40 protein-coding genes (2 of these 40 running past the window's edge) are annotated in these 57,671 nt (G+C 68.6%); 15 read left to right on the top strand and 25 right to left on the bottom strand.

Annotated elements, in window-relative coordinates; translation table 11 throughout:
• From ACI766_RS13495 to ACI766_RS13485, 3 genes are all read right to left on the bottom strand, one after another.
• Positions 1 to 903: the 5' portion of an aspartate aminotransferase family protein gene (locus tag ACI766_RS13495; protein ID WP_087823993.1), read on the bottom strand. The gene continues 507 nt to the left of window position 1, outside the view; the window shows 903 of its 1,410 coding nt (coding positions 1-903); its start codon is at positions 901 to 903; its stop codon lies beyond the left edge, outside the window.
• 178 nt (positions 904 to 1,081) lie between these two features.
• The gene (locus ACI766_RS13490) at positions 1,082 to 2,401 is read right to left on the bottom strand and encodes a PQQ-dependent sugar dehydrogenase (protein WP_087823992.1); all 1,320 of its coding nucleotides are present in this window, start codon (positions 2,399 to 2,401) and stop codon (positions 1,082 to 1,084) included.
• Positions 2,394 to 2,819, bottom strand: coding sequence for a hypothetical protein (locus ACI766_RS13485; RefSeq protein ID WP_003111287.1), 426 nt, complete (start codon positions 2,817 to 2,819; stop codon positions 2,394 to 2,396). Before ACI766_RS13485 ends, ACI766_RS13490 begins: the two co-directional genes overlap by 8 nt.
• Positions 2,820 to 3,177: 358 nt before the next feature.
• Here ACI766_RS13485 and treA point away from each other — a divergent pair, with 358 nt between their 5' ends.
• The gene (gene treA, locus ACI766_RS13480) at positions 3,178 to 4,815 is read left to right on the top strand and encodes an alpha,alpha-trehalase TreA (protein WP_023118522.1); all 1,638 of its coding nucleotides are present in this window, start codon (positions 3,178 to 3,180) and stop codon (positions 4,813 to 4,815) included.
• 3 nt (positions 4,816 to 4,818) lie between these two features.
• Here treA and ACI766_RS13475 read toward each other — a convergent pair whose 3' ends face one another.
• Positions 4,819 to 5,757 carry a LysR substrate-binding domain-containing protein gene (locus ACI766_RS13475; RefSeq protein ID WP_003113062.1) on the bottom strand — a complete coding sequence of 313 codons (939 nt, stop codon included), beginning with the start codon at positions 5,755 to 5,757 and terminating at the stop codon, positions 4,819 to 4,821.
• A gap of 100 nt (positions 5,758 to 5,857) precedes the next feature.
• On the opposite strand from ACI766_RS13475, the gene ACI766_RS13470 reads away from it, so the two are divergent.
• The 7 genes from ACI766_RS13470 to ACI766_RS13440 all read left to right on the top strand — a co-directional run bounded on the left by ACI766_RS13470 (position 5,858) and on the right by ACI766_RS13440 (position 13,388).
• A complete protein-coding gene (locus ACI766_RS13470) occupies positions 5,858 to 6,718 on the top strand; it encodes a pirin family protein (RefSeq protein WP_003089646.1) in 861 nt (286 codons plus the stop codon).
• A gap of 97 nt (positions 6,719 to 6,815) precedes the next feature.
• On the top strand, positions 6,816 to 7,496 hold the full coding sequence (locus ACI766_RS13465) for a hydrolase (RefSeq protein ID WP_003111283.1): 681 nt from the start codon (positions 6,816 to 6,818) through the stop codon (positions 7,494 to 7,496).
• 81 nt (positions 7,497 to 7,577) lie between these two features.
• Positions 7,578 to 8,996, top strand: a complete 1,419-nt coding sequence (locus ACI766_RS13460; RefSeq protein ID WP_031684582.1) for an OprD family porin — start codon at positions 7,578 to 7,580, stop codon at positions 8,994 to 8,996.
• Positions 8,997 to 9,029: 33 nt separating this feature from the next.
• On the top strand, positions 9,030 to 9,950 hold the full coding sequence (locus ACI766_RS13455; protein WP_003089649.1) for a transporter: 921 nt from the start codon (positions 9,030 to 9,032) through the stop codon (positions 9,948 to 9,950).
• Between the two features lie 703 nt (positions 9,951 to 10,653).
• Entirely contained in the window at positions 10,654 to 10,968 is a 315-nt protein-coding gene (locus ACI766_RS13450; RefSeq protein ID WP_003113065.1) for a hypothetical protein, read from the top strand.
• Between the two features lie 580 nt (positions 10,969 to 11,548).
• Entirely contained in the window at positions 11,549 to 12,061 is a 513-nt protein-coding gene (locus ACI766_RS13445) for a Bro-N domain-containing protein (protein WP_003089651.1), read from the top strand.
• Between the two features lie 529 nt (positions 12,062 to 12,590).
• Positions 12,591 to 13,388, top strand: a complete 798-nt coding sequence (locus ACI766_RS13440) for a hypothetical protein (RefSeq protein ID WP_003102987.1) — start codon at positions 12,591 to 12,593, stop codon at positions 13,386 to 13,388.
• 132 nt (positions 13,389 to 13,520) lie between these two features.
• Here the strand turns inward: ACI766_RS13440 and pvdL are convergent, their stop codons facing one another.
• A complete protein-coding gene (pvdL, locus tag ACI766_RS13435; protein WP_087823952.1) occupies positions 13,521 to 26,549 on the bottom strand; it encodes a pyoverdine non-ribosomal peptide synthetase/polyketide synthase PvdL in 13,029 nt (4,342 codons plus the stop codon).
• A gap of 72 nt (positions 26,550 to 26,621) precedes the next feature.
• Positions 26,622 to 27,386 carry a pyoverdine biosynthesis thioesterase PvdG gene (gene pvdG / locus ACI766_RS13430; RefSeq protein WP_034000793.1) on the bottom strand — a complete coding sequence of 255 codons (765 nt, stop codon included), beginning with the start codon at positions 27,384 to 27,386 and terminating at the stop codon, positions 26,622 to 26,624.
• Between the two features lie 642 nt (positions 27,387 to 28,028).
• Here pvdG and pvdS point away from each other — a divergent pair.
• The gene (pvdS, locus tag ACI766_RS13425) at positions 28,029 to 28,592 is read left to right on the top strand and encodes a pyoverdine signaling pathway sigma factor PvdS (RefSeq protein WP_003113068.1); all 564 of its coding nucleotides are present in this window, start codon (positions 28,029 to 28,031) and stop codon (positions 28,590 to 28,592) included.
• 16 nt (positions 28,593 to 28,608) lie between these two features.
• On the opposite strand, the gene ACI766_RS13420 is transcribed toward pvdS, so the two are convergent.
• Both ACI766_RS13420 and ppk2 read right to left on the bottom strand, forming a co-directional pair.
• Positions 28,609 to 29,076 carry a hypothetical protein gene (locus ACI766_RS13420; RefSeq protein ID WP_016253400.1) on the bottom strand — a complete coding sequence of 156 codons (468 nt, stop codon included), beginning with the start codon at positions 29,074 to 29,076 and terminating at the stop codon, positions 28,609 to 28,611.
• 86 nt (positions 29,077 to 29,162) lie between these two features.
• A complete protein-coding gene (ppk2, locus tag ACI766_RS13415) occupies positions 29,163 to 30,077 on the bottom strand; it encodes a polyphosphate kinase 2 (RefSeq protein ID WP_003089666.1) in 915 nt (304 codons plus the stop codon).
• A 261-nt stretch (positions 30,078 to 30,338) separates the two neighbouring features.
• On the opposite strand from ppk2, the gene ACI766_RS13410 reads away from it, so the two are divergent.
• Positions 30,339 to 30,584, top strand: a complete 246-nt coding sequence (locus ACI766_RS13410) for a hypothetical protein (RefSeq protein WP_003113070.1) — start codon at positions 30,339 to 30,341, stop codon at positions 30,582 to 30,584.
• Positions 30,585 to 30,624: 40 nt separating this feature from the next.
• Here the strand turns inward: ACI766_RS13410 and ACI766_RS13405 are convergent, their stop codons facing one another.
• Genes ACI766_RS13405 through ACI766_RS13395 form a run of 3 tightly spaced genes read right to left on the bottom strand, consistent with a single transcriptional unit; the run spans position 30,625 to position 33,999 of the window.
• Positions 30,625 to 31,629, bottom strand: coding sequence for an HlyD family secretion protein (locus tag ACI766_RS13405; protein WP_003116902.1), 1,005 nt, complete (start codon positions 31,627 to 31,629; stop codon positions 30,625 to 30,627).
• Positions 31,626 to 31,835, bottom strand: a complete 210-nt coding sequence (locus ACI766_RS13400) for a DUF1656 domain-containing protein (protein ID WP_003116901.1) — start codon at positions 31,833 to 31,835, stop codon at positions 31,626 to 31,628. The genes ACI766_RS13405 and ACI766_RS13400 overlap by 4 nt, the downstream gene beginning before the upstream one ends.
• Entirely contained in the window at positions 31,825 to 33,999 is a 2,175-nt protein-coding gene (locus ACI766_RS13395; RefSeq protein WP_058180338.1) for an FUSC family protein, read from the bottom strand. The genes ACI766_RS13400 and ACI766_RS13395 overlap by 11 nt, the downstream gene beginning before the upstream one ends.
• Positions 34,000 to 34,399: 400 nt before the next feature.
• Between ACI766_RS13395 and ACI766_RS13390 the strand changes: the two genes are divergently transcribed.
• Together ACI766_RS13390 and ACI766_RS13385 are read left to right on the top strand one after the other, a co-directional pair.
• Complete coding sequence (locus ACI766_RS13390; protein WP_023088352.1) at positions 34,400 to 35,314, top strand: LysR family transcriptional regulator; 915 nt, start codon at positions 34,400 to 34,402, stop codon at positions 35,312 to 35,314.
• Between the two features lie 114 nt (positions 35,315 to 35,428).
• Positions 35,429 to 35,698, top strand: coding sequence for a hypothetical protein (locus tag ACI766_RS13385; RefSeq protein ID WP_003102968.1), 270 nt, complete (start codon positions 35,429 to 35,431; stop codon positions 35,696 to 35,698).
• A 135-nt stretch (positions 35,699 to 35,833) separates the two neighbouring features.
• On the opposite strand, the gene ACI766_RS13380 is transcribed toward ACI766_RS13385, so the two are convergent.
• The 6 genes from ACI766_RS13380 to hflK form a co-directional block, all read right to left on the bottom strand.
• Positions 35,834 to 36,379 (bottom strand): DUF4946 domain-containing protein, encoded by a 546-nt coding sequence (locus ACI766_RS13380; RefSeq protein ID WP_023109991.1) that lies wholly within the window; start codon positions 36,377 to 36,379, stop codon positions 35,834 to 35,836.
• Positions 36,376 to 38,361 carry a cation-translocating P-type ATPase gene (locus ACI766_RS13375; RefSeq protein WP_003102964.1) on the bottom strand — a complete coding sequence of 662 codons (1,986 nt, stop codon included), beginning with the start codon at positions 38,359 to 38,361 and terminating at the stop codon, positions 36,376 to 36,378. The genes ACI766_RS13380 and ACI766_RS13375 overlap by 4 nt, the downstream gene beginning before the upstream one ends.
• A gap of 28 nt (positions 38,362 to 38,389) precedes the next feature.
• Complete coding sequence (locus tag ACI766_RS13370; RefSeq protein WP_003089693.1) at positions 38,390 to 38,824, bottom strand: hypothetical protein; 435 nt, start codon at positions 38,822 to 38,824, stop codon at positions 38,390 to 38,392.
• Positions 38,825 to 38,977: 153 nt separating this feature from the next.
• The gene (locus tag ACI766_RS13365) at positions 38,978 to 40,018 is read right to left on the bottom strand and encodes an SPFH domain-containing protein (protein ID WP_003113076.1); all 1,041 of its coding nucleotides are present in this window, start codon (positions 40,016 to 40,018) and stop codon (positions 38,978 to 38,980) included.
• Entirely contained in the window at positions 40,015 to 41,028 is a 1,014-nt protein-coding gene (gene hflC, locus ACI766_RS13360; RefSeq protein WP_003160362.1) for a protease modulator HflC, read from the bottom strand. The genes ACI766_RS13365 and hflC overlap by 4 nt, the downstream gene beginning before the upstream one ends.
• An 11-nt stretch (positions 41,029 to 41,039) precedes the next feature.
• On the bottom strand, positions 41,040 to 43,040 hold the full coding sequence (gene hflK, locus ACI766_RS13355; RefSeq protein WP_003160363.1) for a protease modulator HflK: 2,001 nt from the start codon (positions 43,038 to 43,040) through the stop codon (positions 41,040 to 41,042).
• A 687-nt stretch (positions 43,041 to 43,727) separates the two neighbouring features.
• Between hflK and ACI766_RS13350 the strand changes: the two genes are divergently transcribed.
• Positions 43,728 to 44,690: a hypothetical protein gene (locus ACI766_RS13350; RefSeq protein ID WP_023090543.1), complete on the top strand. Its 963-nt coding sequence runs from the start codon at positions 43,728 to 43,730 to the stop codon at positions 44,688 to 44,690.
• Entirely contained in the window at positions 44,687 to 45,562 is an 876-nt protein-coding gene (locus tag ACI766_RS13345) for a hypothetical protein (protein WP_003119384.1), read from the top strand. Before ACI766_RS13350 ends, ACI766_RS13345 begins: the two co-directional genes overlap by 4 nt.
• Positions 45,563 to 45,607: 45 nt before the next feature.
• On the opposite strand, the gene gcvT is transcribed toward ACI766_RS13345, so the two are convergent.
• From gcvT to ACI766_RS13315, 6 genes are all read right to left on the bottom strand, one after another.
• Positions 45,608 to 46,729, bottom strand: a complete 1,122-nt coding sequence (gene gcvT / locus ACI766_RS13340; RefSeq protein ID WP_003122380.1) for a glycine cleavage system aminomethyltransferase GcvT — start codon at positions 46,727 to 46,729, stop codon at positions 45,608 to 45,610.
• Between the two features lie 93 nt (positions 46,730 to 46,822).
• The gene (locus ACI766_RS13335) at positions 46,823 to 48,199 is read right to left on the bottom strand and encodes an L-serine ammonia-lyase (RefSeq protein WP_023085281.1); all 1,377 of its coding nucleotides are present in this window, start codon (positions 48,197 to 48,199) and stop codon (positions 46,823 to 46,825) included.
• 47 nt (positions 48,200 to 48,246) lie between these two features.
• A complete protein-coding gene (gene glyA, locus ACI766_RS13330) occupies positions 48,247 to 49,503 on the bottom strand; it encodes a serine hydroxymethyltransferase (protein WP_003162506.1) in 1,257 nt (418 codons plus the stop codon).
• Positions 49,504 to 49,645: 142 nt separating this feature from the next.
• On the bottom strand, positions 49,646 to 52,525 hold the full coding sequence (gene gcvP, locus ACI766_RS13325; protein WP_003451144.1) for an aminomethyl-transferring glycine dehydrogenase: 2,880 nt from the start codon (positions 52,523 to 52,525) through the stop codon (positions 49,646 to 49,648).
• 10 nt (positions 52,526 to 52,535) lie between these two features.
• Positions 52,536 to 52,919 (bottom strand): glycine cleavage system protein GcvH, encoded by a 384-nt coding sequence (gcvH, locus tag ACI766_RS13320; RefSeq protein ID WP_003089718.1) that lies wholly within the window; start codon positions 52,917 to 52,919, stop codon positions 52,536 to 52,538.
• 258 nt (positions 52,920 to 53,177) lie between these two features.
• Positions 53,178 to 54,101: a LysR family transcriptional regulator gene (locus ACI766_RS13315; RefSeq protein WP_003089722.1), complete on the bottom strand. Its 924-nt coding sequence runs from the start codon at positions 54,099 to 54,101 to the stop codon at positions 53,178 to 53,180.
• 122 nt (positions 54,102 to 54,223) lie between these two features.
• Here ACI766_RS13315 and ACI766_RS13310 point away from each other — a divergent pair, with 122 nt between their 5' ends.
• A complete protein-coding gene (locus ACI766_RS13310) occupies positions 54,224 to 55,966 on the top strand; it encodes an amidohydrolase (protein WP_003111567.1) in 1,743 nt (580 codons plus the stop codon).
• Positions 55,967 to 55,973: 7 nt separating this feature from the next.
• Here ACI766_RS13310 and ACI766_RS13305 read toward each other — a convergent pair whose 3' ends face one another.
• Both ACI766_RS13305 and ACI766_RS13300 read right to left on the bottom strand, forming a co-directional pair.
• Entirely contained in the window at positions 55,974 to 57,509 is a 1,536-nt protein-coding gene (locus ACI766_RS13305) for a sigma-54-dependent transcriptional regulator (RefSeq protein WP_003105794.1), read from the bottom strand.
• Between the two features lie 81 nt (positions 57,510 to 57,590).
• A protein-coding gene (locus ACI766_RS13300) for a hypothetical protein (protein ID WP_034023116.1) crosses the window boundary here: on the bottom strand, positions 57,591 to 57,671 show its 3' portion. 837 nt of this gene lie beyond the right edge of the window; the window shows 81 of its 918 coding nt (coding positions 838-918); its start codon lies beyond the right edge, outside the window; its stop codon occupies positions 57,591 to 57,593.

Here is a 57,671-nt window from a genome sequence, read left to right as displayed (position 1 = left end):
CACCACGTCGGGGACGATGCCGGCGTGCTCGAAGGCGAACATCCTGCCGGTACGGGCGAAGCCGCTCTGGATCTCGTCGACGATCAGCGCCACCCCGGCCTGCTCGGTGATCCGCCGCAAGCCGCGCAGCCAGTCGAGATCGGCCGGAACCACGCCGCCCTCGCCCTGGACCACCTCGACGATCACCGCCGCCGGCAACTGCACGCCGCCTTCCGGATCGTTCAGCAGGTTCTCCAGATAGTGCAGGTTCGCCTTGACCCCCGCCTCGCCGCCGAGACCGAACGGGCAACGGTAATCGTAGGGATACGGCAGGAACTGCACGCCCGTGCTGAGCACCGCGCCCAACGGCTTCTTCGGTCCGAGATTGCCCATCAGCCCCAGCGCGCCCTGGCTCATGCCGTGGTAGCCGCCCTGGAACGACAGGATGGTGCTGCGCCCGGTGGCGGTGCGCACCAGTTTCAGCGCGGCTTCCACCGCGTCGGTGCCGGTCGGGCCGCAGAACTGGATCTTCGCCTCGGCGGCCAGCGCCGGCGGCAGCAGGCCGAACAGGTCCTGGACGAACTGGTCCTTCACCGGGGTGGTCAGGTCGAGGGTGTGCAGCGGCAGCTCGTCGGCCAGAACCTGGCGGATCGCCTCGATCACCACCGGATGGTTGTGCCCCAGCGCCAGGGTGCCGGCGCCGGCCAGGCAATCGATGAAGGTACGCCCCTCGACGTCCTCCACCAGCAGCCCCCTGGCCTTCTTCAGCGCCAGCGGAATCCGCCGCGGATAGCTGCGCGCGTTGGACTCCTGGCGGCTTTGCCGTTCCAGCAAGGGCGACTGGGAGAACTCGTAGAGCGTTTCGCCCTCCGCCGGGGTGGCGCGGAGCGGCTGGTCTTCGATGACGCTGGTGGCGACGTGCATGTCTTCAACCCTCAAGGCGTGGTGGTGTTCCACTGGCAACCGGCGATCCGGCCGCCAGGGGCGGCATTCGCGGATCGGATGCACAGGAGACGCAGGAGGGACGCACGGATTTACTGCGCCGGACCGCAGCACCGTGCTCGGACCGCCAGCTCCGGCCCGGACACCGTCGAGCGGGCCGCTAGTCGGCGCCCGCGGCGCTCACCCGCCAGATCGCGTTGCCGACGTCGTCGGCGATCAGCAACGCGCCGTCGGCCGCCTGCGCCAACCCCACCGGCGCGCCGAACAACTGCTTCTCGTCCGCGGAGACGAACCCGGTCACCACCGGCTGCGGCGCACCGGCGGGCTTGCCGTCGGCGAACGGCACATGGACCACCTGGAAGCCGCTGACCGGCGAGCGGTTCCAACTGCCGTGCTCGCTGACGAAGGCGCCGTTGCGATAGCGCTCGGGCAACTCGTCGCCGGTGTAGAAGAACAGGCCCAGCGCGGCCACGTGGGAACCCAGCGCGTAGTCGGGGACGATGGCCTTCGCCACCAGGTCGGGACGCTGCGGCTTCACCCGCGAATCCAGGTGCTGGCCGAAGTAGCTGTAGGGCCAGCCGTAGAAGCCGCCCTCCCGTACCGAGGTCAGGTAGTCCGGGACCAGGTCGTTGCCGATCTCGTCGCGCTCGTTGACGATGGTCCACAGCTTGCCGGAGACCGGTTCCCACTGCAGGCCGGTCGGGTTGCGCAGGCCGGAGGCGTAGATGCGGCTGCCGCGGCTGGCGACGTCCACCTCGAGAATCGCCGCGCGACGGTATTCGATCGCCGCGCCGTTCTCGGTGATGTTGCTGTTCGAACCGACGCCCACGTAGAGCTTGCGCCCGTCGGGACTGGCGAGCAGCGCCTTGGTCCAGTGGTGGTTGATGGTGTCCGGCAGGTCGGTGAACTCCATCCCCGGGTCGGCGACCCGGGTTTCACCCGGCACGTAGCGGTAGCGCATGATATTCCCGGTATTGGCGACATACAGGTAATCCCCCACCCGCTGCACGCCGAACGGCGAGTCCAGCCCTTCCAGGAACACGTACTTCTGCCACTGGCCTCCGGCGCCGGCGCGGCGCAGCAGGGTGATGCGGTTGCCGCCCTTGCCGGCCTTGCCGGACTTCCCCTTGACCATCCCCGCGATGAGTTGCTTCGGCGTGGTCACCGGCGCGGTGCCGGGCGAGTTGGCCTCCACCACCAGCACATCGCCGTTGGGCAAGACCAGCAACTGGCGAGGGTGTTGCAAGCCATCGGCGATCTTCTCGATCTTCAGGCCCTGGGCCACCGTCGGCTTGGCCTCTTCCGACCAGCCCACGCCTTCCGGTACCTTCATCGGCGGCAGAAGGAAGTGCTTCGGTTCCGGAAGCGCCGGATTGGCGCCGGTCTGCTGCTGCGGATCGTTCCGCGACCCCTGGTTGCAGCCGGCCAGGACCAGGCCGAGGGCAAGCGCGACGGGGCGCAGCGAGTGGAGGCTAGCCATGCGCCACCTCCTCCGCGGATACCGCCAGGAGCGCCTCTCCCAGCGCCAGCAGCAGCACCGTCGCGATCGACAGCCATAGCCCGGCCGGCATCACCGCATAGGCGTCGCGGCTGTGCACGAAGGCATTGAAGATGGCCAGGACGATGCCGGCGAACTTCAGCAAGGAGGAAACCCTGGCCGCCGCGACGACCGCCGCGCGCCGCAGCAGCCATACGCGGCACAGGTCGACGACGCAGGGCAGGATGGCGAATAGCAGGCCGAGACTGATCAGCCAGGCCGCGCTCTTGCCCCACATCACCTCCGCCGTGGCGAAATAGGTGGCGTCGAAGACCAGGGCGGCGACGAAGAAACCGAAGGGAACCGGGTTGAGGACGTTGTAGAAGGCGTCCAGCGGTCTGAAGCGTAGTGCGGTGGCCATTGCGAAACACTCCTCTCGGGAAACGCAGGCTTCCCGACGTGAAGGGACGGGCAGGAGATTCGAACCGCCGAGGCCCTGCGCAAGGCGCGGGCAGCGGGGAACGGCACGGCGAAACGGCGACTGGGGGGCTCGCGCCCCTTCTGCGACGGACCTGCGCGAAGCGCTGGAGTTCATCTGCAAGGACCTGTCGGAAGCGATAGGTACGCTGGCGATCCTTCCGATGGAACTTCGTGCGCCGCGACTCACCGAAACAGGGGTAGCGCCCTTCCCGGCCCTCCCGCCGGGTTGCCGCGCCGCCCCAGGCGCACCCCGCCGGCGACCGATCCGCGCCCGGCGTTTGCCGAAGAGGAGACAGCCGATGCCTGATCGAACCGCTCTACCCCGCGCCATGCTCGCGGCCTGGGTCCTGCTCCTGCTGGCGGCCTGCAGCCAGGGCCCGGCGCCTACCCCGCCCGCGTCCTGGGGTTGGCAGGACGCCAGCGGCGAACGCGCGATCGCCCCCGACGAAGCCTATCCCGAGCTGTTCCAGGCGGTGCAGGAAAGCCGGCTGTTCAGCGACCAGAAGCACTTCGTCGATGCGCTCCCGCTGCGCGAGCCTGCACGGATCCGCGCCGACTACCTGCGCGAGAGGGAGCGGCCCGGCTTCGACCTGCGCGCCTTCGTCGGCCGCAACTTCGAGGAGTCCGGCAGCGTCGAGACCGCCCCGCCGGAAGCGGGTGCCGATCTCGCCAGCCACATCAGCGACCTGTGGCCGGCGTTGACCCGCCACTACGAGCAGGTGCCGGCCCACAGCAGCCTGCTGCCGCTGCCGAAACCCTACGTGGTCCCCGGCGGACGCTTCCGCGAGGTGTACTACTGGGACTCCTACTTCACCATGCTCGGCCTTGCGGAGAGCGGGCAGCACCAGCGGGTGCGCGACATGCTCGACAACTTCGCCTACCTGATCGATACCTACGGGCACATTCCCAACGGTAACCGCAGCTACTACCTGAGCCGTTCGCAGCCGCCGTTCTTCGCCTACATGGTGGACCTCCAGGCAAGACGCGAAGGCGACGCCGCCTACCGGCGCTACCTGCCGCAGCTACAGAAGGAATACGCCTACTGGATGGAAGGCTCCGCCGGGCTGCGCCCCAACGAGGCGCGCCTGCACGTGGTGAAACTGGCCGACGGCAGCCTGCTGAACCGCTACTGGGACAACCGTGACACACCGCGCCAGGAGTCCTTCCTGGAGGATCGGGCGACCGCCGCGCGCGCCCCGCAGCGCCCCGCGGGCGAGGTCTATCGCGACCTGCGGGCCGGCGCGGAAAGCGGCTGGGACTTCTCCTCCCGCTGGCTGGACGACGGCCGCGAACTGGCCAGCATCCGCACCACCGCCATCGTCCCGGTGGACCTCAACGCCCTGCTCTACCATCTCGAACGAACCATCGCCAAGGCCTGCGCCAGCAGCGCGCTGAAGGCCTGCGAGCAAGGCTACGGAGCCCGCGCGGAGAAGCGACGACAGGCCATCGAAGGCCACCTCTGGCACCCGGCGGGCTACTACGCCGACTACGACTGGCAACGCCGGCGGCCCATCGAGCGGATCAACGCCGCCAGCCTCTTCCCGCTATTCACCGGGCTGGCCTCCGCCGAACGCGCCGGTCGTACCGCCGACAGCGTCGCCGCCCAACTGCTGCGCCCGGGCGGACTGGCCACCACCACCCGTGCCAGCGGCCAGCAATGGGACGAGCCGAACGGCTGGGCACCCTTGCAGTGGGTCGCCGTACAGGGCCTGCGCGCCTACGGCCGGGACGCCCTGGCGGAAGACATCGGCCGGCGATTCCTCGCCCAGGTGCAGCAGGTCTACGACCGCGAAGGAAAACTGGTGGAGAAATACGACATCAGCGGCAACCAGGGCGGCGGCGGCGGTGGCGAGTACCCGTTGCAGGACGGCTTCGGCTGGTCCAACGGCGTGACCCTGCAACTGCTCCGACTCTACGGCCCGGGCGCCGGTCGCTGAGCCTCAGCCCGGCTCCGGGTACTGGCGCTGCGCGGCGTCGGCGAAGCCTGCGGCGAGAAAGTCGATCAGCGCGCGGACCGAAGGCAACAGCCCGCGCCGCGAGGGGAACATTGCCACCACCATGCCTTCCACCGGCGTCCACTCCGGCAGCACCCGCACCAGCCGGCGCTCGGCCAGGTCGCGACTGACCACGCAGAGCGGCAGGCCGCCGATCCCGACGCCCTCCAGCACCGCCTGGCGCAAGGTGCCGAGGTCGTCGCTGAGCAGTTGCGGGCGCAGGTTGAGGGCCGCGCTGCTGCCATCCGCGCCGACCAGCCGCAGGCTGCCGTCCAGGCGCGAACGCTCCCAGCCGACGTAGGGCATCGCCGACAGGTCGGCCGGCAGCTCCGGCGGGCGGTAGCGGGCCAGCAGCTCCGGGCTGGCCACCAGCACCTGCGGGCTACGTGCCAGCACCTTCATCACCAGGTCGCTGTCCTCCAGCGGCGGGAAACGCAGCGACAGCGAGATGTCGTAGCCTTCGGCGATCACGTCGACCCGGCGATTGAAGGTCTTCACATACAGCTCGACGTTCGGATACTGCGCCATGAAGCGCGCCAGCATCGGCGCCAGTTCGAAGTGCAGCAGCGGCGTCGAGCAGGTCAGGCGGACCATTCCGCACGGCTCCGAGCGGTTCTGTTCGATGACGTCCTCGGCAGCCTCCGCTTCCACCGTCATCGCCACGCAATGACGGTAGTAGGCCTGGCCGATCTCGGTCACCTGGAATTGCCGCGTCGAGCGCTGCACCAGGCGTACGCCCAGGCGCGCCTCGAGCTGCGCGACCTTGCGGCTGATGGTCGACTTCGGAATCCCCAACACCCGCCCGGCGGGGGCGAAGCCACCGTGCTCGACCACCTTGGCATAGATGAAAAGCGCGTTCAGATCGAACACCAGCTCACCACTCATCGTTCCACCTGCGAGACTCTGAGACTTGATTTGCGGACTACCGGTTCCCACTCCCGGGAACTAGCGTATCGCTCCATCGACTCAATCGAGGAGCACCGACGTGAAAAAGGTCCTGGGAATCTACGGCAACGCCAACCGCCACTGGGTGGGCGACGGATTCCCCGTTCGTTCGCTCTTTTCCTACAACACACTGGGCCAGCATATCAGCCCGTTCCTCTTGCTGGACTACGCCGGGCCTGCTGATTTCCCCCCCGCACAGCAGCGCCGCGGCGTAGGCCAGCATCCTCATCGCGGCTTCGAGACGGTGACCATCGTCTACCAGGGCGAGGTCGAGCACCACGACTCCACCGGTGCCGGCGGACGCATCGGGCCGGGGGATGTGCAGTGGATGACGGCGGCCTCCGGGATCCTCCACGAGGAGTACCACTCGGAACGCTTCCGTAGCACAGGTGGAACGCTGGAAATGGTCCAGCTATGGGTCAACCTGCCCTCCAGCGACAAGATGAACCCGCCGCGCTACCAGACCCTGCTGGATGCCGACATTCCCCGCGTCGGCCTGCCCGACAGGGCCGGCGAACTGCGGGTGATCGCCGGACGCTACGGCCGCCACCAGGGGCCGGCGCTGACCCACTCGCCGCTGGCGGTCTGGGACGTGCAGCTGAAGGCCGGCAAGCACCTCGCCCTCGACCTGCCCAAGGGACATACCTGCGCCGTGGTGGTCCTGCGCGGCACCCTCGCGGTCGGCGACGAGATCGTTCGCGAAGCCCAGGTCGCCCTGCTCGACCGCGACGACCCGCGGCTGGAACTGGAAGCCAACAACGACGTGCAGTTGCTGGTGCTCAGCGGCGAGCCGCTGGACGAGCCGATCATCGGCTATGGCCCCTTCGTGATGAGCAGCCGCGAGGAAATCGACCAGGCCATCGAGGACTTCGAGAACGGGCGCTTCATCCGCGCCCACTGAAGTCCGCCCCCCTACGACATGGCCCGCGCAGGAAGCGCGGGCCCGGCCGGGCTTTGCCCGAAATTCACGGACGACCACCCTGCAAGAGGAAATGGAAATGAGCGCTCCCGCCAACTTCAACGGCCAGACCCCGAAGATCGATCCGGCCAACGCCGCCATGTTGCTGATCGACCACCAGAGCGGCCTGTTCCAGACGGTCAAGGACATGCCGATGACCGAACTGCGCGCCAACGCCACCACCCTGGCCAAGGTCGCCACCCTGGCGAAGATCCCGGTGATCACCACCGCCTCGGTACCGCAGGGCCCCAACGGCCCGCTGATCCCGGAGATCCACGAGGCCGCGCCGCACGCCCAGTACGTCGCGCGCAAGGGTGAGATCAATGCCTGGGACAACCCGGAATTCGTCGCCGCGGTGAAGGCCACCGGCAAGAAGCAACTGATCATCGCCGGCACCATCACCAGCGTGTGCATGGCCTTCCCCAGCATCGCCGCGGTACACGACGGCTACCAGGTGTTCGCGGTGATCGACGCCTCCGGCACCTACTCCAAGATGGCCCAGGAAATCACCCTGGCACGGGTGGTCCAGGCCGGCGTGGTGCCGATGGACACCGCCGCGGTCTGCTCGGAAATCCAGCGTACCTGGAACCGCGACGACGCCGTGCAGTTCGCCGAAGCCTACAGCGCGGTATTCCCGCACTACCAACTGCTGATCGAGAGCTACGCCAAGGCCCAGGCCGTGGTCAACAACCACGAGCAACTGGATTCGCAGCGCAAGTGATCCATGGGAAGGAAGGGGCTGCACGCCCCTTCTTTTGCCGAGCAGGAGCCTGGTGGACAGCAACGACTACGGACCGGACCCATGCCTGATTCCTCCATGAAGCGCGGGGCTACGCTCTGCCTTGCCCTTGCCATAGGTCCGGGCTCGACCCTCGCCGACGACTCCCTGGGCCATCGCGACAACATCAGCACCGGCCTGAACCAGCGGCAGAAAGCCGAAATGAAGGTGCCGCCGGGCTTCGTCGAAGGCTCGACGCTGAACGGTTTCATCCGCAACTACTATTTCGCCCGCGACAACCACGACACCCCGTCCCGCCGCGACCAGCGCGAATGGGCCCAGGGCCTGATGCTGTCGTTCCGCTCCGGCTATACCGAAACGCCGATAGGCATCGGCCTGGATGCGCACGCCTTCTACGGCCTGCGCCTGGACGGCGGTGGCGGCAGCGGCGGTGCCGGCGTGCTGCCGCTGGACTCCGCCGGTCGCCCCGCCGACAGCTTCTCGGCGGCCGGCGCGGCCCTCAAGCTGCGCGGCCTGGACAGCCTGCTGAAGATCGGCGACCAGTTGCTGGAGAACCCGGTGATCGCCAGCGGCGTCAGTCGCATGGTGCCGCAGAGCTACCGTGGCGTGACCCTGAAGAACTACCATTTCCACGCGCTCGAACTGGACGCCGGCTTCGTCGAAGCCACCCGCCTGCGCAACCAGAGCGGCCACAGTCATCTCACCAGCGGCTACGGCAACGGCACCAAGGACGGTATCGCCGCCGATCGCGAAAGCCCGCACATCGCCTGGCTGGGCGCCAGCTACAGCGCCCCCGGCGGCAGCCAGGCGACGCTCTACAGCGGCCGCCTGGAGGATATCTGGAACCAGCACTACCTCGGCCTCAGCCAGCCGTGGCGGCTTTCCAGCCAATTGACCCTGACGCCCTGGCTGCATTACTACAAGACCCGCAACCAGGGCCGCAGCCAGCTCGGCCGGATCGACAACGACCTCTACAACGCCGGCCTGACCCTGGCCGGCGGCGGCCAGTCGCTGAGCCTCAGCCTGCAAAAGGTCGATGGCGACACCCCGTTCGACTTCATCGCGCAGAACGACCGGACCTTCCTCTACGAAAGCAACGCCATGCAGTACGCCGACTTCAACGGCCCCGGCGAGCGCTCGTGGAAGATCCAGTACCAGGCCAGCCTGGCCTTCCTCGCCGCCCCGGACTGGCAGTTCGGCGCCGCCTACGGCCGTGGCCAGGCCGACCTGACCCGGATCGACCCGGACAGCGCGGGCTACGGCTACCTCTACAACCCCAATGGCAAGAACGCCCAGCACTGGGAACGCGACCTGTCGCTGCGCTACGCCTTCCCCGCCGGCCCGGCCAAGGGCCTCAGCGTGACCCTGCGCTGGGCCACCCACCGCCCCGGCGAAGGCTACACCGCCCCCGGCAACACCCGCGGCAACTCCAGCTCCGACGAATACCGGGTGGTGGTCGACTACCCGATCAGGTTGCTCTGAACCCACGGAACCAGAAAAAAGAGAAACTCCCTCATGCGTGCAGCCCTGCTACCCACCTTCGGCGCCCTCTCCGCCGCGCTCTGCCTGGAGGCCCGCGCCGACGCCGTCGCGCTGCCGCCGCTGGCGCTCGGCAACGCTAGCTTCATGGACGGCGTCAGCCGTCCCGGCATGCTCTTCGAACTGCCCCTGCAATACGTTCGGGCGAACAACGCCAGCGACGCCGGCGGGCATTCGGTTCCCGGTCGGCAACGGGTTCGTGGCACCACGCTGTTGCCGCACTTCGCCTACCTCAGCCAGAACACCCTGCTCGGCGCCCACTACGGCGCCGAAGTGCTGCTGCCGCTAGTACGCCTGGACCTCGATATCGACGGCGGCCCGGACGGCCGGCGCACCCGCCAGGGCGACCTGATCGTCAGTCCGCTGATGCTGCAATGGGGGCCCGCTACGCTGTTCGGCCGCCCCTACTGGCAGCGCCTGAACTTCGTCTTCTCCCTGCCCACCGGCGACTACGACAAGGACGCCGCGATCAACACCGGCAGCAACACCTGGATCTTCAACCCGCACTACGCCTTCACCTGGGAACTGGGCGAGCGCCTGGAACTCAGCGGCCGCCTGCACTACGCCTGGATCAGCCGCAACGACGACCCCTCGCCGCGCCTGGGCGCAAACGACGTACAGCCGGGCCAGGCGCTGCACGCGAACTTCTCGATCTCCTACGCGCTGGACCCGCACTGGCGGATCGGCCTGGCCGGCTACCAGTTGAAACAGATCAGCGCCGACCGCATCGACGACCACCGGCAGGCCGACTCGCGCGAGCAGGTCTTCGGCATAGGCCCGGGGGTGATGTACAGCCAGGGCAGGCAAACGCTGTTCGCCAACCTCTACGCCGAAAGCGGCGCGCGCAACCGCAGCGAAGGCAACCAACTGACCCTGCGCTACCTGCTGGCGTTCTGAATCGGCGGATAACGCCCTGGAAACGCCGACACCTCCCCAGCTCCGTAGGGCGAATAACCGCTCGCGGTTATCCGCCGCTTATCCGGGGTATCGGCGGATACCGCCTGTGGCGGTATTCGCCCTACGCACCCCGGAAACGCCGGACAGCTCCCCAACTCCGTAGGGCGAATAACCGCTCGCGGTTATCCGCCGCTTATCCGCGACATCGGCGGATAACGCCCATGGCGTTATTCGCCCTACACACCCCGAAAACACCGGAAAGCGTCCAGGTCCGTAGGGCGAAAACCGCTCGCGGTTATCCGCCGCTTAGCCGCGACATCGGCGGATAACGCCCATGGCGTTATTCGCCCTACACACCCCGGAAACGCCGGACAGCTCCCCAACTCCGTAGGGCGAATAACCGCTCGCGGTTATCCGCCGCTTATCCGGGGTATCGGCGGATACCGCCTGTGGCGGTATTCGCCCTACAGGCCCTGGAAACGCCGGACAGCTCCCCCGGACATTTCCGCAGGCTCTCTCAGAAGCCCGGGAATTGGATAAAAACCCAGTAGGAGGATGATGGAGGGGCCGGCAAATCCGTCCCGCAGGGACAGGACCGAACGGCACTGCCCTCTATTTTCTGAGGGCAAAAAAGACGCGGGCCGCAGGTGGTGGAACACCTACGACCCGCTAACCACAACCCAGCTTACTAAGGAGCTGACCCATGGCTAAGCCGAATGATACGTCCAACCCCGAGGTAACAGAATCGTCCCCCCGCTTCGTCCCGCTGCTACCCACCTCCCAGGCCGACATGTGTCCGCGTAGCGCCACCCTGTACGTGGACACCCATGCACTCCCCACGCACTTGTTCGACAACGCGAAAGTGCGCTTGAGGTCGGCAATCAACATCCTGGCCATGACCCGTTTGCTCGATGAGAAAGAAGAGCCCGGCGGCACCCTGGCCTACATCAACGGTGCGTTGCTGTCGCTGCTCAGCGATGCCTTGTCCGAAATCGAGGCGGGCCACCCGAGCCTGTAGCGCCGCTCCCTGGCGCGACGCCCCCGGCCTGGCCGGGGGCTTTGCGGCATCGCCATCACAAGACCTTTCGCGTCCGAACGGCACGCTTGATCGCCGTCCCGGTCCTCGCGAAACGGCCGCCAATTGCCCGAAGCTTCCGACCCTTTTTTCGGACGATTTCTTACGCCCTTATAAATCAGCAAGTTACGAGACCTCGAAAAAAGAGGGTTTCTGGCAGGGAAAAACCCGCCGCTCCTGTTTTCCGCCAAATGGCTATAGGTTTTCCGGGCCAGCCCAGTGCCACGCAGGTAACCAGGAAATGCTCAGGGAACGGGTTCGGCTGCGAGCAGTTCACCGCCATATAGACAGTGGACAAGAGCCTACCCTCATAGGCCTAGCTGTTCAGCGGGCTTGTGCCATCGGAGACTTCGTACAAGGCTTAGCCATTGCCGTCCTACAGGCGCTGTCAGTAGGCTTTTTTCGCCGGCGACTTCGGTTCCCGGCAGGCCACAGCCTGCTGGCCCAACACCCACGAGCGGCCTGTCTCCCTGCCGCGCCGGCAGAAGCCAGGCAGCGGACAGCTCAGAGAAGGATTTCTCCTATGCACGGCCATACCCAGCTTGCCCCGCACTACTTCTTCCGACAGCAGCGATTGCTGCGCGCGCTGCTGATCGACGACCAGGCCTGGTTCGTCCTCGACGACTTCGCCCGGCTCATCGAACACAGCCAGCCCGAACAGATGCTCGCCCGCCTGGACGACGACCAGGCGCGCCGGGAGTCGTTGCGTTCCGAACGTGGCGAAGACCAGGCGCAGTGGCTGATCAGCGAGTCCGGCGCGTATGCCGCGCTGATCTACCAGCAGCGCGGCGATGGCGGCGAATTGCGCCGCTGGCTCAGCGGCGAGGTGGTGCCGGAGTTGCGCAGCGCCACCGACGACAGCGGTATGCCGCGCTACGTCAAGTTGCGCTGGGAGCGCCAGGTGGTGCACATGCTCGACTGGCAGGGCAAGCTCTGGGTGAATTTCAGCGAGATGCCCGACCTCCTCGAACGCCAGGGCGAACCCATGGTGCAACTGGGTTGGCGACGCTGGTTGCGCAAGTTGCGGCCGCTCTAGGCGAGCGGCCACTTGCTCGTCGCAGGGGCTCCACTCCTCCACCCGTTTGAGACGAAAGCCCGAACCCGATCAACAGGTTGAGCAGGCTGCCCAACGTGCGGTAACGCTTGACCACGCCGCTGGCCAGCCAGTCGGTGGTACGCGGCCCTTCGATCGAGTAGCGGTCCAGCAGGTGCACCATCCCTCCCTGTCCAGCCGCCAGCCGGACAGCGGTATGGCGTGCAGGTTGACCGGCAGGCGGCGAAGAAGTCGTCGCGATCGTAGATGTTCTGCGTCATCTGCCCCCCCGGAAGGACAGCGAAAGAATAAAGGCCGGCGGCGAAGAGCGACCGCCAGCGCAGCGAGCCGAAGCAAGTTCCGAATATAAGTTAATACCCTGTCAGATCTGGCAGCTTAAGGCGTATGGCGGCGCCAGTTAACAATATGGAAATAGACTTTCCCTAGCCTCACCTCCACGCACAACAACAAGAAGTCATCGGCATGAAAAAAATTCGAAAATTAATATTGGATGATTCCTTCGGAGAAGATTATGACTGCCAGGATCTACCGGGAAGTCGTCAACCCGGGAAAACTCGACGAAACACAGAGGGGAAACCTCGCAAGCGAACTCTACGCGATTCACGCCAGGATCTTTCATGGCGTCCAGTATGAATCCTTCGCTCGCGAGGTCATCCACTCCACCGCCCGCCTCACCCGCATCGCCATCTACCGCAACCGCCAGCACGAGATCGTCGGCTACTGCGCCGTGCATTTCCACGACTCGGAAGTCTTCCAGTACAGCAAGGCCTGCGTGATCCGCGCCGAGTCGGGGATCCTCCCGGAGTACCGCGGGAGCAACCAGAGCATTCCCTTCCTTACCCGCCAGGTGCTGCGCTACAAGTTGCTCAACCCCGGCAAGCGCCTGCTGTTCCTCGACACCCTGATCCATCCCTCCAGCTACGCCCTGGTGACCAAGTACGTGGATGACGTCTGGCCCTGCCACTGCGACCTGGAAAGCCACCACGTGAAGTTCCTCGAACACCTGATCGCCCAGTTCAGCTTCAAGCGCAGCAGCAACGATCCGCTGGTGGTCGACACCGGCTGGACCACCACCGAGGCCGATCACGAACGGGCACGCTGGGCTACGCACAGCAATCCGAATGTGCGTTTCTTCCTCGATCGGAACCCGGAATATCACAAGGGCAACGGATTGATCACGGTATTCCCGATCACCTTGAAGAACATCTTTACGGCGACCCGGCGTTTCAAGCGCAGTTCTTCGGTCAAGCGTAAACAGCACCAGCGTTACAACGCGGCTTCGGCGAAAGTCGGGAATATCGCGTTGTAATGAATCAAGCCGACCCGTATATCGGCGTTTATATATACGCACATATATGAAGAATGGCCGGAAGGGAGTATGGAACATTCCCTTCCGGCCATTTTCATCGCCCCCCGCGAAGGGCTCGGCGGCCGGATCCGATCAGAGCATTTCCAGCTTCGACATCAGGTCGTTCAGGCGCTCGGCCTTCTGCTCGCTGATCTCGCTCGGGGCCAGGGACTCGATGTAGCTGGCCAGCTCTTCCACCGTGGTGCATTCGAACATCGCCCGTAGCGGCACGTTGCGTTGCAGGGCCTTCTGCACCCGCGAGGCGATCTGGGTGGCCAGCAGCGAATGCCCGCCGAGTTCGAAGAAGTTGTCGAACACCCCGACCCGCTCGACCTTCAGCACCTCGGCCCAGATCCGCGCCAGGGTTTCCTCCAGTTCGTTGCGCGGGGCCTGGTAGGCCTGGTTCTGCATCTGGCCGATGTCCAGCGCCGGCAGCGCCTTGCGGTCGAGCTTGCCGTTGGCGTTGAGCGGCATCCGGTCCAGCACCAGCCAGTGCAGCGGCACCATGTAGTCCGGCAGGTCGGCGCGCAGTTGCTGCTTGATCCGCTCGAACCAGGCGCCCTGCTCCACCATCAGTCCGGCCGGCGAATCGGCGCTGGAACGCGGTGTCTCGCCGGGAACCAGGTAGCCCACCAGGTACTTGCCGTTCGCCCCTTCCTGCACCGCCACCGCCGCCTCGCGGACGTCGGCGCGTTCGTGCAGGCGCGCCTCGATCTCGCCCAGCTCGATGCGGAAGCCGCGGATCTTCACCTGGTGGTCGATCCGCCCGACATATTCCAGCAGTCCGTCGGCGCGCCGCCGCGCCAGGTCGCCGGTACGGTACAGGCGCTCGCCCGGCGCGCCGAACGGATGCGGGACGAAGGCCTGGGCGGTGCGCAGCGGATCGCCGACGTAGCCACGACCGACGCCGGTGCCGGCCACGCACAGCTCGCCCACCGCGCCCAGCGGCACCAGTTCGAAGGCGTCGTCGGCGCCGGCGCCGAGCAGGTACAGGCGGTTGTTGTCGGTGGGACTGCCGATCGGCAGGTAGGTGCTCTCGGTGGAGGCCAGGTCGACGCGGAAGAACGCCACGTCGTCGGAGCATTCCGCCGGCCCGTAGGCATTCACCAGGCCGATCCGCGGGTAGCGCTTGAGCCACTGGCGCGCCAGTTCCGGCGGCATCGCCTCGCCGGTGGGCAGCATCCAGCGCAGGCCGTCGAGGGCCTGGCGCTCTTCGGCGAGCATGCCCTGGATCAGCGACGGCACGCTTTCCAGCACCGTGATGCCCTGTTCGCCGACGTGCGCCAGCAGGCCCTGCGGATCGTGGGCGATGGCGTTCGGCACGATTGCCACGCGGGCGCCGAACAACGGCGCGGCGAGGAACTGCCAGACCGAGATGTCGAAGCTCTGCGAGGCGGTCTGGGCGATCACGTCGTTCTCGTCCAGTTCCAGGTACGGGACCTTGCTCAACTGGTTGTTGAGCATGCCCGCCTGCTCCACCATCACGCCCTTCGGCAGTCCGGTGGAGCCGGAGGTGTAGATCACGTAGGCGAGGTTCTGCGGCCCGCTGTAGACCTGCGGATCGTGCTCGGCGCCCTCGCCCTGCTGGATCTCGTCCCACACCAGCAGGCGCGGCCGGTCGACGCAGCCGAGTTCGTCGAACAGCGCCAGCGCCTGCTCGCGGCAGGCCTGGGTGCAGACCAGCACCGGCGTGCGGCTCAGCTCGACGATCCGGGTCAGGCGCTGGGTCGGATGGCCGGGGTCGAGCGGCAGGTAGCCGGCACCGGCCTTGAAGCTGCCGACGATCATGCCGAGCAGGTCGAGGCCGCGCTCGGCCAGCAGTGCCACCGGCTGGTCGATGCCGACGCCGGCGGCGCGCAGGGCGTGGCCGAGGCGGTTGGCCCGGCGGTTCAGCTCGGCGTAGCTCCAGCGCTGTTCCAGGCAACTGGCGGCGATGCGCTGCGGATGGGCCGCCACCTGCGCCTCGAACAGCCGCACGTAGCCTTGCTCCAGCGGGTAGTCGCGGGCGCTGCGGTTGCAGCCGTCGAGGAGGAAGTCGCGCTCGTCCTCGCCGAGCAGCGGCAAGGCCTCCAGTTCGCCGTGGAAACCGTCGGCCAGGGCCAGCAGCAGGCGCTTGAACTCGCCGAGCAGGCGCTCGACGGTCGGCGCCTCGAAGTAGCGCTGGTCGTAGGACAGGTGCAGGCCGAGGTCATCGCCCGGATAGCAGACCACGGTCAACGGGAAGTTGGTGTGGGTACGCCCGGAGTCGGAACTGGCGTTCAGGCTCTGCGCGCGGTCCAGCACCGAGACTTCCACCGGGGCGTTCTCGAACACGAACAGGCTGTCGAACAGCGGCTGGCCCTTGGGCAGCTCGCTGCTTTCCTGGATGGCCACCAGGGGCAGGTGCTCGTGCTCGCGCAACTCCAGGTTGCGCTCGAACAGCCGGTTCAGCCATTCGCGTACCGTGCAGCGCTGGCCGGCGGCCGGCATCTGCACGCGCAATGGGATGCTGTTGATGAACAGGCCGACGGTGCGCTGCATTTCCGGCATGCCCACCGGACGCCCGGCCACGGTGACGCCGAAGAGCACGTCGCGCTCGCCGCTGAAGCGGCGCAGGGTCAGCGCCCAGGCGGCCTGGGCGAAGGTGTTGACGGTGAGCTGGTAGCGCTGCGCCAGTTCGCGCAGGCGCGCGCCGTCGGCGGCGTCCAGACGCGTGTAGCGGTCGCCGACGATCATCCCGCCGCTCTCGCCGGCGTGCTCGCGGAGGAACGGGCGGTCGCTGGGCACCAGGGTCGGCCGCTCGAAGCCGCGCAGGCTCTCGCTCCACCAGCGTCGCGATTGCTCCAGGTCCTGGCGTTGCAGCCAGGCGATGTAGTCGCGGTAGCGCGGCGGCGTCGGCAGGTTCGCCGGGCGGCTTTCGCCGAGAGCACTGTAGATCTCGAAGAAGTCGTTCATCAGCAGGCCACGGCACCAGGCATCGATGAGGATGTGGTGGTTGCTCATCATGAACCAGTAGCGCGCCTCGCCCAGGCGGATCAGGCGCAGGTGGAACGGCGGCTGTTCGAGCAGGTCGAAGCCGGCCTCGCGCTCGCGCTTGTGCAGCGCTTGCAGGCGTTCCTCGTGGCCGTCCTCCGGCAGTTCGCTCCAGTCGAGGAACTCGATGCGGGTGCGACCGGGCTTGTGGATCACCTGCAACATCGTTTCGCCAGCATTCCAGACGAACGACGCGCGCAGCGCCTCGTGGCGGGCCACCACCGCCTGCCAGGCGGCGGCGAAGCGCTCGAGATCGAGCGGGCTGTCGATCCGGTAGCGGTCCTGCATGTAGTAGATGCCGGTGCCCGGTTCCAGCAGGGTGTGCAACAGCAACCCTTCCTGCATCGGGGTCAGCGGATAGACGTCCTCGATCTCGCCGGCCGGCACCGCCAGGGCGTCCAGTTGCGCCTGGCTCAGTTGCGCCAGCGGGAAGTCGGACGGGGTCAGGCCGCCGGCGCCGTCTTCCAGGCAATGCTCGATCAGCGCCTGCAGTTCGGCGAGATAGGCCTGCGCCAGCTCGTTCACCGTCTGCGCGTCGTAGCGCTCGCGGCTGTAGGTCCAGCGCAGCACCAGCTCGCCGCCGTAGACCTGGCCATCGACGCTCAGCTCGTTGGGCAACGGCGCCTGCTCGTCGTGGATCGGCCCGGTGGGCTGGTCCAGCGGCTGGAACAGGGCGTCGGCGAAGCTCTGGTCGAACTGTCCGAGGTAGTTGAAGGTGATCGGCGCCGTGGGCAGCGCGGCCATCGCCTGGCGCACCGCCGGATCGGCGAGGTAGCGCAGCACGCCGTAGCCGAGGCCTTTGTGCGGCACCGCGCGGAGCTGTTCCTTGATCGCCTTGATCGACTCGCCCGGGCTCTGCGCCGGGGTCAGGCGCAACGGGTAGGCGCTGGTGAACCAGCCGACGCTGCGGGTCAGGTCGATATCGTCGAACAGCGCCTCGCGGCCATGCCCTTCCAACTGCACCAGCGTCGATGGCTGCCCGCTCCAGCGGCAGAGCACGCGAGCGAGGGCGGTCAGCAGCAGGTCGTTGACCTGGGTGCGGTAGGCCGCCGGCGCCTGTTGCAGCAATTGCCGGGTACGTTGCGGGTCGAGCCGCAGGCTGACACTTTCCGCCAGCGCCTCGCGGTTGTCGCCCTGCGGGCGGTCGCATGGCCACTCGGCCGACTGCCCGCCCAGCCGGGCTTGCCACCAGCCCAGCTCTTCGCGCAGCGATTCGCTGCCGGCGTAGGCCTGCAGGCGTCCGGCCCAGTCGCGGAAGGCGCTGGTCTTGGCCGGCAACGCCGGTTCGGCGCCCTCGGCGAGCTGACGGTAGACCTGTTGCAGATCCTCCAGCAGCACCCGCCAGGACACCCCGTCCACCGCCAGGTGGTGGATCGCCAGCAGCAGGCGTTGCTCACCGGCCGGGCCGTCCACCAGCACCGCGCGCAGCAGCGGCCCCTGTTCGAGGTCGAGGCTGCGCTGGGCCTTGGCGAACAGCTCGGCGCATTCGTCGAAGGATTGCACCGGAACGTGCCAGAGCAGTTCCTGTTCGTGCAGCGGACGATGCTGCGCCAGCCACTCGCCGTCGACCTGGCGGAACGCCAGGCGCAGGGCATCATGCTGTTCGACCAGGCGTTGCAGGGACTTGCGCAGCAGGCCGAGGTCGAGGGCCTGCCGCGGCAGCAACAGCAGCGACTGGTTCCAGTGCTCGCGGCGCGCCAGCGGCAGGTCGAAGAACCAGTGCTGGATCGGCGTCAGCGCGCTGTCGCCCTGCACCGGCCCCTGCTCGGCCTGGCTGGCCTGGCTGTGCCGGGCCACCGCGGCGAGGCTCTGCACGGTCTGGTGCTGGAACAGGTCGCGGGGGCTGAAGTGGATGCCGAGCTGGCGGGCGCGGCTGACCACCTGGATCGACAGGATCGAATCGCCGCCCAGTTCGAAGAAGTTGTCGCCGAGGCCTACCCGCTCGACGTTCAGCACCTCGCGCCAAACCCCGGCCAACTGCTGTTCCAGCACGCTGCGCGGGGCCTCGTAGGCCTGCCGGTTGAGCGCCGGGTCGGGCGCCGGCAGCGCGCGGCGGTCGAGCTTGCCGTTGGCGGTCAGCGGCAGGCTGGCGAGCAGCAGCAGGTGGGCCGGCACCATGTAGTCCGGCAATTGCTGCTTGAGGTGCGTTTTCAGCGCCTCGCGCAGCGCCGCCTGGGCGTCCTCGTCCTGCTCGGCCACCGCGCTGGCGACATAACCGGCCAACTGCTTGCCGCTCGGGCTGTCGAGCGCCAGGACCAGCGCTTCGCGAACCTGCGGATGCTCCAGCAGGCGCGCCTCGATCTCGCCCAGTTCGATGCGGAAACCACGGATCTTCACCTGGTGGTCGATGCGGCCGACATATTCCACCTGGCCGTTATCGCACAGGCGCACCAGGTCGCCGGTGCGGTACAGGCGGCCGCCCTCGGCAGCGAAGGGATCGGGCACGAAGCGCTCGGCGCTGAGCGCCGGACGCTCATGGTAGCCGCGCGCCAGGCCGGCGCCGCCGACGTAGAGTTCGCCGGTCGCGCCCTGCGGCACCAGGGCCAGGTCGGCATCCAGGATGTAGGCGACCCGCGCACCGACCACGCTGCCGATCGGCACGCTGGCGGCGCCCTCCTCCAGTCGTTCGGGAGCCAGGCAGGCCAGCGGCATGACCACCGTCTCGGTCGGTCCGTAGGCATTGAAGAACGACGCCGGGGCGAAGGCCTGGCGAATCCGCTGCAGGTGCTCGCCGGTCAGCGCCTCGCCGCCGGTGATGCACATGCGCACCGGCAACTGCCGGCCCTGGCTCTCCAGCCACTGGGCGAGCTGGCTGCCGTAGCTCGGGGTGAAGCCGAGGATGCTCACGCCCTCCGCGCGGATCAGCTCGCAGATTTCCTCCGCGCCCCACTGGCCCTGGGCCCGCAGCACCACGCGGGCGCCGCACAGCAACGGGGCCAGCAGGCGCTCGCTGGCGGCGTCGAAGTTGATCGAATAGAAGTGCAGTTCACAATCCTCGGCGCGCATGCCGAAGCGCTCGATCACCGCGGCGCAGTGCATGGCGATCTCGCCGTGGGAGACCGCCACGCCCTTCGGCTTGCCGGTGGAGCCGGAGGTATAGATCAGGTAGGCCTGGTGCTGCGGCCCGCTCAGTGCTGCCAGCGGCGCGGGGTCCTCGGCGTCCAGCGCCGGGCCGTCCTCCTCGAGGCACCAGCGCGCCACGCCCGCCGGCAGCTCGCCGAGGGCCTCGAACAGCGCCGCGTGGCTGAGCAGCAGGCGTACGCCGCTGTCCTCGATCATGTATTGCAGGCGCTCCAGCGGATATTCCGGGTCCAGCGGCACGTAGGCGCCGCCGGCCTTGAGGATCGCCAGCAGGCCGACGACCATCTCCAGCGAACGCTCCAGGGCCAGGCCGACCCGCACTTCCGGGCCGACGCCATGACCGCGCAGGACGCGCGCCAGGCGGTTGGAGCGGGCGTCGAGTTCGGCATAGCTCAGGGTCTGTCCGGCGAAGGTCAGCGCCGGGGCCTGGGGGCTGGCCGCCACGCGGGCGGCGAACAGGCCATAGAGGGTGTCCTGGAGCCCTGCCTCGCCGGCCGTGCCGGCGAGCAGCAGTTGCTTCCGCTCCTCGGCGGCGAACAGCGGCAATTCGGCAATGCGCCGCTGCGGGTCGCCCAGCAGCGCCTCCAGCAGGTTCTGCCAGTGTCCGGCCATCCGCGCGATGCGCGGTTCGTCGAACAGGTCGCGGCTGTAGGTCAGGCAGCAGCCGAGGCGCTGGTCGAGGTCGGTGACCTCCAGGTTGAGGTCGAACTTGGTCGCCCGCGCATCGTTGGCGATGTACTCGACGGTCATCCCGGCCAGTTGCCGGGTCTGCTGGAACTCCCAGCGCTGGACGTTGCACATCACCTGGAACAACGGGTTGTAGGCGGCGCTGCGCGGCGGTTGCAGGGCTTCCACCAGGTGGTCGAACGGCAGGTCCTGGTGCGACTGGCCATCGATCACGGTCTGCCGCACCTGCTCAAGCAGCTCGCCGACGCTCATCTGTCCGTCGAGCCGGCAGCGCAGCACCTGGGTATTGAGGAAGGCGCCGATCAGCCCTTCGCTCTCCGGGCGGATGCGGTTCGCCACCGGCGCGCCGATACGCAGGTCCTGCTGGCCGCTGTAGCGGTAGAGCAAGGCCGCAAGGGTGGCGGTCATGGTCATGAACATGGTCAGCCCGCGGGCGGCGTTGAAGCGGCGCACGCGCTCGGCCAGCTCGGGGCTCAGGTCGAAGCGGTAGAGGTCGCCCTGGTGGCTCTGCACCGGCGGGCGTGGCCGGTCGCCCGGCAGTTCGAGCAGCGGATGCTCGTTGCCCAGCTGGGCCTTCCAGTAGTCGAGCTGGCGCTGGCGCTCGCCGCTCTCCAGCCACTCGCGCTGCCACACGCTGTAGTCCAGGTACTGGACCGGCAACGGCTCCAGCGGCGATTCGCGGTCGTCGAGGAAGGCCTCGTAGAGCGCGCCCAGTTCGCGGGCGAAGATGTCCATCGCCCAGCCTTCGGTGACGATGTGGTGCAGGGTCACCACCAGGTAGTGCTCGCGCTCGGCCATCTTCACCATGCAGACCCGCAGCAACGGCCCGCTCTCAAGGTCGAAGGGACGGTGCGCCTCGCTGTCGGCGAGGGTCTGCAGGTGCTGCTGGCGACTGTCGCGGTCGAGCGCGGAGAAGTCCTGCCAGTCCATGTGCAGGCCGCCATCGCCATGTACGCGCTGTACCGGCACGCCGTCGACGCTGGGGAACGTGGTGCGCAGGGTCTCGTGGCGCTGCACCAGGGCCTGTAGCGCGGCCTCGAAGCGCGCCACGTCCAGCGGCCCGCTCAGGCGCGCCAGGCCGCCGACGTTGTAGGCCGGGCTGTCCGGCTCCAGTTGCCAGAGGAACCACATGCGCTGCTGCGAGTAGGACAGCGGCACCGGCTGCTCGCGGTCGATGCGGCGGATCGCGCCGTGGCTGTCGGTACGTCCGGCGGCCTGGGCTGCGCGGACCTGTTCGCAGAAGGCCTCCAGTTCGCTGGCCTCGAACAGCGCGCGCAACGGCAGTTCGACGTCGCAGGCCTGGCGGGTGCGCGAGACGATGCGGGTGGCCAGCAGGGAATGCCCGCCGAGCTCGAAGAAATCGTCGCGCAAGCCGACCCGCGGCAGGCCGAGCACTTCGCTCCAGATCGCGGCGATGCGCCGTTGCAGCTCGGTCCGCGGCTCGACGTGCTCGCGCTGCTGCCAGACCGGCTCCGGCAGCGCCCGCGTATCCAGCTTGCCGCTCGGGCCGAGGGGCATCTGCGCCAGGCGCATCAACTGCGCCGGGACCATGTATTCCGGCAGTTCGGCCTGTAGCGCGGCGCGCAGACGCTGGTTCTGCTCGGCTTCCGCCTCGGCGCCGACAGCGCCGGTGTAGTAGCCGACCAACTGGCTGCCGGCCACGCCTTCGCGGATCACCACCACCGCCTGGGCCACCCCCGGCTGCGCCAGCAGGCGTGCCTGGATCTCCTCCGGCTCGATGCGGAAGCCCCGCAGCTTGACCTGCTGGTCGAGGCGGCCGAGGTATTCCAGCACGCCGTCGGCGTTCCAGCGCGCGCGGTCGCCGGTGCGGTACAGGCGCTCGCCGTCGGCCGAGAACGGATCGGCGACGAAGCGCTCGGCGCTCAGCGCCGGGCGCCCCAGGTAGCCACGGGCCAGGCCCAGGCCGCCGATGCACAGCTCGCCGGCGACGCCGGCCGGCAGCAGGTTGAACTCGGCGTCCAGCACGCGGCAGACCACGTTGCCCAGCGGCCGGCCGATCGGCGAACGCTCGCCGTCTTCCGCGCGGCATTGCCAATGGGTGACGTTGATGGCGGTCTCGGTCGGTCCGTAGCGGTTATGCAGGGCCACCGCCGGCAGGCGTTGCAACACGCGGTTGCGCAGCTCCGCCGGAAGCGCCTCGCCGCCGGAGAACAGGCGGCGCAGGCTGCCGCAGGCGGCGACGCCGGGTTCGTCGATGAACAGTTGCAGCAGCGGCGGCACGAAGTGCAGCGTGGTCACCCCGAACTGCCGCACCAGTTCCACCAGGCGCGCCGGATCGCGGTGCTCGCCGGGGGCGGCGAGGACCAGCCGGCAACCGGTGACCAGCGGCCAGAAGCACTCCCACACCGACACGTCGAAGCTCACCGGCGCCTTCTGCATCAGCACGTCGTCGCCGTCGAGGGCGTAGGTGGCCTGCATCCATTGCAGGCGCTCGGCCAGCGCCGCGTGGGTATTGCCCACGCCCTTCGGCTGGCCGGTGGAACCGGAGGTGTAGATGACGTAGGCGAGATTGTCGCCGTGCAGGTGCAGGCCCGGTGCCTGGCTCGGCCAGTTGTCGAGCTTGAGGCTGTCCAGGCAGATCGGCGTGACGCCCTCCGCGCCAGGCAGGCGCTCGAACAGATGGGCCTGGGTCAGTAGCAACTCGACGCCGCTGTCGGCGAGCATGTAGGCCAGGCGTTCGCTGGGGTAGTCCGGGTCCAGCGGCACGTAGGCGCCGCCCGCCTTGACGATCGCCAGCAGACCGACCAGCAGTTGCGGCGAACGCTCGGCGCAGATCGCTACCCGCACGTCCGGGCCGACGCCCTTGTCGCGCAGGTAGTGGGCCAGGCGGTTGGCCCGGGCGTGCAGTTCGGCGTAGCCGAGGCTGCCGCCGTCCCACTCCAGGGCGACGCGTTCGGCGGACTGCGCCAGTTGCCGCTCCAGCAGCTCCGGCAGCCAGGCGCGCGCCGGCTCGCAGGGCGCGCTGCCCCATTCGGCGAGGCGCGCCGCCTGCTCAGCGTCGACCAGGGCGATATCGCCGAGGCAGCGCTGCGGGTCTTCCGCGACCTGGCGCAGCAACTCCAGGTATTGCGCGGCGAAACGCCGGATACTGGCCTCGTCGAAGAGGTCCGCGGCGTAGTCGAAATTCAGGGTCAGGCGACCGCGAGCGTCCTCCTCGCTCTGCAGTTGCAGGTCGAACTTGGCTTCGCGGCTGTGCCAGGGCAGCTCGTCGGCGAGCAGGCCGGGCAGCCGGCGCAACGCCGACAGGTCGCGCTGCTGGTGGTTGAACAGCACCTGGAACAACTGGCCGCCCTGGCCGCAGGCTGCGAGCACCTGGTCGAACGGCAGGTCCTGGTTGGCCTGGGCGCCGAGGGTCGCCTCGCGAGCCTCGCCGAGCAACGCGGCGAACGGCTGGCGCGCCCGGGGCGTGCCGCGCAGGACCAGGGTGTTGATGAAGAAGCCGACCAGCCCCTGGGTCTCCAGGCGCTGGCGGTTGGCGCTGGGCACGCCGATGCGGATCTCGCCCTGCCCGCTGTGGCGATGCAGCAGCGCCTGGAACGCCGCCAGCAGCCACATGAAGACACTCGCCTCATGGTCCAGCGCGGCCTCGCGGATAGCCCGCGCCAGCGCTTCGTCGACCCGCAGGCTGTAGCGCGCGGCGGGCGACGCCTGGCGCGCCGTGCGCGGATGGTCGGTGGCCAGTTCCAGCACCGGCGCCGCGTCGCCCAGGCGTTCCCGCCAGTAGGCCAGTTGGCGGGCGCCCTCGCCCGCGTCCAGCCACTGCCGTTGCCAGGCGGCGAATTCGGCGTAGTGCAGTTCCAGCGGCGCCAGGTCGGCCGGCTGGCCACCGCAGGCTTCGGCGTAGAGCCGCGAGAATTCGTCGAGCAGCAGGTTCAGCGACCAACCATCGGCGACGATGTGATGCAGGGTGACCCAGAGCTGGTGCTCCTGTTCGTCCAGGCGCACCAGGCTGATCCGCAGCAGCGGCCCCTTTTCCAGGTCGAACGGCTGCTGCGCCTCGGCTTCGCGGCGCTGCGCGGCAGCCGCGGCGCGTTCGTGCTCGGCCAGCGCGGCGAGGTCGACGAACTGCCAGGCGAATTCGCCCCGCTCATCGATACGCTGCAAGGCCGCGCCGTCGCGCTCGAGGAAACGCGTGCGCAGCGCTTCGTGGCGTTCGACCAGGCGCTGGAAGCTGGCGCGCAGCGCCGCTTCGTCCAGCTCTCCGCGCAGGCGCAGGCCGCCGGGGATGTTGTAGGCGGCGCTCTGCGGATCGATCTGCCAGGTCAGCCAGAGACGCTGCTGCGCCGCCGACTGCGGCAGGTCGACACCGCGCGGCAGGTGCGCCATCGGTGCCTCGGCCGGCAGGCCGGCGGCCAGTTGGCGGCCCACCGTGGCGCTGAAGGCCTGCAGGGTCGGCGCCTCGAACAGTTGGCGCAGGTCGAGGGCGACGCCGAGACTGTCGCGCACCTGGGCGACCACCTGGGCGGCGCCGATGGAATTGCCGCCAAGCAGGAAGAAGTGATCGCGCGGCGCTACCTGCGCCACGCCCAGCCGGGCCTTCCAGATCTCGCCGATGCGTGCCAGCAGTTCGTCGTCGCCTGCCGGCGGCTGCGCCTCCTGCACGGCCTGGAGGCCGGGAAACAGCGCATAGCTGTCCAGGCTGCCGTCTTCCAGGCGCAGGCGGCAGGCGGAACGTTGCAGCTTGCCGCTGGACGTCTTCGGCAAGGCGCCGGGATTGAGCAGCGCCACCACCTTCGGCGCTTCCTGGTAGGCCTCGGCCACCGCCTGGCGGATCGAGTCGATCAGCTCCTGGGCCGGCACCGATTTCTGGACGCCGCGACCGATCTCGGCGGCGATGCCGATGCCTTCCTCGCCATCGACCGTGACCGCGAAGGCCGCGACCCTGCCCTTGCGCGCCGACGGCACCTCGCTCTCGACAGTGCGTTCGATGTCCTGCGGATAGAGGTTGTGGCCGCGGACGATGAGCATGTCCTTCAGGCGCCCGGTGACGAACAGTTCGCCGTCGCGGAGGAAGCCGAGGTCGCCGGTGCGCAGCCAGGTGCGCCCGTCACGCTCGACGAAGGTCTTCGCCGAAGCTTCCGGGTTGCGCCAGTAACCGTGGGCGATGCTCGGCCCGGCGGCCCAGATCTCGCCGACGTTGTCGTCGCCGAGGACCTCGCCGCTCGCCGCGTCGACGATCAGCACGGCGTGTTCCGGCTGGCTGCGGCCGCAGCACATCAGCACGCTGCCTTCGCCTTCGGCGATGCGGTTGCGCGCCAGCGCCTCGCCATCCACCGCCAGGGCGGGAATGCCCTGGCCGCGCTGGCCGCCGGTGACGAACAGGGTCGCCTCGGCGAGGCCGTAGCAGGCGAAGAAACTGGACGCCTCGAAGCGGCTGGCGGCGAATTTCTCGGCGAAGCGTTCCAGGCTGTCCTGGCGGATCGGCTCGGAACCGGAGAAGGCTACCCGCCAACCGCTCAGGTCGAGACGCTGCAGGGCCGACTCGGCGACCCGCTCGCTGCACAGCCGGTAGGCGAAATCGGGACCGCCGCTGACGGTGCCGCCGTACTGGCTGATGGCTTCCAGCCAGCGCACCGGACGTTCGAGGAAGTAGCGCGGCGACATCAGCACGCAGGGTACGCCGCTGAAGATCGGTTGCAGCAGGCCGCCGATCAGGCCCATGTCGTGGTACAGCGGCAGCCAGCTGACGATCACGTCGTCGGCACCGATGCCGAAGCCTCGGCGGATCAGCACCTCGTTGGCGACCAGGTTGCCATGGCTGACCTGCACGCCCTTGGGCAATGCGGTTGAACCGGAGGTGTACTGGAGGAAGGCGATGTGCTCGGGACGCACTTGCGGCTCGTCCCAGGCCTCGGCAACGGCCGGGTCCAACTGGTCGACGCAGAGCAGTTGCGGGGCGTTGGCGGCGGACAGTTGCGCGTTCATCTGCAGCAATGGCTCGCGCAGGTCAGCGGTGGTCAGGACCAGGCGCGGCTCGGCGTCGGCGATGATCGACAACAGGCGTTCCTGGTGATGGCGGCGCGCCGATTCCGGCGGGTAGGCCGGCACCGCGATGACCCCGGCATACAGGCAACCGAAGAACGCCGCGACGTAGTCGGGGCCGCTGGGAAACAGCAGTACCGCGCGATCGCCCAGCTGCGCATGGGCCTGCAGGGCCGCGGCGATGCTCCGCGCGCGCAGGTCGAGATCGCGATAGCTGAGGACCACGCCTTCGCCATCGTCCTCGGCGAGGAAGCGCAGCGCCAGGCGCTCGGGCTCCTGGACAGCGCGGCGACGCAGGGCCTGGACCAGGGTGGTGGGAAGTTCGAAGGCGTCCATCATGTGTTTTCCTGCCTGAATTCGGCTTGCAATCGAGTTCTAGTGAGTCCCGGAAACAGTCGTCGCGGCCGCCCCTCAACTGGCGGCGCGCATGCTTCCCCGGATCTTGTCCTTGTGCCAGCGCAGCAGATGCTGGCCGGCGTAGCGACGCAGCAGGCGCAGCAGCTGCCCCTGCTGTTCACGGATGAAAAAGTGCTGCCCGTCGAGCAGGTCGAGGGTGAAGTCGCCCCCGGCCTCATGCAGCCAGCCGAGCAACTCGGCGCTGCGCAGGCTGTCCTCGCGTCCGCCGAACAGGTGCAGCGCCGCGTCCAGCGGCCCATGCGCCTGGTAGCGGTAGCTGCCGGTGACGAGAAAGTCCGCTCGCACCACTGGCAACAGCATCTGCATCAGCGACGGATCGTTGAGGACGGCCTCCGGAGTACCCCGGTAGTCGCGCAACGCGGCGACCAGTTCGGCGTCGGCCTTGGCGCGCCGGTAGCCGCTGACATCGTTTTCGGCGGGCGGGGATACACCGGAGAGGAATAGCGCCAGCGGCCCTTCGAGGCCGCGCCGACGCATGGCATGGGCCAGTTCGAAGGCCAGCAGCCCGCCCAGGCTGTGGCCGAAGAAGGCGTAGGGAGAAGCGCTGTCGAGGGTGCCGTGCAGCTCGCCGGCCAATTGCGCGACCAGGCTGGCGGCATCGGTATGCAGGGCCTCGCCGAAGCGAAGGCCGCGCCCCGGCAATTCCAGGGGCAGCAAGCGGATCCAGCCCGGCAGGCTGGGCTGCCAGCGGCGGAACAGTGTGGCGCTGGCCCCCGAATAAGGCAGGCAGAACAATTGCAGGGAAACGGCCGGGCTCACCTGCCGACCTCCTTGCGCCGCTGTCGTGGCCCTCGTCCGGGGCAGAGCGCTTTCCCATGATCGATCGGCATTTCCGTCTCCTGCTGCGCACGCCGGGGCGCCGGGCACCTGCCCGCGCTGTCACAGAGGGGAACGGATAACAACGGCAAATAATTAGCGCATGTAACCGCAATCTCCGGGCAACCGCGGAGCATTGCGCGAAAGGACGCCAACCCCTATCCATTCTGATGGGTTGTGCCCGGCGCTATCGCCGCATCGGCGATAGCGATGTACGACCTGGAGCAGCCGGGGACGGTTGTCGCAGCGCCTTCGCGCAGTTCTTGCGCGGAACGCCGGCAGGAGCCGCGAGGCATTCAATACCGATTTCTAACTAGCTGATTCCTAAAGATTATTAAAAAAATTTCGTCTGCGACGCATGACTGCAACATTGGTGCGGCCATCCTTCTGAAACGCCGAAGAATTTCTCCCCTCCATCATTCGCAGCGGCTATTTGCCAGCATACGTACCATTCACGAATAAAGGTGAGATTGGTTATTTCTTCGTAATTGACAATCATTATCATTCAACATAATTTGTTGCGCCATGTGTGGGTCTCCCCCACCGCCAGTGCTCTGCAGCCCCCTCCGCAGCAAGGTGATTTCCATGTCGGAACAACTGTCTACCCGCAGATGCGATACCCCGCTCCTCCAGGCTTTCGTCGATAACCGCACGATCTTGGTGAAGATCGCCGCCCGCATTACCGGTTGCCGCTCGCGAGCCGAAGATGTGGTCCAGGATGCGTTCTTCAGGCTCCAGTCGGCGCCGCAGATCACTTCGTCGTTCAAGGCACAGCTCAGCTACCTGTTCCAGATCGTCCGCAACCTGGCCATCGACCACTACCGCAAGCAGGCGCTCGAACAGAAATACTCGGGGCCGGAGGAAGAAGGCCTGAACGTGGTGATCCAGGGCGCCTCGCCGGAAACCTCGCACATCAACTACGCGACCCTCGAACACATCGCGGATGCCCTCACCGAGCTGCCCAAGCGCACCCGCTACGCCTTCGAGATGTACCGCCTGCACGGCGTGCCACAGAAGGACATCGCCAAGGAACTGGGCGTCTCGCCGACCCTGGTCAACTTCATGATCCGCGACGCCCTGGTGCACTGCCGCAAGGTCACCGCCGAGCGCCAGGGCGACAACGTCACCCATCTCAGCGCCCGCCGCTGACGGCGGCGAGCATTCCTCAGCGCCGGTAGCGGCGCACCGACGCCGCCTGCGCCTCGGCCCTGGCGGCGAAATGGGTTCCCAGCAGCAACAGCGCCGCGCGCTTGTGGCGAAAATCGAAGGGTTGGCCGCAGCAGCGGCAAAGGCCCGGCGCGGTTTCGCAGCGCGCCTTTCCCAGCGTTGGCCTCGGCGGCTCAACGGGACCGTCCAGGTAGAAATGGTGGACCAGCGCCGCCAACCACTCCGCCACCCGCTCCGGCTCTCCCCGCTCCCGCGGCCCAAGGGCGTAAAGCAAGCCCGTGGGATCGCCACGCCGGCGCTCCTCCTCGATGAATGCGCAGGTCGCGACAGGTTCAGGACGCTCCTGCGCCGGTTCGTGCGACTCGTTGCACGCAGGCCGCTGCCTGTCGCAGCGGGCATATGGATCGGCCTCGCGGCGCTCGAGGGGCGACGGAAACGACAGGCTGGAGGCTGGAGACGGAAGCATGGCCGGCTACTCGTGGGGCTTGCCTGAGTAACGTCGCATCCCGCCGCGAATTTACCCGTCCAGCCCGGCGTCCGGCCGAACGGCCATCAATAGACTTCCGGCACGATGATCTCGCCGGGCGTCGGATGCCTGACGTAATCGGCGTGGCGCAGGCGCTCCGGCAGGTGTACCGGCGGCTGCGGAACTTCCCGGTAGGGCATCTGCTGCAACAGGTGGTGGATGCAGTTCAGCCGCGCGCGCTTCTTGTCGTCGGCCTGTACCACCCACCAGGGCGCCTCGGGGATGTGGGTGCGTTCGAGCATGGTTTCCTTGGCCTTGGTGTAGGCCTCCCAGCGCCGCCGCGACTCCAGGTCCATCGGACTGAGCTTCCACTGCTTGAGCGGATCGTGGATACGGCTGAGGAAACGCAGGTGCTGCTCGGCGTCGGAGATGGAGAACCAGTACTTGAGCAACTGGATGCCCGAGCGCGCCAGCATCTTTTCGAACTCAGGCACGCTGCGGAAGAATTCCTCGTATTGTTCGTCGTTGCAGAAACCCATGACCCGCTCGACCCCGGCGCGGTTGTACCAGCTGCGGTCGAACAGGACGATCTCGCCACCGGCCGGCAGGTGCGAGACGTAGCGCTGGAAATACCACTGGGTCTGCTCGCGGTCGTTCGGCGCGGGCAGCGCGGCGACCCGGCAGACCCGAGGGTTGAGGCGCTGGGTGATGCGCTTGATCACGCCGCCCTTGCCCGCCGCGTCGCGTCCCTCGAAGAGAATCACCACCTTGTGCCCGGTGTGCACCACCCAGTTCTGCAGTTTCACCAGTTCCCGTTGCAGGCGGAACAGTTCGCGGAAATAGCGGCGCCGACTCAATTCGCCGGGCGCATCCTCCTGCTCGGGACCGAACAGCTCGTCCAGGTTCAGCTCGTCGTCGAGCAGTTCCTGCTCCAGCTCTTCGTCGTGTCGATCGAGCCAGTCGCGACCGATGCGGCCCGAGGTATCGCCATAGGAGTCCATGCGCTGCTCTCCACGTCATGCCGAAATACCGCGAATGCTAGGCGCGTCTTCATGACGGTTTGGTGACGGTTCGATGAAAACGTAGCGATCGCCCGCCGTCGAAAACAGTCGAAAGGTCACTGAAAGTCAGAAAATTCCCTAATCATTTGAATGACTTGGCCTAAGCTGGCCAGCCTCTCCGCACTTTCCACATGCTCCGCGCACCCCGGCGACCGCCGGGGCGAACCGCGCCCTTGCGGCGCCATTGATCGGAGATCAACCATGCAAGCGTTTTCCAAACAGCAACTCATCGATGCGCTGAACGCCCAGAGCAGCGACCTGGCCACCCTGCAGAGCCTGGTCATGGGCCTCTACCTGTGGATTCGCGACAGCCATGGCCAGGCCAGCGTCGATGCGGCCTTCCAGCGCGCCCGCGAGGAGGCCAGGCAATTCCGCCAGCAGAGCGGCAACCAGGCTGACGAGCGATTGATCTTGCACCTGGCGGAAATCGTCCGCGAACAACCCTGAGCCATGACCGGCACAGACTGACCGGTTCGGCCTGACTGACTCAAGGCCGCAAGGCAGTCCCGGGCGCCGCGGAATCGACTTTCGCGGTGTCCTCCGCGGGCAGCACCCGGATGGTCGCGGTCACACCGGCGCGCAAGGTGTTGCGCTGGCGATAGGCGGGATCGATGGCGATGCGCACCGGAATTCGCTGGGCCAGCTTGACCCAGGTATAGCTCGGGTTGATGTTCGCCAGCAGGCGCGAGCCCTCGGCATTCTCCCGGTCGGTGATGGCATGGGCGATGCTCTGCACGCGCCCGTCGAAGCGCTCGCCGCTCATCAGTTCCACCCGCGCCCGGCTGCCGACGCGGATGCCCGGCAACTTGGTCTCCTCGAAGTATCCGCTGACATAGAACGAATCGCGGTCCACCAGCGCCAGCAATGGCACCCCGGCGTGGGCGTAGTCGCCCTCCCGGGTCTGCAGGTTGGTCACGTAGCCGCTGACCGGGGCGCGCACCTGGGTACGTTCGAGGTCGAGACGGGCCTGCTGCAAGGCGGCTTCGGCAAGCTCCACGTTGGCCTGGGCCAGGCCGAGGCTGGCCTGGTTCCTCAGCAACTCGGCCTGGGCCAGGCTGACGTCGGTCTGGGCCTTTTCGTTCTCTTCCACCGATAGCATCGAGCGCTTCTGCAATGCCGAGCGCCGCTGCGCCTCGCTGCGGCGCTGGCGCAACTGGGCCTGGCTGGCCTCGATCGCCGCGCGCGACTCGCCCAGCGCCGCCCGCGCCACGTTCACCGCGCGCTCGGCGCGCAGCACCGCCAGTTCATAGCGCGCCGGATCGATGCTGAGCAGCAGCTCGCCCTTCTCCACGGGCTGGTTGTCGCTCAGCGGCAACCGGGTGATCAGCCCGGAAACGTCCGCCGACAGCGTCACCACATCGGCGCGGACCCGCGCGTCACGGGTCCAGGGCGTGCGGGTGTAGCGTTCCCAGGCGAGGAACACCAGCGCCGCCGCCACCAGCACCGCCAGCAGGGTGGCCAGGCGCGGCCATTTGCCTTGCAACAGGTTCATCGGGACATCTCTCCCATCCACAGGATCAGACCGGCGCAGATCGCGCAGTACAACGCGCCCTGGAACAGCGCTTCGTGCCAGACCCGCTGCAACACGCCGAAGCGCCGCAACAGCGGGTTGAGCAGCAGCAGGATCAGCCAGGCCAGCAGCAGCGCCTGGGCGATCGGCGGCAGGTAGGCGCCCCCGACCTCGACATCAGCGGGCATGTCCGCCCTCCTCTTCTGGTTCTTCGACGACCGCCGGTGCGCCGCGGTCCTCCTCCAGCAGCGTCCGATAGCGTTGCAGCGACTGCTGCAGGATCAGTACCGCGACATTCATGATGAAGCGCTGCCGCGTCGCCCCGAGGTCCTTCGACGGCTGCGCCAGCAAGGCCTCCAGGCCCCGGCCGAAACGCCGCAGGGCGGCCAGGGCGAGGTCCTGCCGCGGGGCGTCCGCGCCGCCGGCTATGTAGGCGGCGACCTCGCGCAGCGCCTCGCCCAGCAGCGGCTGCAACTCCAGCGGCACCACCCCGGCGTCATGCAGCGGCTCGCGCAGGCGGTTCAACGCCACGCCCATCACCACGCAGCCCAGGGCGCACTGGAAACGTTCCGCCGCAGCCGGCTCCTGGCTCGCCGGCAGCAGGCCGACCATCACCGCCAGGCGATCGATCATCCGCGTCTCGAAGGCGAAGCGCTGCGCCTCGCTGGCCTCGCAGCGCGACATTTCCGCGACGTCCTGGCGCGACAGGTAGAGCAGCCGGCGCAGGCGCGGGCCGGCGCGGAACGGATAGACCAGGGCGAACACCAGCACGGCGAGGACCGCCGCGGCGAGGAAGCCGCCGACGAACTCGAACCACTGCGAAGCGTTGCTGTAGTAGACCGCGATATTCTGCGGCGCCACCATCAGCAGGGTCTCCAGGCCGATGCCCATGGCGATCCCGGCGCTCAGCGGGCTGCTCAGGCCGACCGCGACCACGTACAGCAGCAACGCCATCCACAGCGCCAGCCACTCGAAGTCGGCGGATGCCGGCAACAGCACGAACAGCAGCGCCGCCGAGATCAGGATCGCCAGCAGCAGCCCGCGCAGGAAGTTCTGCGCCGCCAGCAGCGGACGCGGGAAGGTCGCCATCAGCGAGCACATCACGCCGACCAGCAGCAGGCTGCTGAGGGCGCCGTTCCAGGCGCTGGTGATCCACAGCCAGGCGGCGCAGGACAAGGCGACGAAAGCGCGCACGGCGTTCATCGAGGCCAGCGCCCAGTCCAGGTGCAGCGCCTGCGCCTGGCCACGGCGGTAGAAACTGCTGGCCTGGCGGCCGGACTGGATCGCATCGTTGAGTTCGAGCACTTCGCCCAGGCGCTGGAACAGCCGCGCGTATTCCCAGCGCAGGATCGCCACCTGCGGGCGCAGCGCCGGGCTCAGCGCCTCGTCGTAGGACTCCGCGCGCGTCGCCGCGGCATCGAAGGCCTGGCGCACCGCCTGGAACTCCTCCAGCACCTCGGAGGGTACCGCCCGCCCCTGCTCGGCCAGCGCGTCCAGCACCCGCAACGCACGATCCAGCAGTGCCTGGATATCCGCCGGCAACGGCCCGACCCAGTGCGCCCGCACCAGCAGGCGATGCTGGCGCAGCAGCAACAGCCGCGAGGCCATCAGCACCAGCAGGTTACCCAGCAACTGCACCAGGCCATCGGCGCGGCGCAGGTTCGGCGCGTCGAAATAGAGGTGCCGGCGCAGGCCGTCCAGCGCGGTGATGCTGGCGACCAGTTGCATCTGCCGCTGGTTGAACGACTCGTCGCCCTCGTCGCCGCGGATCACCGCCGCGGCGTGCCGCGCGGTACTGCGGATCAGGCCGTCGACCTGGGCGAAGTAGCCCTTCGCCACCGCCTGCGGTCGCGCGCTGAGCAGGCTGACCAGGGCCACGCAGGCGACGCCCAGCAGGGTCTCGGTGACCCGCACCACGGCGAGCATGAAGGTGTTTTCCGGATCGGGAATCGACAGCACGGCGACGATCACCGCGGTGAAGCCGCTGAGCACGAAGGCGTGCGAGTCGGTGTAGCGCAGCAAGGTGCCGCCGGCGGTGCAGAGCGCCAGCCAGAGTCCCAGGGCGACGAAGAACGGCAACGGTTGCTGGGCGAACAGCGCCATGATCAGCACCGCCACCACGGCGCCAGCGAAGGTACCGAGGACCTGGGCGAAACTGCGCTTGAGAGCCATCCCGGCCAGCGGCTGGCTGACGATGACCACGGTCATCAGCGCCCACTTCGGCTGCTCCAGGTCGAAGAGGAAGGCCAGGTAGAGGGTCAGCAGCCCGGCGGCGACGGTGCGCAGGGCGAACAGCAGGGTTTCCCGCGGCGGCCGCCAGAGCAAGCGGGCGTAGAATTTCAGCCCTTCCATGCCCGGCCCCGCACCTCCAGGCAACGGTTGGCCGCGGACCAGGCGGCGATGAAGCGACTCGACATGCTGGTTTCTCGTTCGGGGTTCATGCGGCGGGTTCGCTTCCAGTCTAGAAGGCGCAAGGAAATCCGTGGCCGCCTACGGGGGCGGGCAGGTGCGGTCGGCCACGGAGCGACGAGTCGCGGCTACAGGGTAAAAGCCCCGACAGCCTTCCCGGTAGCGCGTCCAGGCGAAAACCGTTTTCGCTGAGAACGAACGCTGCGGCGCCTTTCGATTGGGTAAGCTTGCTCAAGGCTGGATCGATTTAGCTTGCGAATCAAGCGGATAGAAAGCCCAAGGAAAACGACCAGGAGGAGCCGAGAATGCGTCGAGCGATTGCCACTGTATCGTGGGCCCACCGATGAGCCTGCGTTTCGACGATATCGAAGCCTTCCTCAACGTCGCCGAACTCAACAGCGTGACGTCGGCGGCCGAGCGCATGAGCCTGTCCAAGTCGGTGATCAGCAAGCGTGTCAGCGATCTCGAACGACGCCTCGGCGTCCGCCTGCTCTACCGCACCACGCGCAACGTCGAGCCGACCGAGGCCGGGCATTTCTTCTACAAGGCCGCCAAGGCCTCGCTGCAGGAACTCAACAACGCCGCGGAGATCGTCGCCCTGCGCGAGAACGACCTGTGCGGCGAATTGCGCATCGTCACCCCGATGAGCTTCGGCACCCTCTGGCTGTCGCCGATCATCGCCGACTTCATGAGCCAGCACCCGCGCCTGGAGATCGTCCTGCAGATGGACGACCGCCTCACCGACTTCGAGAAGGAAGGCTACGACCTGAGCATCCGCGTCACCCGCCTGGACGACAGTTCGCTGATCGCCCGGCCGCTGGCCAACAGCCAGCGGGTGGTCTGCTGCAGCCCCGACTACGCGGAACGCCACGGCACGCTGGACACCCTCGAACAACTGATGCAGCACGAGTGCCTGGGCTACAACAACGCCACGCCGAGCCAGGTCTGGACCTTCGAACCGGCGTTCCCCGGCGCCAAGCCCCGTGCCGTCTCGCCACGCGGACGCTTCAGCAGCAACAACGGCCAGGCCATGCGCGACGCCGCCCTGCGCGGCCAGGGACTGGCGTTGCTGCCGCTGTTCATCGTCGCCGAGGACCTCAAGAGCGGCCGCCTGGTGGACGCCGCGCCCGGCCTGCGCCCACTCGACGACGTGATCTACGCGATGTATTCGCGGGCGGCGGCGATGTCGCCGAAGGTCAAGGCGTTCATCCAGCATCTCCAGCAGGCGCTGTCGATCCCGCCCTGGGGCAACGGCTGAGCGACCGAACCATTCCCGCGAGGCTCCGGTCAGATACTGGGCATGCGGAGAAGACTCCCAGGAGCCTGTCGTCTCTCCCCCGTCCGGCCACCCGGCCCACAAAGGAGAACTGCCATGATCGTGCGTACCCTGCTCATCGCCGCCGCCCTGCTCGGCGGCACCGCCCAAGCCGCCGAAAGCACCGACCTGTGCGGCGCCAACCTGCAGAAGCTGGACGATATCCTCGCCGTGCGCGGCAAGACCTCGGTCACCGGTGCGCGGGTCACCGAGGTCAAGGAACTCCAGGCCAAGGCCAGGCAGGACCAGGCCAGCGGCGACACCAAGGGTTGCATCACCGCCACCACCCAGGCCCTGCAGATCCTGCAGAACACCGGCAAGAAATGATCCGCGACAGACGCAAGGCGGATAACCGCAAGCGGTTATCCGTCCTACCCCAATGCGACCCTCCGCAGGGCGAATAGCGCCGCAGGCGTTATCCGCCGACACTCCAGCCCCCGCCCCGACCGCGTCCGATTTCGCTCACTCGAAGCGCAGGCTTTCCCGTACCGCGCGGATTTCCGCCTGGCTGGCGTCGTAGGCCTCGGCCAGGCCGGCATAGGACAGCGAATAGGCCGAGGTCTTGCCGGCCGCGGCGAGCAAGGTCTGCTTCATCACCACGGCGCCGCGCTGGCGAATGGTGCAGGTGGTCTCCAGCGCCGCCAGCCCGCCGGTGGTGGACGGCTGCGGCGAGGTGCAGGCGGTCTGCAGGCCATTGCGCAGGAACTCGATCTGCACCAGCTTGCGCATGTGCCCGAGGACTTTCTCCAGGTTCACTGCCTGCCCGCTCTGCAGGGGCATCCGCGTTACCTCCATCACCAGTGCCTGGGAGCCGTCTGCCTGCAACTTGACCGCGCGCTGGCGCTGGCCGGCGCCGGCCTGGCCGGGCTGCGCGGCGGGCAGGTCGCTGACCTGCCAGCCCGCCGGCCAGCGCGCCATCGACGCCTCGGCCAGGCTCAGCGCGGACAGCGTGCCGATCGCCAGGGCCAGCCAGCGCCAGCCGTTGCGTCGCGTTTGCGCCTGCCTCACGGTGTACCCTCCTCTTCGCGTCCCTCCACGGCCGGCCGGGGCTGCCCGAGGGGCTCCTCGAAACGCAGCAGGCGTCCGGCATTGCCCAGCACCAGCAAGGTGCTGAGGTTGTGCAGCAGTGCCGCGACCATCGCCCCGGCCGCGCCGAGCAGGCCGAAGGCTGCCGCGGCGACGATCGCCAGGGTCCAGCCGAGGCCGATCGCCACGTTGACCTGCAGGGTCCGCCGGCATTGCCGGCTGAGCCGCACGCAGGTGCCGAGCCGGCGCAGGTCGCTGCCGATCAGCACGATATCCGCCGAGGCCAGGGCGATGTCGGCGCCGCCGGCGCCCATTGCCACCCCGACCACACCGGCCTTCAGCGCCAGCGAATCGTTGATGCCGTCGCCGACCACCATCGGCCGGAAACCGCTGCCGATCTCCGCGCCGACCTGGCGCAGCTTGTCCTCCGGCAACGCCTGCGCCACCAGTTGGCGAATCCCCACCTGCTTGGCCACGGCGTCGGCCACCGCCCGGCGATCGCCGGTCAGCAACAGTTGCCGGCCCAGACCCAGTTCGCGCAGATCGGCCAGGGCCTCGGCGGCCTCCGCGCGTACGCTGTCGGCCAGCAGCAGCCAGCCGAGGAAGCGCCCGTCCAGGGCGATTCCGGCGATCGGTCCCTCATGCTCCGGCACCTCGCTGGCGTCGATGCCCAGTTGCTGGAACAGTTCGGGCCGGCCGAGGGCGGCTTCGCCCGCCGCTGTTCGTGCGACCACGCCGAACCCCTGGCGTTCGCGAATATCGCTCAATGGATGATAGGCATCGTGCGCCGCCAGGGCTGCCAGCGCTCGGCTCACCGGATGGCTGCTGGCGGCACCGAGGCTGGCGGCCAGGCGCAGCACCGACGCCTCCTCAGCGGCATCGGCCAGGCGCAGCGCCTGCAGGCGCAGGCTGCCATGGGTCAGGGTGCCGGTCTTGTCGACCACCAGCGAAGTCAGGTCCGCCAGCTCCTCGAGGAAGGCCGAGCTGCGGATCAGGATGCCATGACGGGCGGCCACGGCGATCCCGGCGATAGCCGTGGCCGGGGCGGACAGCACCAGGGCGCAGGGACAGGCGGCGACCAGCACGGCGAGCATGGCCTGGGCATCGTTGGTGACGAACCAGGTGACCGCGGCGATCAGCAACACCAGCAACATGTACTGCCCGGCGTAGCGCTCCAGCAGGCGGGTGATCGGCGGCTTGGCGCGCTCGGCCTGCTGCATCAGGCCGATCACCTTGCCCAGGGTCGAGGCCTCGCCGGTACGGGTTATCTCGATGCGCAGCAGGCCGTCGAGGTTGATCGCGCCGCCGTAGACCTCCATCCCCGGCGCCACCTCGAGCGGCACCGACTCGCCGGTGATCGGCGCGGTGTCGAGACTGGCCTGGCCCTGCAGGACCCGCCCGTCGGCCGGAACCCGGTCGCCGGCGCGCACTTCCACCTGGTCGCCCGCTCGCAGGCTGGCGTTGTCCACCTCGCTCAGGCTGCCGTCGGCCTCGATCCGCCGGGCATGGCTGCGGGTCAGCTCGCCGAGGGCGGCGATGGCCTCCTGGGAGCCGATCACGCTGCGCTCCTCCAGCACGTGGCCGAAGATCATGATGATCGGCAGCAGCGCGGCGGTCAGCAGGTCGCCGCTGGCCCAGGCGCCGAGCATGGCCAGCGCGATCAACTGGTCGGTGACGCCGTGCAGGCTCGGATGCCGCAGGCTGTCCCAGGCCGAGCGGGCCACCGGCAGCGCCACCAGCAGCGACGCGACGCCGAGCAGGATCTGGCTGACCCCGGCCTGGTCCGCCGCCAGCCAGCGCCAGGCCAGGCCGAGCAGCAACAGGCCGAGGGCGAGCATCGCCAGGCTCAGCTGGCGCGCGGCGCGGCGCTGCTCGTCGCGGCTGAGCAGGCCGCCGCCGAACGGCAGGTGATGATGGTGATGCGCGCAGCCGCCATGGCTGCCGTGGGCGGTCGGCTCGCTCATGCGCACCTCCCGGGGCGAGCCGCGGCGGCTATTGCGGGAAGCGCGCGTCCGGCCGGCGTACGTAGTCCAGGGCTTCCTTCTCGGTGAGCTCCCAGATCTGCTTGACCTGCCCGTTGTTGTCGCTCTTCAGGCCGACGAAACTGCCCTTGAGCTGGGGCATGCGGCCATAGACGATGAACAGGTTCTGCGCCGTGCGGATGCGCACCGACGGCGCCACCGAATAGCTGACGGTCTTCTTCCCCAGCCCCAGGGTGAGCACGCTGCGCAGCAGGCTCTGCTTGGGCTTCTTCAGGGTGATGACCGGGTACTGCGCGCTGGCCACGAAGCCCACCAGCATGTCGCTCGGCAACTGCCGCGCCAGCGCCTCGCCGCCGCACAGCAACAGCGCCAGCCCGCACAGCAGGGCCCTGCCGGGTGATAGCCGCGCACCGTTGCCCGTGAATGGAATACCGCCTGCCGTCATTGCCCGTCCCGTTCGCCTGGTTGTTCGACTCGGCGCCGCGTTCCGCTGGCGGAAGCGCGTACCGAAGGTTGATGCCGACGCAGGGTAGCCGTTTCACGTTCGCTTGTCCGTCCATTGTTTCACAGCCCGCGAAGGGCACCGTCGGGCAGCGGCTCATGGCTGCCCACCTTGCAGAATCAGGCGGCCATCGTCGCGCGGATCGACGCTGCCGACCGAACCGGCCTTGCCGAGGATCGCCGGCACCCGTTCGCGGTACAGGCGCCAGAGCAGGCCGGCATCGGTCGCGCCCAGCGCCGGGGCCAGGCCAACGATGCTGGCGGTGTCGCGGCGCGCCTGGGCCAGCCGTTCGCCGGCCTCGGCGCGGGCGAGCTGCAGGGTGCGGTCGGCCCCCTCGGTGGCGGCCTGGGTGAGTTTCTCCGCCTCGGTGCGCGCCTTGGCGACGTTCTGCTCGGCCAGTTGGCTGGCGGTCAGCACCGCGTTGAAGGCGCTTACCGCATTGCGCGGCAGGCTCGACTGCACGTCGACCCGCACCACCTGGATGCCCAGCCCGCTGCCGGCCGCGGCCAACGCCGCCAGGCTGTGGTTGATGCCCTGCACCAGGTCGCCGCGCAGGCGTTCGCGGCGCTCGGCGACCGCGCTGTCGTTGCCGAGCAACTCCGGGCGCGCCACCAGGATGGTGTCCAGGTCGCGCGCGGCGCAGACCTGCACGGCGTTGCGCGCCACCAGCCGGTCCAGCGCCGGCAGCACGTGGGCGCCCTGGAGGACGTAGGCGTACGGGTCGTCGACCTTGTAGAACACCCGCACGTCCAGTTGCACCACCCCGGCGTCGCCGGTCAGCAGGTAGCCGGAGCCGGCCAGCGCGTCGCTGGACAGGCTGACGTCGAGGTCGGCGCGACGCGCCTGCTCGGAACGCAGCAGGCCCTCGACGCGGCGTTCGATCACCTGTTCGGCGGACGGCAGCAGCACCACCTGCTCCAGCGGCTGCGGCCAGGCCAGCAGCAGGCCGGGACCGGCCAGGCGCTCCAGCGCGCCCAGGCGCAGCACTACGGCGCGGTTCTCCGGGCCGATCTGGCGGACGTTGGAAAACGCCCAGGCCAGCGCCGCCAGGAGGGTCACGCCGAACAGTGCGAGGAACGCCAGGCGTCCGGCCTGCAGCCAGGGGCTGCGCAGCCCCTCGCGCGCTTCGCCGCTCATGGCCGGCGCCCGTTGGCCGGCGCTTCGGCGGGGAGCGCCGGCGGCCCGTCGACCAGCACGCGGAACGGTGCGGCATCGGTGCGCAAGACCAGCCGGGTATCGCCGTTGACGATGGTGCCGAGGGTGTCCAGCGAGCGCAGCAGGTTGTATAGCTGCGGCGAACCGGCGTAGGCCTTGCCGTAGATGCGCGCCGCCTCGACCCGTGCCTGGGCCTCGATCTCCGCGGCTTTCACCGAAGCCTCGGCCTGGATCACCCGGGCGTCGCGCTCCGCCGCCGAACGGATCTCCGCGGCCTGGCGACGGCCCTCGGCGGTACGCTCGGTGGCGATGGTCTCGCGCTCGGCGCGCATGCGGTCGACGGTGGCGCCGAGGGTCACCTTGGGCAGGGTCAGGCGCTCGATGCCGACCTGCACCACCTTGACCCCGTAGGTCGCCAGCAACTGATGGTCGATCTGTTCGCGCAGGCGCGCTTCGAAGTCGCCGATACGCACCCGCGACGCCTCGGTATTCACCAGGTCGGCCAGGTCATAGGCGCTGGCGGTGGTTTCCAGCGCCGAGCCGACGAAGGTGCGCAACTGCCGGGCAGCCTCGTCCGGCTGGTTGCGCACCGCGCGCATGAAGCGCTGCACGTTGTCGGCGTCGCCCTGGACCTGCCAGGCCACGTAGGCCTGGACGATGATCCGCAGGCCATCGCGGGTGCCGACGTCCTGCAGGCCGCTGGAGGTGGTGCGCAGGCGCAGGTCGACCGGGATCGCGCTCTCGAACGGCAACGGCAGGCGCCAGGCCAGGCCCGGTTCGAGCAGGACCCGCGCCGGGTTGCCGAAACGGGTGATGACCATCGCCTCGCCGGAACGTACCTGCACCAGGCAAGCGGCGGCGACGGCGAACAGCACCAGCAGCGCGGCGACCAGCAGCCGGCGCCAGGGCGGCGCGGCCTGTGCGCCGTCATCGTGATCGTGATCGTGATGATGCTCGTGGTGGCTGTGCGAGTGGGAGTGACCGAGGCTCAAGAGCGCTCTCCTCATGGTGCGGATTGCCCGGCCGCGGACGCCGGAGCGGCGGACGGACGGGACGAAGACGGGGAATCCAGGCGGCCGAGGCCGAAGCTGCGCAGGTCGATGGTCGGCGCGCCGGCGCCGGCGATGCGGTGGTCGATGAGCAGCAGGTTGGCCTTGCCCAGGCCGCGTCCGAGTTGGCGGTAGTAGGCCTCCAGCAGGAAAGCCTGGCCGGCGTCGGCATAGCCTTCCCGCTCGGCGGCGAAACGCCGGTCGGCGGCCTGCGCGGCGGCCAGGGTCTCGCGGGCCTGCGCGCTGGCCCGGTCGTGCGCCACGCTGGCCTGTAGTTGCGCCTCGTTGCGCTGCGCGGCGGCCTGCCCGCGCTCGCGGGCGATCAGCGCCTGGGCGGTGATCTGCGCGGCCTGCACCGCGTGGTAGGCATTCGCCGCACCGGCCGGCGGATGGATCGCCTCGACCGCCGCGCCCAGTACCTCGACGCCGCTGCCGAGGCGATCGAGATCGGCCTGCACGGCCTGGCCGATCTGCTCGGCCAGGCCCGCACGCTGCTCGCCGAGGACCTCGTCGAGGGTCCGCGAGGCGAAGGCATGCACCAGTACGCGGCTGGCGGTGCTGCGCACCAGCGTCGGCACGTCGGCGCTGCGGTAGGTCGCCGCCAGCGCCGATGCGTCGTCGAGAGCGATGCGGTAGACGATGCGCACGTCCATGTTGACGATCTGGAAGCTCTGCCGACGGTCGGCCAGGCTGGCGATGACCTGCGATTTCTCGCTGACGTGGGAGGCGTCCCACAAGCGGTTGGCGCTATCCGGGGCCGGACCTTCGGCGGGCGCGAGCGGCTCGGCTCCGCCGTCGCCGGCGGCGACGCTGGTGGCCAACTCGTGGACCACCCCGTTCTCCACCGCCAACACCCGCCCCAGCGGCCAGGGCAGCCCCAGGTGCAGGCCGGGGCCGAGCACCGCGACCGGCTTGCCGAAGCGCTCGTAGACACCCCGTGCATCCATGCCGATCTCGCGTACGCCGCTGAGCAGCCAGCCGCTCAGCGACACCACCGCCAGCACCGGCAGGAACGCCCGCCGCATGAAACCGAAGGCCCAGACCTGGCGCAGGTCGATGCCGAAGCGCTGGTGCAACTCATGCTGCAGACGCTGCAGGGGACGCGGCGGCCAGCGCAACAGGTCGGCCAGCAGGCTGGTGGCGACCAGGCGCGGTTCGAGGCCGGCACGCTGCGGCGCGAACATCGCCAGGATCGCCCTGCCCAGCAACTCCAGCGCCAGCGCCGCCGGCAACAGGCCGAGCAGTACCGCCAGGCGCGGGGCCCAGGGGTGTCCCTGGCGAGCCAGGAACAGACAGAGGGCGGCCAGCACCAGGGTACCGATCAACGCCCGCGCCAGTTGCCCGAGGACCGGGGCTTCCGGCCACTGCGCCGGCCCTTGGCTGGCGAGGCGACGTTCCAGCACCAGCACCGCGAAGGCCAGCAGCAGGCAGATACCGATGGCGAGGTCGGCCGCTTGCCCGGAACTGGCCGGCGGCAGGTCGAGACGCCAGCCGGCGGCCACCAGGCACAACGCCAGCGCCGCGCTCGCCGCCAGCCACAGCGCAGCGTGCCCGAGCTGGGCCAGGCCGTGGGCGATGGCCTGGCCCAGGCGCTCCAGCAGCCGTTCATAGGCGCTGTCGGCGGTGGCGTCGGGTTCGTCCCGCTGCCAGCGCAGCCAGGCAGGCCGCGCGCTGGCCTCCGCGCCGAGGACCACGCAACGCCAGGCCGCGACCCGGTAGGCCGCGTGCAGACCGGCGAACAGGACCAGCCAGGCCGCGCCGAGGTTGTACAGCAGCGGCGGCCAGAGCGAGTCGGCGGCGAACAGGCCGATGAAGAACCCCAGCACGGCGCAGGCGGCGGCCAAGGCGACGCTGGCCGCTGCCCATCGCCACAGCTGGCGCAACTGCCGGGGCGCCTGCTGGAAACGCGGCAGCGATTCGGCGGCGACGCCCTCGGCGTCCAGGTCGACTCTCATCTTCACTCCAGGCAAAACTCGAAGGTACCGGCCAGGCCGGCGCAAACGCCCGCAACTTTATAACAATGCGCGTTAAGAAGTTGTCATGATTTGAAAAACAGTCTGCATCCCAAGGCTCTTGACTGGAAGACGAGAGTCTGTGTGCAGCACCCTGGGCAACACCTAACCAATCGAAAGGTTCTAAGCAGCCGGGAAAAACCACCGGACATCCGTGCAAACGACCATTCGTCGGCAATTCTCATTCAAATCGGATTTCTTATAACCAATCCGCATAGGCCTACCGGAGCCCTCATCTCCCCCGCAAAGGCACGCCATTCCGGGCCTCGACGCGTAGCCGGCAGGCCTTTTCGCATAGCCTGACGGTTTTATAACAGCGGCAGAGCGTCAATAATCCGACCATCGACTGTGATAGCGTCAAAAAAGAATCATATCGATCCTTTGTAGCGTTATCCGGTGCCATGCAGTCCTTATCGAACAACCGCCGGGGCCTCGCCAAGCCCCGGTTCGAGCCACGCATTGCGTGGTCGCAGCAAACGTTTGTGCGGATTACCCCAGGAGGCTCGCCCATGACCGAATCGACTGCCGGGGCCGGAGTCCATGGCACAGCCTCCGGACAGGCTGGCGAAAGCCCTGCCGCGCGCAGGGAACGATCGCCGGTGACGGATCGTCGATGAGCCGGGGGAAGCCATGCGAAGCCTGATCGGGATGACGTTCCTGAACTCCTCCGTAGGCCAGCGCCGGCTGCGCCAGAACGGTATCGTGCTGCGCCTGGGACCGGTAGTCGCGGATCGCCGGCGCGCGACCCTGCCGCACCGGCAAGGCCACTGCCTCGATCGTCAGGATCTGGAAACCCTGTTGCTATGGCTACAGCGGCACTTCCTCTGCGTGCCCCTGGAACACCTGCTCGAAGGCCCCGCTCCAGCCTGCCTGCGGATCGCCCTGAGCGTCGACGGCAACCCTGCGGAACTGGCCGAGCTGGTCTATCCGCTGCTGGAACGCTACGAAATGCCGGCGAGCGCCTTCATCGGCGGTGACCCGCGCAGTTGGCGCGAAGCGGTGGCCGAGACGCTCTGGCAGGCCGATGCGACTGCCGCCGGACCCTTGCTGGAACTGCTGGAGGGTTACAGCGGCGCGGCACTCATGGCGGTGTTCGAACGCACCGGCGACGACCAGCGTCGCAGCCGCAACCTCGACCTCCTCCTGCGCAAGCTGGAACGCCTCGACCCGGCCTCGCAGCAGGCCTTGCACGCGGCCTGCCCGGTTCCCGCACCGTACAGCGCTGGCGACTGGGAGCGGGTCCGCCGCCTGGAAAACAGCGGCCTGCTTCGCTTCGGCCTGCGCGGACAGGAGCCGCACCCATCGGCAGGCCTTTGCGCCGAGGACTGTCTCGGCCGCGCCCACCGCCAGCTCCAGCAGCATTGCGCCGCCCCCCTGCCGGTGTTCTGCCAAGCTCGCACCACACCCGCCGCGCAACCCGGCCTGCGCGCCGCCCTCGGTCGGCTTGGCTACCGCTTCGCCTTCGGCGCGCGCAATGGCCTGGTGGATACCCGTTGCGACCCGCTGGACCTGCCGCGCATCGAGGTGGATGCGGCGATCGCCGCCCGTCCCGGCCGGCTGGCCTGGCACATCTATCGTGGAGCCCGCCCATGAGCATGGCTTCCAGCCCGTTCCCAAGGAGGCGCGACAGGCAGTCGCCCTCCGCCGGAAGACCGCCCGAACCACGGGAAGCGAACGCGCCGTCGCCCGCCATGCCGCAGCGACGCCGCTCTCAGGGATATGGCCAGCCCAGCTGGCCCGGTATCAGCAAGGATCGTCCCATGACTGCAGACACCCCTACCTCTGTCGCTACCATCAACCACCTGCTGCTCGGCGCGCCCTACACCAGCCCACTGGTGATCCCCGGCGACTGGCTGGTCGACGAGCTGGAAGGCGCCGTGGAGGTCGGCGGCTTCACCGACGGCCTGTTCCGCTGGCCGACGCGCAAGCGCAGCGGCCGCCCTTCGCCGATTCTCTGCGGCGACCTGCTGCGCGCGGTACGTACCGAATGCGCCGAGTCGGTGCAGTTCTGGTGGGGTTTCAGTCCGAGCCTGGTGGGGCGCTGGCGCCGCGCCCTCGGCGTGACCCGCCGCAACAATCCCGGCGACCAGGCGGTGGCGCGCGCCCGCGCCGCCCTCGCCCGCTCGCTGGACCGCAAGGCGCCGCCGAAGGCACCGGCCGCCTGGTCCAGCGAAGAAGTCGAGTTCATCCGCCGCCACGGCAGCAAGCGCAGCCTGGCCTGGTGCGCCTACATGCTCGGCCGCAGCTACCAGAGTGTCGCCAGCAAGGCCGAGGAGCTTTCCCCGCACAGCGGGCGCGACCGCAACAATGCGATCTGGAGCAAGTCCGAGGAAGATCTGTTGCGCCAGCACTACCAGCAGCGCGGCTCGCTATGGTGCGCGCAGCAGACCGGCAAGACCCGCGCAGCGGTATTCCACCGGGCCAAGAAGCTGGGCCTGCAACGGCAGCGGCCGAAACACCCGTGAGGCCGGTCGCCGCCCTCTCCCGCCGAGGCGAGAGAGGGCCAGTGCTCAACCGCGGTAGTAGCGCTGCGCCACGAAGGGCATCTTGCTGACCACCAGGGTCACCGGCTTGCCGCGCACCATCGCCGTCACCTCGCTGCCCAGGCCGGCCAGCTCGCTCGGCACGTAGCCCATGGCCAGCGGCGCGTTGAGACTCGGACCGAAACCGCCGCTGCTGACCTTGCCGATCGCCCGCCCCTGGGCATCGACGATCTCGGCGCCCTCGCGCACCGGCATCCGCCCCTGCGGCAGGAAACCGACGCGCTTGCTGGCAACGCCCTGCGCCTGCTGGGCAAAGATCCGCTCGGCGCCGGGGAAGCCGCCGGCGCGCACGCCGTCGGCGCGGCGCGCCTTGGAAATGGCCCAGCCGAGGCTGGCTTCGACCGGCGTGGTGGCGCTGTCCATGTCGTGGCCGTAGAGGCACAGGCCGGCTTCCAGGCGCAGCGAGTCGCGCGCGCCGAGGCCGATCGGCGCCACTTCCGGCTCGGCCAGCAGGCGCCGCGCCAGGGCCTCGGCATGGGCGGCGGGCACGGAGATCTCGTAGCCGTCTTCACCGGTATAGCCGGAGCGGCTGACGTAGCAGTCCTGGCCGAGCAGCTCGACGCGGGCGAACTGCATGAAGGTCATCTGCGCCACCTGCGGCGCCAGGCGCTCCAGCACCCGCACCGCCGCCGGTCCCTGGAGGGCGAGCAAGGCACGCTCCTCGAACAGCGGCTCGACGCTGCAACGGTCTTCCAGGTGACGACGCAGGTGCGCCAGGTCCTGGTGCTTGCAGGCGGCGTTGACCACCAGCAGCAGGCAATCGCCGAGGTTGGCCACCATCAGGTCGTCGAGGATCCCGCCCTGCTCGTCGGTGAACAACGCGTAGCGCTGCTGGCCCACCGGCAGGTCGAGGATGTCCACCGGCACCAGGCTTTCCAGGGCCAGCGCCGCATCGGCGCCCACCAGGCGGATCTGGCCCATGTGCGAGACATCGAACAGACCGGCCTGCTCGCGGGTGTGCAGGTGCTCCTTGAGCACCCCGGCCGGGTACTGCACCGGCATGTCATAGCCGGCGAAGGGCACCATCTTCGCCCCCAGTTCCAGGTGCAGGGCGTGCAGGGGCGTCTTGGCGAGGGTTTCTGCGGTCATGTTTCACTCCATGGCATCCCGGCCTCCTGTCTGCCGGAGAGCCGCGATCGATTGTCGGGAAAGAAAAAAGAAGCGCCGGCGCAGCGGCGCGGTTCAGCATTCGATGATGTTCACGGCGAGGCCGCCGCGCGCGGTTTCCTTGTATTTGCTTTTCATGTCGGCGCCGGTCTGGCGCATGGTACGGATGACCTTGTCGAGAGAGATGAAATGCTGGCCGTCGCCGCGCAGAGCCATGCGCGCCGCATTGATCGCCTTCACCGAAGCCATCGCGTTGCGTTCGATGCAGGGCACCTGGACCAGCCCGCCGACCGGGTCGCAGGTCAGCCCGAGGTTGTGCTCCATGCCGATCTCGGCGGCGTTCTCGACCTGCTGCACGCTACCGCCGAGCACTTCGCAGAGCGCTCCGGCAGCCATCGAGCAGGCCACGCCGACCTCGCCCTGGCAACCGACCTCGGCGCCGGAGATCGAGGCGTTTTCCTTGTAGAGGATGCCGATCGCCGCCGCGGTGAGCAGGAAGCGCACCACGCCGTCGTCGTCGGCCCCGGGGATGAAGCGCGCGTAGTAATGCAGAACCGCCGGAATGATCCCCGCCGCGCCGTTGGTCGGCGCGGTCACCACGCGGCCGCCGCTGGCATTCTCCTCGTTCACCGCCAGGGCGTAGAGGTTGACCCAGTCGAGCACACTGAGGGCGTCGCGCAGACCGGCCTCCGGCCGCTGGCACAACTGGCGGTGGAGCGCCGCCGCACGGCGCCTGACCTTCAGCCCGCCGGGCATGATGCCCTCGTTGCGGCAGCCGGCCTCGACGCAATCCTGCATCACCTGCCAGATACGCAGCAGGCCGGCGCGGGTTTCCTCGGCGGGGCGCCAGGCCTTCTCGTTCTCGGCCATCAACTGGCTGATCGACAGGCCTTCGCGGGCGCAATGGTCGAGCAGTTGCCGCGCGGTCTTGAAGGGGAACGCCAGCGGCGTGCGGTCCTCGACGATGCGGTCGAGGCCGGCGGCCTCGTCGTCGACCACGAAACCGCCGCCCACCGAGTAGTACTCGCGGCTGCGGACCTGCAGGCCGGCGGCGTCGAAGGCACGGAAGATCATGCCATTGGGATGGTAGGCCAGCGGCTTGCGGATCAGCGCAAGGTGTTCCTTCTCGACGAAGCGGATCGGCCGCTCGCCGAGCAGGCGCAGCTCGCCGCTGGAACGGATGGCATCGAGCCGAGCGGGAATCGCGGCGGTATCCACCGTGTCCGGCTGCTCGCCCTCCAGGCCGAGCAGTACCGCCTTGTCGCTGCCGTGGCCCTTGCCGGTGGCGCCAAGCGAGCCGTACAGCTCGACCTTGACGCTGGCAGTGGCCTCCAGCAACCCCTCGCGCCTCAGCCCCTCGGCGAAGCGCGCGGCGGCACGCATCGGCCCCACGGTGTGGGAGCTGGACGGCCCGATGCCGATCTTGAACAGATCGAAGACACTCAGGGACATGCTCGTCTCCGCTTGCGGATTGGCCGCCACCACGGCGGCGTTCCTGTTCAATCAGCGTAGACCGGGAAGTGCCGGCAGAATTCGCCGACCTGGCCCCTGACCCGTTCGCCGACCTCGGGATTGTCGATATCGTCGAGGATGTCGCAGATCCAGCCAGCCAGTTCTCGGCACTCGCCCTCGCGGAAACCGCGAGTGGTCACCGCTGGGGTGCCGATGCGGATGCCGGAGGTGACGAACGGGCTCTGCGGATCGTTCGGCACGGCGTTCTTGTTCACCGTGATGTGCGCCGCTCCGAGCGCCGCGTCGGCGGCCTTGCCGGTCAGCCCCTGCTTCACCAGGCTGATCAGCATCAGGTGGTTGTCGGTGCCACCGGAAACCACGTCGTAGCCGCGCCCGATGAACACCTCGGCCATCGCCTTGGCGTTGCGGATCACCTGCGCCTGGTAGTCCTTGAAGCCCGGCTCCAGCGCTTCCTTGAAGCACACCGCCTTGGCCGCGATCACGTGCATCAGCGGGCCGCCCTGGGCGCCGGGGAATACCGCGGAGTTGAGCTTCTTCTCGATCTCCTCGTTGGCGCGCGCCAGGATCAGGCCGCCGCGCGGGCCGCGCAGGGTCTTGTGGGTGGTGGTGGTGACTACGTCGGCGAAGGGGATCGGGTTCGGGTAGAGGCCGGCGGCGACCAGCCCGGCGACGTGGGCCATGTCGACGAACAGCAGCGCGCCGACCTTGTCGGCGATGGCGCGGAAGCGCGGGAAGTCGAGGGTCTTGGAGTAGGCGGAGAAGCCGGCGACGATCATCTTCGGCTTATGCTCCACGGCCAGGCGCTCGACTTCGTCGTAGTCGATCAGCCCGGTAGCGGTGTCCAGGCCGTACTGCACGGCGTTGTACAGCTTGCCGGAGGAGGACACCTTGGCGCCGTGGGTGAGATGGCCGCCGTGGGCCAGGCTCATGCCGAGGATGGTGTCGCCGGCGTTGAGCAGCGCCAGGTACACCGCGGCGTTGGCCGAGGAACCGGAATGCGGCTGGACGTTGGCGTAGTCGGCGCCGAACAGTTGCCTGGCGCGGTCGATGGCCAGCCGCTCGACCTTGTCGACGTGTTCGCAGCCGCCGTAGTAGCGCTTGCCCGGATAGCCCTCGGCATACTTGTTGGTCAGGCCGCTGCCCTGCGCCTGCATGACCCGCTTGCTGGCGTAGTTCTCCGAGGCGATCAGTTCGATGTGGTCTTCCTGCCGCCGGTCTTCGGCGTCCATCGCGGCGAGCAGTTCGTCGTCGTAGCCCTGGAGCTGGTCGTGCTTGCTGAACATGGCGCTGGCCTCTTGTCGTGTCGGTGTCAGGACGCTCGCTGGCGCGAGCGTGGCCGCGGCGCCGCTACGCAAGCGCGGCGCCGGGAAAGGGGTATCGCCGGAAACGCGAGGACGCCGCCGCTGGCGGCGCCCTCCTCGTCCGTCACTCCTCGCTGTACGCCTCGATCGGCGGGCAGGAGCAGGTCAGGTTGCGGTCGCCGTAGACGTTGTCGACGCGGCCCACCGGCGGCCAGTACTTGGCCTCCACCAGGCTGGCCAGCGGATAGGCGGCCTGCTCGCGGCTGTAGGCATGGTTCCATTCGCCGAGCAGTTCGGCGGCGGTGTGCGGCGCGTTCTTCAGCGGGTTGTCTTCCTTGTCCAGCTCGCCGCGTTCCACCGCGCGAATTTCCTCGCGGATGCGGATCATCGCGTCGCAGAAACGGTCCAGCTCGGCCTTCGACTCGCTCTCGGTGGGCTCGATCATCAGCGTGCCGGCCACCGGGAAGGACATGGTCGGCGCATGGAAGCCGAAGTCCATCAGGCGCTTGGCCACGTCGTCGACGCTGATCCCGCTGCTGTCCTTGAGCGGACGCAGGTCGAGGATGCATTCGTGGGCGACCAGGCCGTTGCCGCCGGCGTAGAGCACCGGGTAGTGCTCCTCCAGGCGGTGGGCGATGTAGTTGGCATTGAGGATGGCCATTTCCGAGGCGCGCTTGAGGCCTTCGCCGCCCATCATGCGGATGTACATCCAGGTGATCGGCAGGATGCTCGCGCTGCCGTACGGCGCCGCGCTCACCGCGCCTTCCTTGCGCTCGCCGCGAGCGTGGCCGGGGAGGAACGGCGCCAGGTGCGCGCGCACGCCGATCGGGCCGACGCCCGGGCCGCCGCCGCCGTGGGGGATGCAGAAGGTCTTGTGCAGGTTCAGGTGGGAAACGTCGCCACCGAACTTGCCCGGGGCGCACAGGCCGACCATGGCGTTCATGTTGGCGCCGTCGATGTACACCTGGCCACCGCAGTCGTGGACGATGGCGCAGATCTCGCGGATCGCTTCCTCGAACACGCCGTGGGTGGACGGATAGGTGATCATCAGCGCGGCCAGGCGTTCCTTGTGCTCGCTGGCCTTGTTGCGCAGGTCCTCGACGTCGACGTTGCCGCGCGCGTCGCAGGCCACCACCACCACGCGCATGCCGACCATGCTGGCGGTAGCCGGGTTGGTACCGTGGGCGGAGGACGGGATCAGACAGATGTCGCGCTGGCTGTCGCCGCGGCTCTGGTGGTAGGCACGGATCGCCAGCAGGCCGGCGTACTCGCCCTGGGAGCCGGCGTTGGGCTGCAACGACACGGCGTCGTAGCCGGTGGCGGAACAGAGCATCGCCTCCAGTTCGTCGGTGAGCTGGCGGTAGCCTTCGCTCTGCTCGGCCGGGGCGAACGGGTGCAGGTTGCCGAATTCGGCCCAGGTCACCGGGATCATCTCGCTGGCGGCATTCAGCTTCATGGTGCAGGAGCCCAGCGGGATCATCGTGCGGTCCAGCGCCAGGTCCTTGTCCGCCAGCTTGCGCAGGTAGCGCATCAGCTCGGTTTCCGAGTGATGGCGGTTGAAGATCGGATGGCTGAGGATCGCCGACTGGCGCAGCAGCTCGACCGGCAGGCGGTCCCCGCTGCTGGCGGCAAGGGTGGCGAAGTCCGGGAGCGCCTGGCCCTCTTCGGCCAGCAGGCCCCAGAGGGTCTCCACGTCGGCCTGGCGGACGGTCTCGTCGAGCGACAGGCCGAGACGGCCGGCATCGATCTCGCGCAGGTTGATCCCGGCGGCGCGGGCCTTGGCATGGATCGCCGCGGTACGCGCGCCGGTGGCCAGGCTCAGGGTGTCGAAGAAGTGCTTCTGCTCGACGGCCACGCCCAGGCGCTCCAGGCCGGCGGCGAGGATCGCGGTCAGCCGGTGGGTGCGCCGGGCGATGCGCAGCAGGCCCTGCGGGCCGTGGTAGACGGCGAACATGCTGGCGATGTTGGCCAGCAGTACCTGGGCGGTGCAGATGTTGCTGGTGGCCTTCTCGCGGCGGATGTGCTGCTCGCGGGTCTGCATGGCCAGGCGGTAGGCCGGCTTGCCGTGGCGGTCGATGGAGACGCCGACCAGGCGTCCCGGCATGTCCCGCTTGAAGGCGTCGCGGGTGGCGAAATAGGCCGCGTGCGGCCCGCCGAAGCCGAGCGGCACGCCGAAGCGCTGGGCGCTGCCGATGGCCACGTCGGCGCCGAACTCGCCCGGCGGGGTCAGCAGGGTCAGCGCCAGCAGGTCGGCGGCCACCGCGACCAGCGCATCGACCGCATGGAAGCGGCTGACCAGTTCGCGATAGTCGACGATCTCGCCGTCGCAGGTGGGGTATTGCAGCAACGCGCCGAAGTAGGCGGAGAAGTCTTCGATGGCGCTCTCGTCGCCGACCACCACCTCGATGCCCAGCGGCTCGGCACGGGTGCGCAGCACGTCGAGGGTCTGCGGGTGGCAATGGCGGGAGGCGAAGAATGCCTGGCTGGTGCGGTTCTTCGACAGACGCTTGCAGAAGGTCATGGCCTCGGCGGCGGCGGTCGCCTCGTCGAGCATCGAGGCGTTGGCGATCGGCAGGCCGGACAGGTCGCTGACCAGGGTCTGGAAGTTCAGCAGCGCCTCCAGGCGGCCCTGGGAGATTTCCGGCTGGTACGGCGTGTAGGCGGTGTACCAGGCCGGGTTCTCCAGGAGGTTGCGCAGGATCGGTGCCGGGGTGTGGCAGTTGTAGTAGCCCTGGCCGATGAAGGAACGCAACGCGCGATTGCGCGCGGCGATCGCCTTCAGGCTGGCCAGCGCCTCGGCCTCGCCCATGCCGGCCGGCAGGTCGAGCACGCTGCTGCCCTTGATGCTGTCGGGGATCACGTTGCCGATCAGCGCGTCCAGCGAGTCGTAGCCCAGGCGCTGGAGCATGGCCTGGGTGTCGGCGGCACGCGGGCCGATATGGCGGGCGATGAATTCGTCGTCGGTGCCCAGGTCGATGGCGCCGAGGTTCAGGTTATCGGTCATGGCGGGATCCTCAGGCGTCGGCGTTGGCGTTCAGCAGGCGGTCGTAGGCGGCCTGGTCGAGCAGCTTTTCCCAGGCGCCGGCGTCGGCCGGACGGAAACGGAAGAACCAGGCCTCGCCGAGCGGATCCTGGTTGACCAGCTCCGGGGCGTCCGGCAGCGCGTCGTTGATCGCCACCACCTCGCCGTCCAGCGGCATCAGGATGTTGCTGGCGGCCTTGACCGACTCCAGCACCGCCACTTCACTGCCGGCGGCGTGTTCGCCGAGTTCCGGCAACTGCACGAATACCACGTCACCGAGGGCGTCCTGGGCGTAGGCGGTGATGCCGACGGTCAGCAGCCCGTCGTCGTCCTGGCGCAGCCATTCGTGGTCGGTGGTAAAGCGCAACTTGCTCATGCTGGATCCTCATTGTCAGCGGGTCGCCCGGTCGGGACGGGACTTTGTTCTGCGGCTGCCCGTAGCAAGCAGGGTGCCAAGCGGCCCCGGCCCTGTCGCCACGGGGCGTGGCCGGGCGCGGGGGAAACCCGGACAGGGCCGCCATGGAACGCTTTCGTTACAGACCCGCCGGACATTTCCCGAACCAGAGCGCAAACGCCTGACAGCAAAGGTTTTTCCGGCAATCGGAACGAATTCGTTCCACTCGTAACCGAAGCGTTACAGCCGATGGCACAGCCCCTGTCGCTGCAAGCTGGCGCGCAGGTGCTCGAGGAACGCGCGGACCTTCCGCGTGTTGCGCCGGTGCCCCGGATAGAGGACATGGATGGAGGGCCCGAACGGCCCCGGGTCGAAGTGGTAGTCGCCGAGCAGGCGCACCAGCCGCCCTTCACCGAGCAGCGGCGCGACGCTCCACTGCGGGCAGAACTGCAGGCCCAGCCCGGCCAGCAGGTGGGCGAGCAGGAAGTCGTAGTTGTCGCTGGCCAGTCGCGGGCGCGGCTGGTCGATACGCTGGCGGGCGCCGTCGCGCTCCATCCACCAGAAGTTCTGGTTCAGCGAAGGGTGCTGGAAGACCAGCCAGGCGTGCCGCTCGAAGTCCTCCGGGCCTTGCGGCGCGGGTTGCCGCGCCAGGTAGGCGGGGCTGGCGCAAAGCACGATCTGGTTCGGCGCCAGCGGCCGCGCCACCAGCCCCGGCAGGTCGATGGGGCCGTCGCGCAGGCCGAGGTCGTAGCCGCCTTCGCTGAGATCGAGGAAGGTTTCGTCGAGGTCCACCCGCAGGCTGATCCGCGGATGCGCCTCGAGGAAGCTGGCGCAGGCCTGCTGGAGGAACGCCGCGGCGAACGACGGCGGCGCGGCGAGGCGCAGTTCGCCGCGCAACTCCGACTCCAGCAGTTCGATCTCCTGCCCCGCCGTGCGCAGCGTTTCCAGGGACTGGCGGGCCGCCTCCAGGTAGATCTGCCCGGCCTCGGTCAGCGCCAGGCTGCGGGTAGTGCGCTCGAACAGGCGGGCACCGAGTTCCGCTTCCAGGTGGGCGACGGCCTTGGTCAGCGCCGAGGGCGTCTTGCCCAGGCGCTCGGCGCCACGGCTGAAGCTACCGGTTTCGGCAGTGGCGACGAACATCGCCAGGGCATTCAATTTGTCCATCGACTCCTTCCGTTCCGGCACAAGTGTTGTGCGTCGCGCCCGGTTCTGCCGGGCCGGCGCTTTGGCTAGTCTCGCCTTGCCCGGGCCACGCTACACAAGACCAAGAAGCAAAGGAAACCACCATGAAGCAACGGATTCCCACCCTCCTCGCCGGCGCCTGCCTGGCCATCCCCCTGCACGCCCTCGGCGCCGCCGACCTGCTGGTGGTCAACGCCAGGATCTTCACCGCCAATCCGCAGCAACCCTTCGCCGAGGCCCTGGCGGTGGAGGACGGGCGGATCCTCGCGGTCGGCGACGAGGCCGGGCTGCGCGCCCTGGCCGATGGCGACAGCCAGGTCGTCGATCTCGGCGGCAAGCGCCTGATGCCCGGCCTGATCGACACCCATTCGCACGCGGTGTTCGGCGGCCTGGAGCTGGCCGGCGCGGACATGGGCAACGAACAGGTCGGCCTCGACGAACTGGAACGGCGCCTGCGCGCCTGGCGCGACAACGGCAAGGCGCGACATGGCGACATGCTCAATGTCAGCGGCATGCATACCGCCTACTGGAGCCAGGTCAAGGACTTCCGAGCGCGATTCGACCACGGCGAATGGGCCGACCAGCCGCTGGCCTTCATCGGCAGCGACCACCACACCGGCTGGGCCAACGCCGCCATGCTGAAACGCGCCGGCATCGACGCCGCGCGGGTCCGCGCCCTGCCCGAGGAACAGCGCAACACCATCGGCCACGACGCCGACGCCACCCCCAACGGCTTCCTCGCCGATGCCGGTCTCGACGCGGTGCTCGCGGTACTGCCGGCGCCGAGCGCGGAACAGATGCTAGAAGCCGGACGCAGCGCGGTGCGCTACAGCAACTCGCTGGGCCTGACCGCATGGATGGACCCGGCCGCCAATGGCTCGCCGGGCGATGCCCTGTTCAGCCTCAGGCCCGACGAGAACACCGTCGGCGTGCTACCGGTCTACCAGCGGCTGGCCAAGGGCGGCGAACTCAGTGCCCACGTCGCCGCCCTCCTGGTCGCCAATCCACGCAGCCGGCCGGCCGACCTCGAGGTGCTGGACAAGGTGCGCCAGCGCTTCCTCGGCAGCCCCAACCTGACCCTGCCGGGAATCAAGGTGTTCGCCGACGGCGTACCGGAATACCCGGCGCAGACCGCCGCGCTCCTCGAGCCCTATCGCAACAGCAGGAAGACGGGCGAACTGCTGATCGACCCGGCGCACTTCGGCGAACTGGTCAGCGCCGCCGACGCCCGCGGCTGGCTGGTCCACGTCCACGCCATCGGCGACCGCGCGGTGCGCGAGGCGCTGAACGGCATGCAGCAGGCGCGGCGCGACCGCGACAGCGGCATCGCCCATTCGATTACCCACCTGCAACTGGTCAATCCCAAGGAGTTCGAGCGCTTCAGGCCGCTTGGCGTGATCGCCTCGATGCAGCTGTACTGGGCCGCCGCCGACGAAACCACAGTGGACCTGATGAAGCCCTATATCAGTGCCTTCGCCTACCGCTACCAGTACCCGGCGCACTCCCTGCTGAGCAAGGGCGCGACCATCGCCGGGGCCAGCGACTGGCCGGTGTCCAGCCTGTCGCCGTGGAAGGCCATCCAGCAGGCGGTGACCCGCAAGGGCCCGCAGGGCGTGCTCAACGCCGGCGAACGCCTGGACCGCCAGACCATGTTCTACGCCTACACCCGCAACGCTGCGCGGACCATCGGCCTGGAGCACCGGATCGGCAGCCTGGAGCCGGGCAAGCAGGCGGACTTCATCGTCCTCGACCGCGACGTGTTCGAGGTGCCGGAGACGCAACTGGGCGAAACCAAGGTGCTGAAGACCTGGTTCGCCGGCAAGCCGGTGTATTCCAGCGAGGGCTGAGCCCGCTTCAGGCGCGCGGACCGATGCCGTACTTGCGCAGGCGGTGGGCGATGGCGGTGTGCGAGGTTTGCAGGCGCGCCGCCAACTGGCGGGTCGATGGATAGCTGACGTAGAGCTTCTCCAGCAGGGCTTTCTCGAAGCCCTCCACTGCCTCCTCCAGGCTGCCCACCTCGCCGTCGTTCTGCCGCGCCACGGCGGTGCCGGCGATCTCCAGGTCGCCGATATCCACCAGGCTGCTCTCGCAGATCGCAGCGGCACGGAAGATCACGTTCTGCAACTGGCGCACGTTGCCCGGCCAGCGGTTGCTCAGCAGCGCCGGGTAGGTGCCCGGCGCCAGCCGGCACACCGGGCGCTGGATCTGCGCACAGGCCTGCTGCATGAAGTGCCGCGCCAGCAGCAGGATGTCGTGGCCGCGCTCGCGCAACGGCGGGACTTCCAGGCTGAGCACGTTGAGGCGGTAGAACAGGTCCTCGCGGAAGCTGCCCTCGGCGACCATCTTCTCCAGGTTGCGGTGGGTGGCGCTGAGGATCCGCACGTCGACCCTCACCTCGCGGTCGCCGCCGACCCGGCGGAAGCTGCCGTCGCTGAGGAAGCGCAGCAGCTTGGCTTGCAGATAGGGGGACATCTCGCCGATCTCGTCGAGGAACACCGTGCCCTGGTGGGCCAGCTCCAGCAGGCCCGGCTTGCCGCCGCGCTGGGCGCCGGTGAAGGCGCCGGGGGCGTAGCCGAACAGCTCGCTTTCGGCCAGGTTCTCCGGCAACGCCGCGCAGTTCAGCGCCAGGAACGGCGAGTTGTGCCGCGCACTCAGGGCATGGCAGCCGCGCGCCACCAGTTCCTTGCCGGTACCGGTCTCGCCGTGGATCAGCAGCGGCGCGTCGAGCGCCGCCACGCGCTGCGCACGGGTCTTCAGGGTGCGGATCGGCTGGGAATCGCCGAGGAGCATCTCGAACCCCTCGGCATGGTCATGGTGCAAGGCCGCCAGGCGCTCGCCGATGCGGTTCGGTTCGTAGAGGGTCAGCAGGCCGCCGGCCAGGTGCCGCTCGCCCTCGCCCGGTCCTTCGGTGATCGGCGTGGCATCGAGCAGCAGGGCCTGGCCCATGAATGTCACTTCGCGCAGCGGCAGGCGGAAGCCCTGCTCGACCAGCGCATCCTCCAGGGTTTCATCGTCGAACAGGCTGGCCAGCCGCTCGCCGGCCGGGTCGCGTCCGCAGCGCTCGCTGAAGGCCGGGTTGGCCAGCAGCACCAGGCCCTTGCCGTCCACCGCCAGCACCGGATCGGCCATCGCCGCCAGCAACGCATCGAGCTGCAAGCGGCGGCGCTGGCCAGGAAGGATGTCGACCACGGTCATCGCCTGCACGCCACGGATGCCCAGCAGCGCTGCGCGCAGTTCCTCCAGCACTTCGGGACTGAGGGTCGGCGCGTCGATGTAGACGTTCGGCGGCACCATTTCCACCGCATCCAGGTTCAGGTTGCGCCCACCCAGCAGCGCCAGCACCTCCTGGGTGATGCCGACACGGTCGATGAAGGAGACGTGGATGCGCATGCGGGAACCTGGACTGCGGCGACGCTCGCCATAAAGCCGTCGATTGTACGGCCTGGCGCCGCCCAGCCCAAGGGGCCGGCGTCAGGGTACGGGGCGCAGCGCCTCGCTGCGGGTGCGGTGGCTCCAGTCGCCCTCGTCGTCCATCACGGTTTCGGTCACCAG

The sequence above is a fragment of the Pseudomonas sp. DL genome (assembly GCF_047199225.1).
GTDB classification, from domain to species: Bacteria; Pseudomonadota; Gammaproteobacteria; order Pseudomonadales; family Pseudomonadaceae; genus Pseudomonas; species Pseudomonas aeruginosa.
This window is presented reverse-complemented; position numbering and strand designations above follow the sequence as displayed.

Coding starts and splice junctions, on each gene's coding strand:
- ACI766_RS13420 (WP_016253400.1), bottom strand. CDS start 29,076: ATGCTTCCGTCTCCAGCCTCCAGCCTGTCGTTTCCGTCGCCCCTCGAG.
- ACI766_RS13305 (WP_003105794.1), bottom strand. CDS start 57,509: ATGCGCATCCACGTCTCCTTCATCGACCGTGTCGGCATCACCCAGGAG.
- ACI766_RS13465 (WP_003111283.1), top strand. CDS start 6,816: ATGAGCGCTCCCGCCAACTTCAACGGCCAGACCCCGAAGATCGATCCG.
- ACI766_RS13440 (WP_003102987.1), top strand. CDS start 12,591: ATGACTGCCAGGATCTACCGGGAAGTCGTCAACCCGGGAAAACTCGAC.
- ACI766_RS13310 (WP_003111567.1), top strand. CDS start 54,224: ATGAAGCAACGGATTCCCACCCTCCTCGCCGGCGCCTGCCTGGCCATC.
- ACI766_RS13460 (WP_031684582.1), top strand. CDS start 7,578: ATGCCTGATTCCTCCATGAAGCGCGGGGCTACGCTCTGCCTTGCCCTT.
- treA (WP_023118522.1), top strand. CDS start 3,178: ATGCCTGATCGAACCGCTCTACCCCGCGCCATGCTCGCGGCCTGGGTC.
- ACI766_RS13370 (WP_003089693.1), bottom strand. CDS start 38,824: ATGACGGCAGGCGGTATTCCATTCACGGGCAACGGTGCGCGGCTATCA.
- gcvP (WP_003451144.1), bottom strand. CDS start 52,525: ATGACCGATAACCTGAACCTCGGCGCCATCGACCTGGGCACCGACGAC.
- ACI766_RS13315 (WP_003089722.1), bottom strand. CDS start 54,101: ATGGACAAATTGAATGCCCTGGCGATGTTCGTCGCCACTGCCGAAACC.
- ACI766_RS13450 (WP_003113065.1), top strand. CDS start 10,654: ATGGCTAAGCCGAATGATACGTCCAACCCCGAGGTAACAGAATCGTCC.
- ACI766_RS13390 (WP_023088352.1), top strand. CDS start 34,400: ATGAGCCTGCGTTTCGACGATATCGAAGCCTTCCTCAACGTCGCCGAA.
- ACI766_RS13475 (WP_003113062.1), bottom strand. CDS start 5,757: ATGAGTGGTGAGCTGGTGTTCGATCTGAACGCGCTTTTCATCTATGCC.
- ACI766_RS13375 (WP_003102964.1), bottom strand. CDS start 38,361: ATGAGCGAGCCGACCGCCCACGGCAGCCATGGCGGCTGCGCGCATCAC.
- pvdS (WP_003113068.1), top strand. CDS start 28,029: ATGTCGGAACAACTGTCTACCCGCAGATGCGATACCCCGCTCCTCCAG.
- ACI766_RS13400 (WP_003116901.1), bottom strand. CDS start 31,835: ATGCCCGCTGATGTCGAGGTCGGGGGCGCCTACCTGCCGCCGATCGCC.
- hflK (WP_003160363.1), bottom strand. CDS start 43,040: ATGAGAGTCGACCTGGACGCCGAGGGCGTCGCCGCCGAATCGCTGCCG.
- ACI766_RS13335 (WP_023085281.1), bottom strand. CDS start 48,199: ATGTCCCTGAGTGTCTTCGATCTGTTCAAGATCGGCATCGGGCCGTCC.
- ppk2 (WP_003089666.1), bottom strand. CDS start 30,077: ATGGACTCCTATGGCGATACCTCGGGCCGCATCGGTCGCGACTGGCTC.
- glyA (WP_003162506.1), bottom strand. CDS start 49,503: ATGTTCAGCAAGCACGACCAGCTCCAGGGCTACGACGACGAACTGCTC.
- ACI766_RS13490 (WP_087823992.1), bottom strand. CDS start 2,401: ATGGCTAGCCTCCACTCGCTGCGCCCCGTCGCGCTTGCCCTCGGCCTG.
- gcvT (WP_003122380.1), bottom strand. CDS start 46,729: ATGACCGCAGAAACCCTCGCCAAGACGCCCCTGCACGCCCTGCACCTG.
- ACI766_RS13445 (WP_003089651.1), top strand. CDS start 11,549: ATGCACGGCCATACCCAGCTTGCCCCGCACTACTTCTTCCGACAGCAG.
- ACI766_RS13455 (WP_003089649.1), top strand. CDS start 9,030: ATGCGTGCAGCCCTGCTACCCACCTTCGGCGCCCTCTCCGCCGCGCTC.
- ACI766_RS13405 (WP_003116902.1), bottom strand. CDS start 31,629: ATGAACCTGTTGCAAGGCAAATGGCCGCGCCTGGCCACCCTGCTGGCG.
- ACI766_RS13385 (WP_003102968.1), top strand. CDS start 35,429: ATGATCGTGCGTACCCTGCTCATCGCCGCCGCCCTGCTCGGCGGCACC.
- ACI766_RS13350 (WP_023090543.1), top strand. CDS start 43,728: ATGCGAAGCCTGATCGGGATGACGTTCCTGAACTCCTCCGTAGGCCAG.
- ACI766_RS13485 (WP_003111287.1), bottom strand. CDS start 2,819: ATGGCCACCGCACTACGCTTCAGACCGCTGGACGCCTTCTACAACGTC.
- ACI766_RS13410 (WP_003113070.1), top strand. CDS start 30,339: ATGCAAGCGTTTTCCAAACAGCAACTCATCGATGCGCTGAACGCCCAG.
- ACI766_RS13365 (WP_003113076.1), bottom strand. CDS start 40,018: ATGAGCGGCGAAGCGCGCGAGGGGCTGCGCAGCCCCTGGCTGCAGGCC.
- ACI766_RS13395 (WP_058180338.1), bottom strand. CDS start 33,999: ATGGAAGGGCTGAAATTCTACGCCCGCTTGCTCTGGCGGCCGCCGCGG.
- ACI766_RS13345 (WP_003119384.1), top strand. CDS start 44,687: ATGAGCATGGCTTCCAGCCCGTTCCCAAGGAGGCGCGACAGGCAGTCG.
- gcvH (WP_003089718.1), bottom strand. CDS start 52,919: ATGAGCAAGTTGCGCTTTACCACCGACCACGAATGGCTGCGCCAGGAC.
- pvdL (WP_087823952.1), bottom strand. CDS start 26,549: ATGATGGACGCCTTCGAACTTCCCACCACCCTGGTCCAGGCCCTGCGT.